This is a genomic window from Chroococcidiopsis cubana SAG 39.79 (genome assembly GCF_003991895.1).
In the GTDB taxonomy this organism is placed as follows: Bacteria; Cyanobacteriota; Cyanobacteriia; order Cyanobacteriales; family Chroococcidiopsidaceae; genus Chroococcidiopsis; species Chroococcidiopsis thermalis.
Window position 1 is genome coordinate 1 of sequence record NZ_RSCK01000005.1, and the last position, 57,671, is coordinate 57,671.

At 43.5% G+C, this 57,671-nt stretch carries 54 protein-coding genes and 3 pseudogenes (1 of these 57 running past the window's edge); 23 read left to right on the forward strand and 34 right to left on the reverse strand.

Annotated elements, in window-relative coordinates; translation table 11 throughout:
• The 3 genes and pseudogenes from DSM107010_RS40895 to DSM107010_RS42045 form a co-directional block, all read left to right on the forward strand.
• Window positions 1–194 (forward strand): annotated as a pseudogene (locus tag DSM107010_RS40895) (hypothetical protein); the annotation flags it as partial.
• Between the two features lie 12 nt (window positions 195–206).
• Window positions 207–974, forward strand: a complete 768-nt coding sequence (locus tag DSM107010_RS04695; RefSeq protein ID WP_015154732.1) for a proteasome-type protease — start codon at window positions 207–209, stop codon at window positions 972–974.
• 198 nt (window positions 975–1,172) lie between these two features.
• Complete coding sequence (locus DSM107010_RS42045; protein ID WP_015154731.1) at window positions 1,173–1,307, forward strand: hypothetical protein; 135 nt, start codon at window positions 1,173–1,175, stop codon at window positions 1,305–1,307.
• Between the two features lie 53 nt (window positions 1,308–1,360).
• Here the strand turns inward: DSM107010_RS42045 and DSM107010_RS04700 are convergent, their stop codons facing one another.
• Together DSM107010_RS04700 and DSM107010_RS04705 are read right to left on the reverse strand one after the other, a co-directional pair.
• Complete coding sequence (locus DSM107010_RS04700) at window positions 1,361–2,344, reverse strand: Rieske 2Fe-2S domain-containing protein (protein ID WP_106167690.1); 984 nt, start codon at window positions 2,342–2,344, stop codon at window positions 1,361–1,363.
• A gap of 80 nt (window positions 2,345–2,424) precedes the next feature.
• Window positions 2,425–2,694 carry a hypothetical protein gene (locus DSM107010_RS04705; protein ID WP_106167689.1) on the reverse strand — a complete coding sequence of 90 codons (270 nt, stop codon included), beginning with the start codon at window positions 2,692–2,694 and terminating at the stop codon, window positions 2,425–2,427.
• Between the two features lie 56 nt (window positions 2,695–2,750).
• On the opposite strand from DSM107010_RS04705, the gene DSM107010_RS04710 reads away from it, so the two are divergent.
• From DSM107010_RS04710 to DSM107010_RS04730, 5 genes are read left to right on the forward strand one after another with little or no spacing between them, the layout of a single operon-like run.
• The gene (locus tag DSM107010_RS04710) at window positions 2,751–3,017 is read left to right on the forward strand and encodes a ribbon-helix-helix domain-containing protein (protein WP_015154728.1); all 267 of its coding nucleotides are present in this window, start codon (window positions 2,751–2,753) and stop codon (window positions 3,015–3,017) included.
• Window positions 3,014–3,319, forward strand: coding sequence for a type II toxin-antitoxin system RelE/ParE family toxin (locus DSM107010_RS04715; protein WP_015154727.1), 306 nt, complete (start codon window positions 3,014–3,016; stop codon window positions 3,317–3,319). Before DSM107010_RS04710 ends, DSM107010_RS04715 begins: the two co-directional genes overlap by 4 nt.
• 5 nt (window positions 3,320–3,324) lie before the next feature.
• The gene (locus DSM107010_RS04720; protein WP_015154726.1) at window positions 3,325–3,954 is read left to right on the forward strand and encodes a TetR/AcrR family transcriptional regulator; all 630 of its coding nucleotides are present in this window, start codon (window positions 3,325–3,327) and stop codon (window positions 3,952–3,954) included.
• Window positions 3,955–4,011: 57 nt separating this feature from the next.
• Entirely contained in the window at window positions 4,012–4,263 is a 252-nt protein-coding gene (locus DSM107010_RS04725; RefSeq protein WP_199755403.1) for a type II toxin-antitoxin system HicA family toxin, read from the forward strand.
• Window positions 4,256–4,474 (forward strand): type II toxin-antitoxin system HicB family antitoxin, encoded by a 219-nt coding sequence (locus DSM107010_RS04730; RefSeq protein ID WP_015154725.1) that lies wholly within the window; start codon window positions 4,256–4,258, stop codon window positions 4,472–4,474. The genes DSM107010_RS04725 and DSM107010_RS04730 overlap by 8 nt, the downstream gene beginning before the upstream one ends.
• A gap of 1 nt (window position 4,475) precedes the next feature.
• Here DSM107010_RS04730 and DSM107010_RS04735 read toward each other — a convergent pair whose 3' ends face one another.
• Complete coding sequence (locus DSM107010_RS04735) at window positions 4,476–5,729, reverse strand: vWA domain-containing protein (RefSeq protein ID WP_015154724.1); 1,254 nt, start codon at window positions 5,727–5,729, stop codon at window positions 4,476–4,478.
• Between the two features lie 262 nt (window positions 5,730–5,991).
• On the opposite strand from DSM107010_RS04735, the gene DSM107010_RS04740 reads away from it, so the two are divergent.
• The 3 genes from DSM107010_RS04740 to DSM107010_RS04750 all read left to right on the forward strand — a co-directional run bounded on the left by DSM107010_RS04740 (window position 5,992) and on the right by DSM107010_RS04750 (window position 7,720).
• Window positions 5,992–6,651, forward strand: a complete 660-nt coding sequence (locus DSM107010_RS04740; RefSeq protein ID WP_015154723.1) for an ATP-dependent Clp protease proteolytic subunit — start codon at window positions 5,992–5,994, stop codon at window positions 6,649–6,651.
• Window positions 6,652–6,731: 80 nt separating this feature from the next.
• Window positions 6,732–7,325, forward strand: a complete 594-nt coding sequence (locus DSM107010_RS04745) for an ATP-dependent Clp protease proteolytic subunit (RefSeq protein ID WP_015154722.1) — start codon at window positions 6,732–6,734, stop codon at window positions 7,323–7,325.
• A gap of 137 nt (window positions 7,326–7,462) precedes the next feature.
• Complete coding sequence (locus DSM107010_RS04750; RefSeq protein ID WP_015154721.1) at window positions 7,463–7,720, forward strand: MoaD/ThiS family protein; 258 nt, start codon at window positions 7,463–7,465, stop codon at window positions 7,718–7,720.
• Between the two features lie 51 nt (window positions 7,721–7,771).
• Here the strand turns inward: DSM107010_RS04750 and DSM107010_RS04755 are convergent, their stop codons facing one another.
• The gene (locus DSM107010_RS04755) at window positions 7,772–8,467 is read right to left on the reverse strand and encodes a 2,3-bisphosphoglycerate-dependent phosphoglycerate mutase (RefSeq protein WP_015154720.1); all 696 of its coding nucleotides are present in this window, start codon (window positions 8,465–8,467) and stop codon (window positions 7,772–7,774) included.
• A gap of 84 nt (window positions 8,468–8,551) precedes the next feature.
• On the opposite strand from DSM107010_RS04755, the gene DSM107010_RS04760 reads away from it, so the two are divergent.
• Window positions 8,552–9,235 (forward strand): Uma2 family endonuclease, encoded by a 684-nt coding sequence (locus tag DSM107010_RS04760; protein ID WP_106167687.1) that lies wholly within the window; start codon window positions 8,552–8,554, stop codon window positions 9,233–9,235.
• A 111-nt stretch (window positions 9,236–9,346) separates the two neighbouring features.
• On the opposite strand, the gene carB is transcribed toward DSM107010_RS04760, so the two are convergent.
• The 6 genes from carB to DSM107010_RS04790 form a co-directional block, all read right to left on the reverse strand.
• Complete coding sequence (gene carB, locus DSM107010_RS04765) at window positions 9,347–12,718, reverse strand: carbamoyl-phosphate synthase large subunit (protein ID WP_015154718.1); 3,372 nt, start codon at window positions 12,716–12,718, stop codon at window positions 9,347–9,349.
• A 152-nt stretch (window positions 12,719–12,870) separates the two neighbouring features.
• Window positions 12,871–14,127 (reverse strand): argininosuccinate synthase, encoded by a 1,257-nt coding sequence (locus tag DSM107010_RS04770; protein WP_015154717.1) that lies wholly within the window; start codon window positions 14,125–14,127, stop codon window positions 12,871–12,873.
• Window positions 14,128–14,176: 49 nt separating this feature from the next.
• Window positions 14,177–14,419: a hypothetical protein gene (locus DSM107010_RS04775; RefSeq protein ID WP_015154716.1), complete on the reverse strand. Its 243-nt coding sequence runs from the start codon at window positions 14,417–14,419 to the stop codon at window positions 14,177–14,179.
• 138 nt (window positions 14,420–14,557) lie between these two features.
• A complete protein-coding gene (locus DSM107010_RS04780; RefSeq protein WP_199755404.1) occupies window positions 14,558–15,076 on the reverse strand; it encodes a GNAT family N-acetyltransferase in 519 nt (172 codons plus the stop codon).
• 104 nt (window positions 15,077–15,180) lie between these two features.
• Window positions 15,181–16,572 carry a malic enzyme-like NAD(P)-binding protein gene (locus tag DSM107010_RS04785; RefSeq protein ID WP_106171663.1) on the reverse strand — a complete coding sequence of 464 codons (1,392 nt, stop codon included), beginning with the start codon at window positions 16,570–16,572 and terminating at the stop codon, window positions 15,181–15,183.
• Window positions 16,573–16,832: 260 nt separating this feature from the next.
• On the reverse strand, window positions 16,833–17,102 hold the full coding sequence (locus DSM107010_RS04790; RefSeq protein ID WP_127022472.1) for a hypothetical protein: 270 nt from the start codon (window positions 17,100–17,102) through the stop codon (window positions 16,833–16,835).
• Between DSM107010_RS04790 and DSM107010_RS04795 the strand changes: the two genes are divergently transcribed.
• Window positions 17,061–19,208, forward strand: a complete 2,148-nt coding sequence (locus DSM107010_RS04795) for a response regulator (RefSeq protein ID WP_127022477.1) — start codon at window positions 17,061–17,063, stop codon at window positions 19,206–19,208. The genes DSM107010_RS04790 and DSM107010_RS04795 overlap by 42 nt on opposite strands.
• A gap of 54 nt (window positions 19,209–19,262) precedes the next feature.
• Window positions 19,263–21,491, forward strand: a complete 2,229-nt coding sequence (locus tag DSM107010_RS04800) for a PAS domain-containing sensor histidine kinase (protein WP_127022479.1) — start codon at window positions 19,263–19,265, stop codon at window positions 21,489–21,491.
• A gap of 220 nt (window positions 21,492–21,711) precedes the next feature.
• Here the strand turns inward: DSM107010_RS04800 and DSM107010_RS04805 are convergent, their stop codons facing one another.
• The 7 genes and pseudogenes from DSM107010_RS04805 to DSM107010_RS04835 all read right to left on the reverse strand — a co-directional run bounded on the left by DSM107010_RS04805 (window position 21,712) and on the right by DSM107010_RS04835 (window position 30,185).
• Window positions 21,712–22,182 carry a hypothetical protein gene (locus tag DSM107010_RS04805; protein ID WP_106169823.1) on the reverse strand — a complete coding sequence of 157 codons (471 nt, stop codon included), beginning with the start codon at window positions 22,180–22,182 and terminating at the stop codon, window positions 21,712–21,714.
• Window positions 22,183–22,293: 111 nt separating this feature from the next.
• Window positions 22,294–23,223: a hypothetical protein gene (locus tag DSM107010_RS04810; RefSeq protein WP_015154709.1), complete on the reverse strand. Its 930-nt coding sequence runs from the start codon at window positions 23,221–23,223 to the stop codon at window positions 22,294–22,296.
• A 609-nt stretch (window positions 23,224–23,832) separates the two neighbouring features.
• Window positions 23,833–24,084 carry a hypothetical protein gene (locus DSM107010_RS04815; protein ID WP_199755405.1) on the reverse strand — a complete coding sequence of 84 codons (252 nt, stop codon included), beginning with the start codon at window positions 24,082–24,084 and terminating at the stop codon, window positions 23,833–23,835.
• 59 nt (window positions 24,085–24,143) lie between these two features.
• On the reverse strand, window positions 24,144–26,747 hold the full coding sequence (locus tag DSM107010_RS04820; RefSeq protein WP_127022482.1) for a bifunctional diguanylate cyclase/phosphodiesterase: 2,604 nt from the start codon (window positions 26,745–26,747) through the stop codon (window positions 24,144–24,146).
• Window positions 26,748–27,030: 283 nt separating this feature from the next.
• Window positions 27,031–28,071: an N-acetyltransferase DgcN family protein gene (locus DSM107010_RS04825; RefSeq protein ID WP_106166471.1), complete on the reverse strand. Its 1,041-nt coding sequence runs from the start codon at window positions 28,069–28,071 to the stop codon at window positions 27,031–27,033.
• Window positions 28,055–29,100, reverse strand: a pseudogene (locus DSM107010_RS04830) (dipeptide epimerase). The gene DSM107010_RS04825 and the pseudogene DSM107010_RS04830 overlap by 17 nt, the downstream one beginning before the upstream one ends.
• Before the next feature lie 236 nt (window positions 29,101–29,336).
• Window positions 29,337–30,185 carry an acyl-CoA desaturase gene (locus DSM107010_RS04835; protein ID WP_127022484.1) on the reverse strand — a complete coding sequence of 283 codons (849 nt, stop codon included), beginning with the start codon at window positions 30,183–30,185 and terminating at the stop codon, window positions 29,337–29,339.
• 133 nt (window positions 30,186–30,318) lie between these two features.
• Between DSM107010_RS04835 and DSM107010_RS04840 the strand changes: the two genes are divergently transcribed.
• Window positions 30,319–31,509, forward strand: a complete 1,191-nt coding sequence (locus DSM107010_RS04840; protein ID WP_106166473.1) for a TetR family transcriptional regulator — start codon at window positions 30,319–30,321, stop codon at window positions 31,507–31,509.
• 157 nt (window positions 31,510–31,666) lie between these two features.
• On the opposite strand, the gene DSM107010_RS04845 is transcribed toward DSM107010_RS04840, so the two are convergent.
• The 4 genes and pseudogenes from DSM107010_RS04845 to dndC form a co-directional block, all read right to left on the reverse strand.
• A complete protein-coding gene (locus DSM107010_RS04845; protein WP_241994128.1) occupies window positions 31,667–33,055 on the reverse strand; it encodes a DNA phosphorothioation-associated putative methyltransferase in 1,389 nt (462 codons plus the stop codon).
• Between the two features lie 72 nt (window positions 33,056–33,127).
• Window positions 33,128–33,526: a DNA sulfur modification protein DndE gene (gene dndE / locus DSM107010_RS04850; protein ID WP_106166475.1), complete on the reverse strand. Its 399-nt coding sequence runs from the start codon at window positions 33,524–33,526 to the stop codon at window positions 33,128–33,130.
• An 86-nt stretch (window positions 33,527–33,612) separates the two neighbouring features.
• Window positions 33,613–35,607 carry a DNA sulfur modification protein DndD gene (gene dndD, locus DSM107010_RS04855; RefSeq protein ID WP_127022487.1) on the reverse strand — a complete coding sequence of 665 codons (1,995 nt, stop codon included), beginning with the start codon at window positions 35,605–35,607 and terminating at the stop codon, window positions 33,613–33,615.
• A pseudogene (gene dndC / locus DSM107010_RS04860) lies at window positions 35,604–37,190 on the reverse strand (DNA phosphorothioation system sulfurtransferase DndC). The gene dndD and the pseudogene dndC overlap by 4 nt, the downstream one beginning before the upstream one ends.
• Before the next feature lie 325 nt (window positions 37,191–37,515).
• On the opposite strand from dndC, the gene DSM107010_RS04865 reads away from it, so the two are divergent.
• Complete coding sequence (locus tag DSM107010_RS04865; RefSeq protein WP_106166477.1) at window positions 37,516–39,090, forward strand: DGQHR domain-containing protein; 1,575 nt, start codon at window positions 37,516–37,518, stop codon at window positions 39,088–39,090.
• Between the two features lie 111 nt (window positions 39,091–39,201).
• The gene (locus DSM107010_RS04870; RefSeq protein WP_106166478.1) at window positions 39,202–40,386 is read left to right on the forward strand and encodes a DNA sulfur modification protein DndB; all 1,185 of its coding nucleotides are present in this window, start codon (window positions 39,202–39,204) and stop codon (window positions 40,384–40,386) included.
• 34 nt (window positions 40,387–40,420) lie between these two features.
• On the opposite strand, the gene DSM107010_RS04875 is transcribed toward DSM107010_RS04870, so the two are convergent.
• The 6 genes from DSM107010_RS04875 to DSM107010_RS04895 all read right to left on the reverse strand — a co-directional run bounded on the left by DSM107010_RS04875 (window position 40,421) and on the right by DSM107010_RS04895 (window position 45,314).
• Window positions 40,421–40,900, reverse strand: a complete 480-nt coding sequence (locus tag DSM107010_RS04875; RefSeq protein ID WP_106166479.1) for a DNA phosphorothioation-associated protein 4 — start codon at window positions 40,898–40,900, stop codon at window positions 40,421–40,423.
• An 86-nt stretch (window positions 40,901–40,986) separates the two neighbouring features.
• Window positions 40,987–41,313, reverse strand: coding sequence for a Uma2 family endonuclease (locus DSM107010_RS04880; protein WP_106166485.1), 327 nt, complete (start codon window positions 41,311–41,313; stop codon window positions 40,987–40,989).
• A gap of 39 nt (window positions 41,314–41,352) precedes the next feature.
• Window positions 41,353–42,003 (reverse strand): Uma2 family endonuclease, encoded by a 651-nt coding sequence (locus DSM107010_RS04885; protein WP_106166480.1) that lies wholly within the window; start codon window positions 42,001–42,003, stop codon window positions 41,353–41,355.
• The gene (locus DSM107010_RS04890) at window positions 41,996–44,065 is read right to left on the reverse strand and encodes an AAA family ATPase (RefSeq protein ID WP_106166481.1); all 2,070 of its coding nucleotides are present in this window, start codon (window positions 44,063–44,065) and stop codon (window positions 41,996–41,998) included. Before DSM107010_RS04890 ends, DSM107010_RS04885 begins: the two co-directional genes overlap by 8 nt.
• Window positions 44,065–44,238, reverse strand: a complete 174-nt coding sequence (locus DSM107010_RS39390) for a hypothetical protein (protein WP_015154691.1) — start codon at window positions 44,236–44,238, stop codon at window positions 44,065–44,067. Before DSM107010_RS39390 ends, DSM107010_RS04890 begins: the two co-directional genes overlap by 1 nt.
• A gap of 458 nt (window positions 44,239–44,696) precedes the next feature.
• On the reverse strand, window positions 44,697–45,314 hold the full coding sequence (locus tag DSM107010_RS04895; protein WP_106166482.1) for a tetratricopeptide repeat protein: 618 nt from the start codon (window positions 45,312–45,314) through the stop codon (window positions 44,697–44,699).
• 332 nt (window positions 45,315–45,646) lie between these two features.
• Between DSM107010_RS04895 and DSM107010_RS04900 the strand changes: the two genes are divergently transcribed.
• The 4 genes from DSM107010_RS04900 (at window position 45,647) to DSM107010_RS04915 (ending at window position 49,950) form a co-directional block, all read left to right on the forward strand.
• Complete coding sequence (locus tag DSM107010_RS04900) at window positions 45,647–46,537, forward strand: hypothetical protein (RefSeq protein ID WP_106166483.1); 891 nt, start codon at window positions 45,647–45,649, stop codon at window positions 46,535–46,537.
• 176 nt (window positions 46,538–46,713) lie between these two features.
• The gene (locus DSM107010_RS04905) at window positions 46,714–47,205 is read left to right on the forward strand and encodes a 2TM domain-containing protein (RefSeq protein WP_106166484.1); all 492 of its coding nucleotides are present in this window, start codon (window positions 46,714–46,716) and stop codon (window positions 47,203–47,205) included.
• Window positions 47,206–47,749: 544 nt separating this feature from the next.
• Entirely contained in the window at window positions 47,750–48,550 is an 801-nt protein-coding gene (locus DSM107010_RS04910) for a hypothetical protein (RefSeq protein WP_015154687.1), read from the forward strand.
• A 314-nt stretch (window positions 48,551–48,864) separates the two neighbouring features.
• Window positions 48,865–49,950, forward strand: coding sequence for an A/G-specific adenine glycosylase (locus DSM107010_RS04915; protein ID WP_241994132.1), 1,086 nt, complete (start codon window positions 48,865–48,867; stop codon window positions 49,948–49,950).
• A gap of 46 nt (window positions 49,951–49,996) precedes the next feature.
• Here the strand turns inward: DSM107010_RS04915 and DSM107010_RS04920 are convergent, their stop codons facing one another.
• Entirely contained in the window at window positions 49,997–51,511 is a 1,515-nt protein-coding gene (locus DSM107010_RS04920) for a family 10 glycosylhydrolase (RefSeq protein ID WP_106168682.1), read from the reverse strand.
• Window positions 51,512–51,910: 399 nt separating this feature from the next.
• On the reverse strand, window positions 51,911–52,306 hold the full coding sequence (gene psb27, locus DSM107010_RS04925; RefSeq protein WP_041462465.1) for a photosystem II protein Psb27: 396 nt from the start codon (window positions 52,304–52,306) through the stop codon (window positions 51,911–51,913).
• A gap of 105 nt (window positions 52,307–52,411) precedes the next feature.
• Between psb27 and DSM107010_RS04930 the strand changes: the two genes are divergently transcribed.
• The gene (locus DSM107010_RS04930; RefSeq protein ID WP_015154683.1) at window positions 52,412–53,008 is read left to right on the forward strand and encodes a Maf family protein; all 597 of its coding nucleotides are present in this window, start codon (window positions 52,412–52,414) and stop codon (window positions 53,006–53,008) included.
• Between the two features lie 86 nt (window positions 53,009–53,094).
• Here DSM107010_RS04930 and DSM107010_RS04935 read toward each other — a convergent pair whose 3' ends face one another.
• A complete protein-coding gene (locus DSM107010_RS04935) occupies window positions 53,095–53,352 on the reverse strand; it encodes a hypothetical protein (protein ID WP_106168683.1) in 258 nt (85 codons plus the stop codon).
• 231 nt (window positions 53,353–53,583) lie between these two features.
• On the opposite strand from DSM107010_RS04935, the gene DSM107010_RS04940 reads away from it, so the two are divergent.
• Window positions 53,584–54,336: a phycocyanobilin:ferredoxin oxidoreductase gene (locus DSM107010_RS04940; protein WP_106168684.1), complete on the forward strand. Its 753-nt coding sequence runs from the start codon at window positions 53,584–53,586 to the stop codon at window positions 54,334–54,336.
• Window positions 54,337–54,392: 56 nt separating this feature from the next.
• Here the strand turns inward: DSM107010_RS04940 and DSM107010_RS04945 are convergent, their stop codons facing one another.
• The 4 genes in view from DSM107010_RS04945 to DSM107010_RS04960 are tightly spaced (at most 45 nt apart) and all read right to left on the reverse strand, a layout consistent with a single transcriptional unit that may run on beyond the window.
• Entirely contained in the window at window positions 54,393–54,737 is a 345-nt protein-coding gene (locus tag DSM107010_RS04945; protein ID WP_106168685.1) for a XisI protein, read from the reverse strand.
• Window positions 54,725–55,141 carry a XisH family protein gene (locus DSM107010_RS04950; protein ID WP_106168686.1) on the reverse strand — a complete coding sequence of 139 codons (417 nt, stop codon included), beginning with the start codon at window positions 55,139–55,141 and terminating at the stop codon, window positions 54,725–54,727. Before DSM107010_RS04950 ends, DSM107010_RS04945 begins: the two co-directional genes overlap by 13 nt.
• Before the next feature lie 23 nt (window positions 55,142–55,164).
• Window positions 55,165–56,238: a Druantia anti-phage system protein DruA gene (locus tag DSM107010_RS04955; protein WP_106168687.1), complete on the reverse strand. Its 1,074-nt coding sequence runs from the start codon at window positions 56,236–56,238 to the stop codon at window positions 55,165–55,167.
• A 45-nt stretch (window positions 56,239–56,283) separates the two neighbouring features.
• Window positions 56,284–57,671: the 3' portion of an ATP-binding protein gene (locus DSM107010_RS04960; protein WP_127022490.1), read on the reverse strand. Its footprint extends 277 nt past the window's final position; only the last 1,388 of its 1,665 coding nucleotides appear in the window; its start codon lies beyond the right edge, outside the window; it ends in the stop codon at window positions 56,284–56,286.

Consider the following 57,671-nt stretch of genomic DNA (forward strand, 5'->3'; position numbering starts at 1 on the left):
AGAGAGCAGGTGGGCTTTGTGTGCAGGTGGGCAGAGGAGATAAAATAACTAACTGGTCAGGAGTCAGGAGTCAGGAGTCACCCCACACCCTACACCCTACACCCCTTCTTCACGCACCACTCACCACGCACCACGCAATTACCCATTACCCATTACCACTTACAATTACTGTAAAATTTTATAGTCAAAAATGACCCAAAACTATTGTGACTTACTGCCTGGGCATCATTACCAAACACGGTTTAGTTATGGCGGCGGACTCGCGCACGAATGCCGGGGTAGACTACGTATCTACATATCAAAAGCTATTTGATTTTTCCCAGCCAGGAGAACGGGTCATTCTGCTCTGTACGGCAGGAAATCTTTCGGTGACGCAAGGCGCGATCGCGCAGATGCATAGAGATATTAGAATTCCAGAAGAGGCTAATTTACATACCCTGCCAACACTCTACGATGTCGCCCGCTACATTGGAGCTAAAATTCGGCAGATTCAAGAACAAGACCGGGTATGGCTGAAGCAAGATGGTATCGATGTCCAATGTACTCTGCTTTTGGGGGGACAAATTCAGGGACAACCGCCAGAGCTATACATGATTTACAGTCAAGGCAACTGCATTCATGCCACTTCAGAAACTCCATTTATGCAAGTCGGCGAGACTAAGTACGGGAAACCCATTCTAGACCGCATACTGGATTTTAACACGACATTGGAAGCAGCAGCTAAGTGTGCGTTGTTGTCGATTGACTCTACGATGAAGTCTAATATTTCTGTGGGACCGCCAATTAATTTAGTGGTGTATGAAAAGGACTCTTTCAAAGTCCAACACGATTTGCGGTTGCGGTTGGGTGCGCCATATCTCACTAAAATTCGCAAGCAGTGGGAGACTTCGTTGCGGGAAGCCTTTGAGCGAATGCCTGATATTGATTGGGAACGCGATACGGGTGGAAATGTGGAAGAGTTTCTCGATCCTTAAATTGATTATGCGTTTGCGGAATCAAGGTGTGTTGTCCTGTTGTAAAATTCAAGAGAATTTGGCGATCGCAATTTAATCCACGTCACCAATTCTTCACATTTTCACAAACTATTCACCAAAGATTTCTGCTTTCTTCACAAACTATTCACCATTTTGGTTTAACTTCAAAATTAATCAGTAACAGAGGAGATTCACACCATGACTTCCTACATTCCTTTTGAAAACGCACTTATATTCCTAGCTGCTGCTTATTTGGCTTCTGTTTTCGGAATTATGGCTGTTTCTCAATTCTGCTTAGCAGTTATTGAAACTTCTGAAGAATCAGTCAAATAATTTGACAAATAGTATGTCTTGATACAGTATTTTTTAAAGCAACGTGCATACTGTTATCGAGAAAAATTTGGCTCTACAATTGCTGGAAAGTTAGCATAGTTGCGCCGCACCCAATCCATACCCACCTCGTTATTGAGTTTAATGTGTTGAGGTGTGTTGGTATAAAGTTTACTTAAGATATCTGCATCTTGCTCGATGACGACTTCTACTAGTCGCAAGAGGTTTCGTTTAATTAAATGAGCAATCGGGTGATGTGCTTTCACGAACATCAGAACGTAGACGCGAGAGTGAGTTTCTGATTCGGGAAGGTAAAAATGGCATTCTTTTAAGCTTAAAAGTGGACTCTCGCCGTGTACCATGCCCATGAATGGAAAGAAGTTTTCTAAATGAGCTTCTAATACTTGAGGCATTGCCAAGAGTCCAGGGTTTTTGAGAATATCTTGTAGATTTGGTTTTTTTCGCAGTTGTGCAATGTAGGCATGGGAATGCAATCCATCGTCAATAAACTGCTTCAGTTGAACTTCCTCAATTTCAAATAGCGATCGATGAGTGCCGTTTTGGTGGTTGTAGTCGTGCATATTTAGCAGTAGACTGAGAAAGTTGGTCTTAATACTGCGATCGCCCGTGTAACCGACAAATTCATACTCTGCTGCAATTTCGTTTAAAATTGTCGGAATTGGGATTATAGGCTCAAATCCACCGTAAGACCAAATAAAATCGCCTTGTACGATTAATTCTAACGGTTGTAATAAAGATTTAGTCGGTTTGTTAGTACCTGGTAAAACCGTACAGCCAGTATTATCAAATTCTAAGGCATGAAACGGACATGCGATCGCGCTACTACCATCAGATTTTTTCACGCACCACCCTTCCGATAGCATTGCACCCATGTGCGGACATGCATTCGGCAAGCAACAAATGTTACCCGTACTATCCTGCCAAAGTACGTAGTCTTTACCGTAAAGCGACACCTTCATCGGCTGATTCGGCTTGAGCATAGAACGGTGCGCTAGCAGCCAGGGTGCGCCTTGTAGCATGATGCAAACTGCCTTGAAAATAACTTACTAATTAATTAGTAAGTTTAGAGAGATGAAGGGGCGATCGTCAAGCAATTTAGCTATTCTGATAACAGCTCGACAATTGGAAGATCTGCATAAGCAGCACGAATATCTTCTAAATTGCCAGGATTATAAGTATCCTGCCAAGAAAGCAAAAAGCGAGAGCCGATGTTTCTCAAGTTTGGTGGAATAGAAGATGTGGAGATCTCCCAATACCATTCTCCATCTAACATCCCTTTTCCAACTAGACGCTCAAGAATAACTCTTGTATAGCCACCATCTAAATGAAAATCAACCCTGACAGGTTCAAACCGCCAATACAGGCTCATAGAGTAAGTTAGGCTCGGCAGATACCTTATGATAAAGGTAAACAAAAATATTCAGTATGAATATCACCTTAAAACCAGAGCAAGAAAAGATAGTCCAGACTTTGCTGGCATCAGGTAAATTTAAGAATGTTGATGAAGTCATTCAAGCAGCACTGCACCTGCTAGAAGAAGATGATCGTGAATACCAGCAGTGGATGATTGAAACTCGCGCTAAGGTTGAGGAAGGAATCGCATCGCTCGAACGTGGGGAAGGAATCGATGGTGAAACATTTGTCAACCAGTTGTTAACAAAGTTCAAGCAGGCAAGAGAAGCTCAGCAATGAGTCAGTATATTATTTCTCAACCTGCCTCCCGCGATTTGCAAGACATTCTAAACTATTTTGCAGTAGAAAATGTAAATGCTAGTGAGCGCTTTCTACAGTCGTTCAATAAAAAATGTCAGCAGCTCGTTAGTTTTCCTAATATGGGACGACAGTATGATAATTTACGTCTCGGCTTACGAGGACTACCGTTAGATGGGTATATTATCCTCTATCAAGTTGGAAAAGATAGAATTGAAATCGTCAGAGTTGTGAGTGGTAAACGCAATTTAGAAACTCTGTTTGCAAATCCAGAAGAGGAATAGCAAACATGGCGCGATCGCACCCTATTAAAAAACAATTTCGAGATGCAGAAGCGACACAAAAACAGATTCTTGATGCCGCAGAATTAGAGTTTGCCAGACACGGAATTAAAGGTGCTAGAATGAGCGATATTGCCGATCGCGCTCAAATTACAACTGCGACAATTCACTACTATTTCGAGAACAAAGAAGGTTTATACAAAGCAGTTTTACAGCGTCCAGTTAACGAAGTTCAGGCGATGGTAAGTCAACTAAAACTAAACGATTTATCACCAGAAGAAGCACTCAAACAAATTATTCGAGTTGCGATCGCCTACGAAGCAAAAAACCCTCATCGTCAGATGCTTTGGTTTCAAGAAGCTAGTCAAAATCAAGGTTTTTATTTTAAACAAAGTAACGTAGAAAGTCTACATGAACATTTAATCCAAGTTCTGAATCGTGGTATGAAAGCAGGTTGTTTTCGTCCCCTCGATCCATTTTTAACATTAACTCATATTTTAAGCGTTTGTCTTTTTTACTTTACCGTACACGAAAATTGGAAACATTTAAATTCTGGGAGCGATCGCCTTAGTCAGGAAATGGTAGAAAAACATACTGAGGCAGCAATTGAATTTATTTTGGCAGCGGTAAAAAACTAATCTGAATCTGCCGAACAATATTTATCTATCTCAAACGTCATGTACATTTTATAATAATTGCTTCCTGAGAGTATACTTAAAATAACGCCAAGAAAAATTAGGGAGCTGAAACAAACGCTACGCCGAGCAGGTTTTACAGAACTTCCAGGCAAAGGAAGCCATACAAACTGGATACATCCTTTATATTCGGGAAAATTAACTATTTCTGGCAATGACGGAGCAGATGCTAAACCATACCAAGAAAAAGAAATTCAGCAAGCTATTCAAGAAATAGAGACTAGACAACAGGAATCGCACGAAGATGAGTGAAATGAAGTATAAGATGGTGATTCAATGGTCGAATGAAGATAACTGCTTTTTGGTAGGTTTTCCCGATTTTCCCGGGCAGACTTGGCGGACTCATGGAGCTACATATGAGTCAGCTGTAGCAAATGGTAGAGAAGCCTTAGAATCCCTGATAATGGCTTATGAAGCAACAGGCGAACCACTACCACAACCGACTATTCATCAAGCTGCATAGTTCATCCTTCTTGATCCTGCAACACTGTTTTTGACACGATGCGAGTTTTCTTGCGATCGCTTTCTGAAAGTTCTTCTCCCGACTGCAAGCGCGTGGCGTTATCTTGCAACACAGTAGCGGCACTGCGATCGCCCATTTGCAAGGCAGTTTTAGCCGCAGTTTGTAACATTGTCGCCGCGCCAGCGCGATCGCCTTGTTGTAATTTCAATTCGGCTAGCTGTGTTTGACGATATTTAGCCAATGCTAAAACATATTGCTGTACTTGCGGATTATTTACAGGTTTATAATCCCGTACTACGTTAATTTCTACCGGAATATTGTCAGAGAGTAAATTAGTTTGGTCAACCGCCGGATCGTCATAGCAGATTTGGACGCTAGCAATCGTGTGTTTGCCTTCCGGTAACTGACTGATATACATATTTGCTAACACCACCCGTTCGGAGTCCTTCATCAAGTCTCCCAAGCGCACGGTGTAACGTCCGTAGGTATCTTGTTGTATGGGTAATTCAATTGCATCTGGCGCAACTTGGGCAATCGGCTTGAGTTCGGCGAGTCGTACTTTAGGAATAAACGATAATAGCAGGTAAGCATTTGTCAATTCCACGGCTTGAATGCGATCGAATAGCCGTCCGAACTCCTCTAGAATTTGCTCTGGGTGTTGGATGTAAGATAAACCGCCACCGCCCGCATCGGCAATTTTTTCTAAAATATCTTGGTTCCAATAATCGCCAAAGCCTAAAGTGTTGAGGGTTAAGTTGTAGCTAGCTGCCAGTTGTGCCAATTTCAGACAGCGATCGTTGTCACCGTGTTCGTTTTCTCCATCCGTAAGTAAAAATGCCTGGGAAATGGCTTCTTTCTTGCCTTTCCCTAGTTCTTCAATTCCCAATTTCAGCCCTTCATCGATCGCCGTGCCACCTTCAGCATATAAACGGTCGATTTGCCGTTTAATATAGTCAGGATTGTTAACCGTTTGGTTGGGTACGATTACCTTGGCGCGGTGATCGAAAACGACAATTGAGAGGCGATCTTCTGGCTGGAGTCGATCGACTAGTGTTTGTGCCGCTTGTTTCACCGTTTCAATCGGTTGTCCCTTCATCGAACCACTTTGGTCGAGAATTAAGCAAAGATTAAGCGGAACTTGCCGCTGCGAATTATTTGCGATCGCAGAAATTGATACAGCCAATTGTCGCTGACTTGTAGCTTGATGTGCGTCTAAATTGACATCGTTCAGGGTAGGCTGCAAGCTAACCTTCATACCTTTCGTCCTATCTAACCAGATGTGATATCAACTGCTCCACAGCCCCATACTGTTGCTACGGAAAAGTTATGTTAAGTCCATCTCTATTGTCAATTACAGAATATCCTATGTGCTTCTATCTCGGATGCGATCGCAACCTCAAATCCATACCTGAGATTTCCGGGTGAGGAATCCGTACCCCTTTTCAACTCATCCTCAAGCTAGGATTACACTATCAGATAATGTCATTATTGCATTATTGTAACCGTCTGGATTTGCTATGGTTTCACCGATTAAAGCCGTTCAAGCCCCCTACTATGGCGATAACTTCTACCGCACGCCACCGCCAGACTTACCCTCTTTACTACTCAAAGAGCGGATTGTCTATCTTGGTATGCCCCTCGTACCCGCCGTCACCGAATTAATTATTGCCGAATTACTCTATTTGCAATCTGACGATCCAGACAAGCCGATCAAAATCTACATCAACTCTACAGGTACGTCTAGCTACAATGGCGAACCCATCGGCTTTGAAACTGAAGCCTTTGCCATTTACGACACGCTGAGATACATTAAACCCCCCGTTCACACCATTTGTATCGGCTCGGCGATGGGAATGGCAGCAATGCTGCTTTCAGCTGGAACTCCAGGTTGTCGTGCTAGTCTGCCCAATGCCAACATTATTTTGCACCAACCCAAAAGCTACGCCCAAGGACAAGCTACAGATATTCAAATTCGAGCGAAAGAAGTGTTGGCAAATAAGGCAACACTGTTAGATATTTTGGCAAAAACGACTGGACAGCCGATTGAAAAAATTGGCAAAGATATGGATCGGCTATTTTACTTAACTCCTCAGCAGGCGAAAGAATACGGTCTGATCGATCGCGTCTTGGAGAAACAAGACTTAGCCAATCCTCCCCTACCAGCTGGAGTCATCTAGCTTGTCATTTGTCATTGGTCATTGGTCATTTGCGAACAACCAATAACCAACAACCAACAATCAACAATGGAGTAGCTCATATGCCTATCGGTGTACCAAAGGTTCCCTATCGGATGCCAGGGGAACAATACACTCAGTGGATTGATATTTACAACCGCCTCTATAGAGAACGAATCATTTTCTTAGGACGCGATGTAGACGACGAAATTGCCAACCAAATTATTGCGGTTATGCTTTATTTGGATTCGGAAGATCCAGGCAAAGATATTTCCTTATACATCAATTCCCCGGGGGGAATGGTGACATCTGGGATGGCAATTTATGACACGATGCAACACATCAAATCTGATGTAATTACAATTTGTGTTGGCTTAGCTGCATCAATGGGGTCTTTCCTACTTGCTGCAGGTACAAAAGGCAAGCGTCTTGCCTTACCTCACTCGCGGATTATGATCCATCAACCATCAGGTGGGACTCGCGGACAAGCATCAGATATTGAAATTGAAGCGCGGGAAATCTTGCGAATTCGCGGTCAGTTAAACCAGATTTATGCTAACAATACAGGTCAACCTCTAGAAAAAATTGAAAAAGACATGGATCGTGACTTCTTCATGTCAGCAGAGGAAGCCAAAGCATACGGTCTAATCGATCACGTAGTCGAAGAACGTCCGTAGTAGTTAGTAATTAGCCATTAGCTGTTAGCAAATAACTAATGGCTACTCTCTTTTTTGCGCCTACTCTACTCTTCGAGAAGGGCTTCGCCCTACGAGAACGCTTTGCGCCTTTGCGTCTTTGCGTGACATAATCTAATATGACTAACACCCTCAAAGTCACAATTAAACTTTTCGCCGCCTATCAAGAAGCATACGGCAAATCGGAACTGGCACTAGAATTTCCTCAGAATACACCAGTTGCAGCAGTACGCGATCGCCTGATCTCCGAACATCCACAGTTATCTCAGTGGCGCGACGTGACTCGCTTTGGGATTAATTTACAATTCGTCGAACCCGATACTCTCCTTCAGGACGGAGATGAGGTGGTGTTGATTCCCCCCGTCAGCGGTGGTTAGTGAGAGAAGTCAAAAGTTAAAAGTTAAAAGTCAAAAATTTAATTTAAAGATTTAATTTAAAATAATTTTATTTGTTGCCTGTCCGGTGTTATCCACATCATAAATAATTGGTACACCTGTAGCGAGTTCTAGATTCGGAATTAGTTCGGGACTGAGGCGATCGAGTTGCATAATAATAGAGCGAAGAGAATTGCCGTGGGCTGCAACTAAAACATTATCTCCCTGTTTTAGCTGGGTAAGAATGCGGCTGTGGAAAAAAGGAAGAGTGCGCTGCATTGTATCTTCTAGACTCTCGCCGCCAGGAGGACGCATGGAAAAAGATCTTCGCCATGCTTGTACCACATCCGCACCATATTTTTCGGCTGTCTGCGCTTTATTTAATCCCTGCAAATCGCCATAAAAACGCTCGTCCAGTGCCATGCTGGGAATAATAGGAAGTTCGCAACTGGAATTACCTTCATACTTATCCCAACCGTGCCAGTGCGGATCGTCGGCTTCGTGTTTCAGTACGGGATTTTTCCCAGCACAAATTTCTTCAAATTCCGTCAGGCAAATAATCGCAGTTTCAATTGCCCGAATTAATAAGCTGGTAAAGCAAATATCAACTCGATAATCTCTCAGTTTATAAGCTGCCTTTGTTGCCTCCAATCGCCCTAATTTACTCAAAGGCACATCTACCCAACCTGTAAATTTGTTGGCAGCATTCCAGATACTTTGTCCGTGTCGGATGAGGATGAGTTTGGACATATTATTGTCTGTAAGTGGTAGAGTCAAAATGACTCTATATTCTCGCAGTAGAACCACAAAAGGAAACGCGATCGCTCTGCCGCTATGTTAACCAGTATTACTAACTATGAAATCACCTGGGAAAAGTTACCAGATGACTTTGTTTTAGACGACGAACCCGTGGATAACATCAACCAGCCGTCTCTAGCTGCGGCTTTGACTGAAAGCTTAGAAATAGCTGGGAAGGTTCCTCCCAATGCTTTAACTACCACTAATTATGGTATCTGTGCCGCAGTAAATCAAAAGTTTGTCGTCAAAGCTCCAGATTGGGCATATATACCCGCAATACGAGTTCCTAGAGAAGAAGTTAAGCGCAGTTACACTCCTCAACTCCAAGGGGAAGTTCCAGTCATTGTAATGGAATTCCTTTCGGATACCGAAGGCGGTGAATATTCAATTAAACCTACATATCCGCCCGGAAAATGGTTTTTTTACGAACAAGTGCTAAGAGTTACCCACTACATTATTTTTGAACCAGATACAGGAGAAATAGAAGCTTATCAGTTAGATGATGGGCGATATCAAATCCGCACTCCAGATGAAAATAACCGTTACTGGATTGCTCAAATTGGTTTATTTCTGGGAGTGTGGCAAGGAACGAGAGAGAATAGAACGGGTTATTGGTTGAGATGGTGGGATGAAAACGGGCGGTTGTTACTGTGGGGGCTTGAGAAAGCCGAAAGATTAGCCGCTCAACTTAGAGCAGCAGGGATTGAACCAGAAGTATGAGCGTAGGCGAGGAGTAAGGAGTGAGGGTAATACTAGTTTGCTTTTTGACTACGGCAAAAGAGATCCCCTAACCCCCCTTTTTAAGAGGGGCTAGGAAAGCTGCTTGTGCCTCTAGGCTGAAGTAGAAGAGACAAGAGAATCATTTTTCTGCTTGTTTTGAGCTGCTCCCTGGCTTGCTTCTGCCGTGTAATCCTGAATTGCCTTTACGGTGAGAGACTGAGATTTGAGCGCCCGAATAGCTGCTGCTGTAGCCCGCGCCCCTGCGATTGTCGTGATAATGGGAATCTTGTAGGTGAGCGCCGATCGCCGAATCAATTTAGCATCAGTTTGCGCCTCTTCACCAGAAGGCGTATTGATAATCAACTGAATGTTGTGATTCTTAATCGCGTCGAGGACGTGGGGTCTACCTTCATGCAACTTTAGAATTAACCCCACCTTTAGACCGTGTTCTTGCAACACTCGACGAGTGCCATCGGTGGCAATGACATCAAACCCTAATTCAATCAAATCCCTAACTACAGGCACGACTAGAGGCTTATCGCGCTCGTTACAAGTCACAAATACAGTTCCTTCTAGGGGTAGGACTTCTCCAGCTCCCAATTCAGCTTTAGCATAAGCTAAGCCAAAATCGCGATCGATTCCCATCACCTCGCCTGTCGATCGCATTTCGGGACCGAGTAACGTATCTGTCCCAGGAAACTTCTTAAATGGTAATACCGCTTCCTTAACCGCAATATGATTTAACTTCGGTTCCTCGCTCAAGCCCAATTGTGCTAAGTTTTGCCCTGCCATCACTAACGAAGCTAACTTAGCAAGTGGGACTCCGGTTGCTTTGGAGACAAACGGCACTGTCCGCGAAGCACGCGGATTTGCTTCTAAGATATAAACTTGCGGGTTATAGGTGTGCGCTCCCACTACAGCAAATTGAATATTCATCAAACCAACAACTTTGAGCGCTTTGGCTAGTTGTATGGTTTGAGTGCGAATTTTCTCTAATACCGGAGTTGGTAAGGAAATCGCAGGTAGAGTACAAGCCGAATCGCCAGAGTGAATTCCTGCTTGCTCGATATGTTCCATTACCCCACCAATGACAACTTTACCTGTAGTATCGGCGATCGCATCGACATCTACTTCGATCGCATTTTCTAAAAACTTGTCGATTAAAATCGGATGCTCCGGCTCTACCTGCACCGCAAAGGTCATGTAACGCTCTAATTCGGTGTCAGAATAGACAATTTCCATCGCTCGTCCGCCCAAAACGTAACTCGGACGCACCACCACTGGATAACCGATCTTCTGAGCCACTACCAGGGCATCCTCATAGCTGCGAGCAATTCCATTAGGTGGCTGAGCAATATTTAAAGAATGCAGAATCTTTTCAAACTTTTCCCTATCTTCTGCCGTATCTATATCTTCAGGAGAAGTTCCCCAAATTTTGGTAGTTGGTAGTTGGTAGTTGGTAGTTGCTCCCTCAGCTCCCTCAGCTCCCTCAGCTCTTTTCTTCCCTGCTCCCTGCAAATACTGCTGCAATGGTAATGCCAACTTCAGGGGCGTTTGTCCGCCAAATTGGACGATGATGCCGAGCGGTTTTTCGACTTCGATAATGTTGATGACATCTTCGAGTGTGAGGGGTTCAAAATAAAGGCGATCGCTGGTATCGTAGTCGGTGGAGACGGTTTCGGGATTGGAGTTCACCATAATCGTCTCGTAGCCAGCCCCTTTGAGGGCGTAGGCGGCGTGACAGCAGCAGTAATCGAATTCAATTCCCTGTCCGATCCGGTTGGGTCCGCCGCCCAAAATCATCACCTTGGGACGGTCTGAGGGACGAACTTCGGTTTCGCCGTCGTAGCTGGAGTAGTGGTAGGGAGTTAAGGCTTCAAACTCAGCAGCACAGGTATCGACAGTTTTGTATACGGGAACGATGCCGAGGCTTTGGCGATATTGCCGTACTCGATCTTCGCTAGTTTTGGTGGCAAAGGCAATTTGTTTGTCGCTAAATCCCTGTTGTTTAATCGCGTATAATTGTTTGCCGTCCAGCGATTCTAAGGGAGTGCGTTTGAGCAGTTTTTCTGTTTCGAGCAGTTGTTGGAAAGAATCTAAAAACCAGGGATCGATCCCCGTAAGCTCGTAAATTTCTTCATTGCCCATGCCCAAAAGCATCGCTTGGCGCACGGCAAAAATGCGTTCTGGGTTAGGAGTACGCAAGTTGGCGCGAATTTGTTCGAGAGAAGGCAGTTTTTCTTGCTTGTCACAACCCCAACCGCTTCTACCCGTTTCTAAAGAACGTAAGGCTTTTTGGAAAGATTCGTTGAAGGTGCGCCCGATTGCCATTGCTTCCCCGACAGATTTCATTTGCGTGGTGAGCGTCGAATCTGAACCGGGAAATTTTTCAAAGGCGAAGCGGGGAATTTTGGTAACTACATAGTCTATGGTTGGTTCAAACGAAGCAGGAGTCTTTTTCGTGATGTCGTTGGCAATCTCGTCGAGAGTGTAACCGATCGCGAGTTTAGCAGCAATTTTGGCGATCGCAAATCCGGTGGCTTTGGATGCTAAAGCCGAAGAACGCGACACGCGGGGATTCATTTCGATCGCCACGACATCGCCGTTAGTGGGATTAATTGCAAATTGGATGTTAGAGCCACCCGTCTCCACTCCGATTTCGCGGATGATCCGTACCGAGTAGTCGCGCAGCCGTTGGTATTCTTTGTCAGTCAGAGTTTGAGCCGGAGCGACGGTGATGCTGTCTCCGGTGTGGATGCCCATCGGATCGATATTTTCGATGCTGCAAATAATGACGACGTTATCGGCACAATCGCGCATCACTTCTAATTCGTATTCTTTCCATCCAATTAAGGACTTATCGATCAAAATTTGCGAGACAGGGGAAGCATCAAGTCCAGAAGTGGCGAGTTCGAGAAATTCTTCTTGGTTGTAGGCAATACCTCCACCCGTACCACCTAACGTGAAGGCAGGACGGACGATGAGAGGATACGAACCAATTTCTTGAGCAACATTTTTGGCTTCCTCTAAGTTGGAAGCAATACCACTGGGGCAAACAGCAACGCCTATTTTTGCCATCGCTTCGTTGAATTGCTGTCTGTCTTCAGCCTTTTCAATCGCGGCGAGGTTAGCGCCAATCAATTGTACGCCGTATTTTTCTAACGTGCCGTTTTTGGCAAGGCTAACGGCGAGGTTGAGGGCGGTTTGTCCGCCCATCGTAGGTAAGAGTGCGTCGGGACGCTCTGATTCAATAACTTGGGTGACCAGTTCGGGGGTCAGCGGTTCGATGTAGGTGCGCTGTGCGGTTTCGGGATCGGTCATGATCGTGGCAGGATTGGAGTTAACCAAAATCACTTCGTATCCTTCTTCTCGCAAGGCTTTACACGCTTGCGTGCCTGAGTAGTCGAATTCGCACGCTTGTCCGATGACAATCGGTCCTGCTCCCAATAGTAGGATTTTTTTGATGTCAGAGCGCCTTGGCATAGTCCTTTCCTTTGAAGTGAGTAGTGAGTAGTCGGGAGTCGGGAGTCGGGAGTCGTAAAGAGGGCGTGGGGTGTGGGGTGTAGGGTGTGGTGCGTGGTGAGTCAATTCTCTCCCTCAGCTCCCTCAGCTCCCTCAGCTCCCTCAGCTCTCTTCTAGCCTCTCGTTTGTTGCGACCAAATGCGCGTTGGTAGCCCCCAGACGTAGATGAAGCCTTCAGCGGCTTTGTGGTCGAATTGGTCTTCGGCTCCGTAGGTTGCTAGTTCGGTGTTGTAGAGGGAGTTGTCCGATTTACGTCCGACAATGGTGGCGTTGCCTTTGAAGAGTTGGACGCGCACAGTACCGGAAACTCGCACTTGAGTTTGCTGGATAAAAGCATCGAGTGCGGCTTTGAGGGGACTATACCACTGTCCGTTGTAGACGAGTTGGCTGTAGGTTTCTTCAATTCCCCGCTTGTAGCGAGTGACATCAGCAGTCAAGGTGAGGCTTTCGAGGTCGCGGTGGGCTTGAATTAAAACTGTCATGGCAGGAGATTCGTAGATTTCCCGCGACTTGATTCCCACTAGGCGGTTTTCTACCATGTCAATGCGTCCTACGCCGTGGCTACCAGCGAGTTGATTGAGTCGATCGATCAGCGTGACTGGCGCTAGGGTTTCGCCATTTAAAGCGACTGGGACACCACCTGCAAAGGTAATTTCTACATATTCTGGCTGATTGGGAGTGTCAGCGATCGCCTTTGTCATTTGATAAATTTCTTCTGGCGGTTCTGCCCAAGGATCTTCCAAGATTCCAGCTTCGATCGCCAATCCCAACAAATTTTTATCTAAGCTGTAGGGAGAAGATTTTTTAACTGGAAAGGGAATATCGAACTTTTCGCCATAGGCGATCGTTTCTTCCCGACTCATACCCCATTCTCTAGCAGGGGCAAGAATTTTTAAATTTGGATTGAGCGCGCCAATGGAGACATCAAACCGTACTTGGTCGTTACCCTTACCCGTACAACCGTGGGCGATCGCATCTGCACCGTACTTTTCAGCCACTTCTACTAAGACTTTCGCAATTAACGGACGTGCTAAAGCTGTAGCGAGGGGATAGCGATTTTCATACAAGGCATTTGCTTGAATCGCTGGGAAGGCATACTCTCTCACGAATACATCTTGTACGTTTGCCACTAACGATTCATCTGCGCCCGATTGCAGTGCTTTTTGGCGGATTGGTTCGAGTTCGTCGCCTTGTCCTAAATCGACTGCTAGGGTAATGACTTCTTGCACGCCCCATTCATGCTTCAAGTAAGGAATACATACCGAAGTATCAACGCCCCCAGAATATGCTAGTACGGCACGCTTAGCCCGACCTGTGGAGTTATTGAGTTGGGAGCTGGTATTTGCTTTGAGATTAACTGGGGTTGTCATTTGTCGCTATGAGTGAGTAGTGAGTGGTGAGTGGTAAGAGAATTAATAATTAGCGAAGTGAAAGTTCGTTGCTGAATTCTTGCAATCTAGACAAAATTTCCCAGCGTTGAACTTGTAAGCGATCGCGATCGGCTTTGACTGCTTGTTTGGCTCGGTCAATTTTTAATTGCTCGATTTGCAGATTTTTTGCTTCAATCTCTAAAGCATTTTCCCTATCCTGAATCGTATTGAGTTCATCTACAAGTAGAGCAGTCATTGTATTAACATTTACCTGATAGGTGAAGCGATTCATAATTCACATCCTTTAAAAAACGTCTTTTTAAAAGTCAAAAGGTAAAAGTTAAAAGTCAATCCTTGGGAGCTGCTATTGGTTTTTGTTTGATTAACAGTGAAGATAAGCTAAATGAGTGAAGATTTTGTGAACCGAGTTTCACGCCGAAAAATTTTGTTCCAAAGAACTCATGAAAAGCCGATCTTTCAATACCATTGTGGTACTGCTGTTGCATTCAAATCCAATTCGTTCGTAGAACCGTTGCTGATGCGTAGTCATTAAATAAACTCGTTCGACTCGACTCATGCGGGGATGACTCAAAACTGTTTGCACTAGTTTTCGCCCTAGTCCCCGTCCTTGATAATCGGGATGAATCGCCACATCCCAAATCGTAGCGCGATAAATTCCATCAGAAGTCGCTCTGGCAAAACCAATCAGCCGTTCTTCATCCCAAACACTCACGACTGGTTCGCTATTGGCAATTGCTATGCTCAGATCTTCTAAGCTGCGTCCTTGCGCCCAAAATGCTGCTTGCTCGAATAATGTTTGTAACTGGAGTAAATCGTCTTGCGATTGCTGCGGTTGGCGTAAAGCGGTGCCTGTAGCAATACAGAAACAAATTTGACTGCTATCTGTTTGTGATGATGCCTCTTTAGTTGGAGATACGGTGGATGTCATTCTCGAATGGTAATTGGTAATTGGTAGTTGGTGAGTGGCTGGTGGCTGGTGGCTGGTGGCTAGAATTTTTATCTAGTCACCAGTCACTAGTCACTAATATCTAGTTACTGTTTCGCAATCCCTTCTTCGCGGGCGGCTCTTTGGACGGCAGCTGCAACGGCTGTGGCTACGCGATCGTCAAACACGGACGGGATGATATACTCTGAGTGCAAATCGCTGGGTTTAATTAAAGAAGCGATCGCGCTGGCTGCTTCTAAACACATCGTGGTTGTAATTGTGCTGGCACGACTGTCTAAAGCACCGCGAAATACGCCAGGAAAAGCTAAGACATTATTAATTTGATTTGGATAGTCGCTGCGCCCTGTTGCCATAATTGCGACATCATTCATCACCAGTTCCGGTTGAATTTCAGGGATGGGATTTGCCATCGCCATCACGATTGGGTCTTTTGCCATCGATCGCACCATTTCAGGAGTGACTACACCAGGGGCGCTCACGCCAATGAAAACATCGCTGCTTATCATAGCATCGGTAAGAGTTCCAGCTTGACTAACGGCAAATTCTTGCTTTTCCTGATTCAAGTCTGTTCGATTGGTAGAGAGAATGCCTTTAGAGTCACACATGAGTATATTCGTTGCACCAGCTTTTTGCAGTAAGCGGGCGATCGCGACTCCAGCGGCTCCCGCACCGTTGATGACAATCCGAATTTGCTCGATGGGTTTGTTGACAATTTTGAGCGCGTTGAATAAAGCCGCCAGCGTGACAATTGCCGTACCGTTTTGATCGTCGTGAAATACGGGAATATCTAATTCTTGGCGCAGGCGCTTTTCAATCTCAAAGCAGCGTGGAGCCGCAATATCTTCTAAATTGACTCCCCCAAATACAGGGGCAATATTTTTGACTGTAGCAATAATCTCTTCTGTATCTTGAGTCGCTAAACAGATCGGAAAGGCATCAATTCCGGCAAATTCTTTAAATAGCATGGCTTTGCCTTCCATGACTGGTAATGCTCCGGCTGCTCCAAGATTACCTAACCCTAAAACCGCACTGCCATCCGTGACGATCGCTACAGTATTTTGTTTGATCGTGAGATTATAAACTTGTTCTGGATCTTGAGCGATCGCCGTACAGACTCGACCGACTCCAGGCGTATACGCCATTGCCAGATCGTCTTGACTTTTGAGCGGAATTCTGCTAGTTACAGTAATTTTGCCACCACGATGCAAATTAAAAGTGCGATCGTAAACGCTCATCAACTTGACATCTGCCAATTCTTTCACTGCCTGGACGATCGTTTCGGCATGTTCTGTACTAGAAGCATCAACAGTCACATCGCGAGTCGTGAGTTGGCGAGTTTGAGCGATTAAATCGATTTGACCCAAATTACCACCACTGTTGGCGATCGCTTGAGTCACAGCTGCCAGCATTCCGGCTCGATTGGGAATTTGCAAGCGTAAAGTCAGACTATAACTTGAGTTCGGCGTGAGAATTACCATAGATGGAAGTGAGGGATCGGGATAGAGAATCGAGGGAACCGGAGAGCATGGAAGCTGAAAGAGCCATTACCAATTACCCATTACCAATTACCCAGTAATAATAAACAAACTGTAACGATTTTGAAATATATAGTGTATAAGTGAAAATTTTGTGAATAGGTAAAAAATTATCCATCGCCGCAAACCCTCAGAACTGTCACCAAATCTACCAAGTGAGATCGAATCTTCCTTTATGCTGGCGGAAATACTGTTGTCAGTTGTCAGTTATCAGTGAAGAGTGGTAGTTGGTAGTTGCACCTGAAGTTCCCCTGCACCTGAAGCTCCCCTGCTTCCTTGTCCCCCTTGTCCCCCTTGTCTCCCTTGTCCCCCTTGTCTCCCTTGTCTCCCTTGTCCCCTAATCCCCACTCCCTTCGGTCGTGGGGAAGAGCGAGTTCCCCCTTGTCTCCCTTGTCCCCCTTCCCCGACTCCCGACTCCCGACTCCCGCATCATGAAAATTCTGCTTGTAGAAGATGATGAAACTATAGTTCAACTGCTCCAGCCAACGCTTGCCAGCCAACGTTATTTGGTGGAGCTAGCGACTGATGGTCAAGCAGGATGGGAACTGGTAGACAGTTTCGAGTACGATCTGATTTTATTGGATGTGATGCTGCCTAAGCTAGATGGAATTAATTTTTGTAAAAAGCTACGGGCAAAAGGCGATCGCACTCCGGTTTTGTTACTGACAGCTCAAGATTCCAGTACTGACAAAGTTAGGGGATTAGATGCTGGTGCGGATGACTACGCGCTCAAACCGTTTGACATAGAGGAACTATTAGCTCGCATTCGTGCTTTATTACGGCGTAGCAGTGCCACACCATCTCCGGTGCTAGAGTGGGGTTTCTTACGGCTCGATCCTAGTAGCTGCGAAGTCACCTATGACGGTAAACTCTTGCATCTGACGGCAAAAGAGTACGGCATTTTAGAATTACTACTACGTAACACCCATCGCATCTTTAGCCAAAGTGCGCTACTCGATCGCGTGTGGTCGTTTGACGAACCCCCTACGGAAAATACTGTTAGAGCGCATATCAAAAGTTTAAGACAGAAAATTAAAAAAGCCGGAGCGCCAGACCCGATTGAGACAGTTTATGGATTGGGATATCGGTTGAAGGCGGAAGAACGGGAGTCGGGAGTCGTAGGGGCGGGTTTATCAAAAGATTCACGGCTTACATCAATAGATCTTTGCTCAAAACCCACCTGTACAGGGGAGTCGGGGAGGGACAAGGGAGACAAGGGAGACAAGGGGGACAAGGGAGACAAGGGGGACAAGGGAGACAAGGGGGACAAGGGAGACAAGGGAGACAAGGGGGACAAGGGAGACAAGGGGGACAAGGGAGACAAGGGAGACAAGGGGGACAAGGAAGCAACTACCAACTACCAACTACCAACTACCAATTACCAATTACCAATTACCCAATCCCAAATTCCAACAGAATTAATCCCTTTATGGGAACGACATCGAGAAAAATATATCAATCGGATTGAAGTGATAGAACAGGCGATCGCATCTGTCAAGCAAGAGTGTCTCGATCCTCAACTACAATCCCAAGCAGCGAAAGAAGCTCATACTTTAATCGGCTCTCTTGGTAGTTTTGGTTTAATTGCCGCTTCTCAATTATGTCGCCAAATTGAACGAGAATTATCTGATGAAACCCAATTCACTCAAGAGCGTATAGAGCATCTTTCAACACTTGTCGCCGCATTACGGCAAAATTTGAACGCTGTAGAAGAAGTCAAAAGTCACAAGTCAGAAGTCAAAACTCAATTTTCCCCACCAACTACCAACTACCAACTACCAACTACCAAATTACTAGTTGTAGACAGCGATCCCGAGATCGCGCAAGCTGTAACAACAGAAGCTACAGCGGCGGGAATGGAGGTAGTTGTGGCAGGGGATTTGTCTCAGGCACGCTCGGCAATCGCCTATACTAAACCTGATGCAGTACTGCTCGACCTCTACTTTTGCCAAAATCGGGTGCATGGTTTGCAGTTTTTGTCAACTCTAGCAAACGCACAGCCACCGATACCTACGATTGTCCTGACTGCGCCACAGAGTTTTGCCGATCGCGTGGAAGCAGCTCGGTTAGGGGCGCGGAGTTTTTTGCAAAAGCCAGTACCACCAGCTCAAGCGATCGCGGCGATCGCGCAAGTTTTGCAAGCATCCACAACTCCAGAAGCAAAGTTAATGCTTGTGGATGACGATCCGCAGTTACTGGAAAGATTGCAGGTATTACTAGAACCTTGGGGATTCAGACTGACCTTGCTTACAGATCCTCAGCAATTTTGGCATTATTTGGCAAACTTTCGCCCCGATCTGCTAATTTTAGACATAGAGATGCCACAATTGAGCGGTATCGACCTCTGCCAAGTGGTACGCAACGATCCCCAGTGGAGCGAACTGCCAATTATATTTCTATCCGCTCGTACTGATGCTGAGACAATTCATCGAGTTTTTACGATTGGTGCTGACGATTACGTAAATAAGCCAGTTATCGGACCCGAACTCGTTGCCAGAGTACTAAATCGCTTAGAGCGTAGTAAAATTCGTCACCAAATGTTACAGCTCCAGAATGCACAATTAATGAAAAGCGAGTAGTGCGTGGTGCGCGATCTGAAGTACAAATGACAAATGATAACTGATAGCTAACAAATGACAAATGGAATTACCAGTCGATTGAGTTTAGCGCTGTTATATTTGCTAACTCTATTGTGTTTAGGCTGGGTTTCTTTCTACTCCTTAACAGAGTGGAGGGTAACAGTCGATCGCCAAGTCAATCTGCAAATGGAAGTAGCAGTATCGACTACACCAGCAACTGCACCAGAGATCGTTGCCCAACAACAATTGTTGCAGCAGACGGCGCGGGAAGCTAAAAAACGGGCTGACAATGCGATCGCCGTGTCTCTAGTTAGTTTCGGTTTCAGCGCGATCGGATTTTTATTAGTCTATTACCTCTTAAATTTACAACTACAGCGAGAACTTGCCGAACGCCAGCGTGCAGAAGAGGCTCTACGTCAAGCTGAAACTAAGTATCGTAGTATTTTTGAAAATGCGATCGAAGGAATTTTTCAAACAACACCAGATGGGCGATATTTGACGGCAAATCCCATGCTGGCAAAGATTTACGGTTATTCCTCTCCCGCCGAACTGATGGCGCATATCTCTGACTTGGGGCAACAGCTTTACGTCAATCCCAACCGCCGGACTGAGTTCATTCGCCTATTACAACAGCACGACACCGTAGCGGGGTTTGAGTCTCAAGTCTATCGTCGAGATGGTAAGGCGATTTGGATTGCAGAACAGGCAAGAATTGTCAGAGATGACGACGGTAAGCCGCTTTACTATGAAGGTATTGTCGAAGATATTACCGAGCGCAAACATGCAGAAGAAGAACGGGCAAAGTTGATTGCTATCCTCGAAGCAACTTTAGATTTTGTCGCTACTGCCGATCTAGACGAACGAGTAAATTATTTAAATAGCTCTGCTTGTAAAGTTTTTGGTTGCGATCGCGATCGCGATCTCACGAACTTGCATCTGAGCAATCTCCATCCTGCTTGGGCTTACGACCTCTTGCACCGCGAAGCAATTCCCACGGCAATTCAGGATGGCGTTTGGGTAGGTGAAACAGCAATTCTGAGTCACGATGGACGCGAAATTCCAGTTTCACAACTATTGATCGCCCACAAATCCTCGCAGGGAAAGGTGAAGCTACTATCTACCATCGCCCGCGATATTACTCAGCGCTTGCAAATTGAAGCCTCGTTGCGAGAAGCAGAAAGACGTTGGCGGAGTTTGTTAGAGAATGTCCGATTAGTCGTGGTAGGACTCGATCGCCAAGGAATTGTCGAGTATGTCAATCCATTCTTTCTTGAATTGGTAGAATATACCTCAGAGGAGGTTTTGGGCAAGAATTGGTATGAAGTGTTCTTACCACCTCATCAGCGTCAGCGCGTGCAGGAGCATTTTCTGCAATTACAGCAACAAGGCTTGCACAACTACTATCAAAATTCGATTTTGACTAAATCTGGGCAAGAACGGTTAATTGCTTGGAATAACACGATCTTGCGCGATTTACAAGGTGAGGCGATCGCGACTCTCAGTATTGGGGAAGATATTACGGAACGTTACGCGATCGAACGCATGAAAGATGAGTTTGTTTCTGTTGTCAGTCACGAACTCCGCACGCCTTTAACCTCAATTCACGGGGCGCTAAATTTATTATCTAGCGGTCTAATTGACGCTCATAGCGATCGCGGACGGCGCGTGATTGATATAGCTTCTGAGGGAGCCGATCGCTTGGTGCGACTGGTGAACGATATTCTGGAGTTGGAACGCTTGGAATCGGGAAAAATTAGTTTATTGCAGCGATCGTGCAACGCGGCTGATTTATTAGAAAAAGCAACGGATTTGATGCAGGTGATGGCAAATCGTGCCAAAGTTAATCTATCTGTTTATTCCCAAGATATTCAACTCAACGTCGATGGCGATCGCATTATTCAAGTCTTAACTAATCTCCTCGGGAATGCAATTAAATTTTCTCCAGAAGGCTCCACAGTTGAGTTAAGTGTTGAAGCGATCGAAGGTGGTGAGAATTCGGAGTTCGGAGTTTTGAATTCAGAGTTAAATTCTGCCTCAGCTTCCCTATCAACAAATATTCTCTTCACCGTTAAAGATCGGGGGCGTGGTATCCCAGAGGATAAGATTGAAAGTATCTTCGAGCGTTTTCATCAAGTTGATGCCTCCGATTCCCGAAAAAAAGGTGGCACGGGACTCGGGTTAGCAATCTGCCGTAGCATTATACAGCAGCATGGTGGACGAATTTGGGCAGAGAGCGTGTTAGGTGAAGGAAGTCGTTTTTATTTCACGCTACCAAGTATGTAAAGTGGGCGATGCCCACCTTGCTATTGTTCCTACCAAGTAAGTAAAGTGGGCGATGCCCACCTTGCTATTGTTCCTACCAAGTAAGTAAAGGGGGCGATGCCCACCTTGCTATTGTTCCCCCCTTTATAAGGGGGGTTAAGGGGGATCTCCAAGCGCTTTCTTGGCATCACCGACGAAAAGTATTAGGGTGGGTAATGCCCTACTAGACTAGGTCTTTTAACTAGATCGAAGCACTGGCAAAGGGATTTTCTCCACCAGCGAGACTAGCAAAAAAGTCTTGATAATTACCGGACAAGGAACTGCTATCACCAGTGACAGGTGCAGCTCCACCAATATCAAAGGTGAATAATGGCTCTGTTTCTCCGTTGACTATAAGACTGAGTTGACCACCAAATAAACCGTCAGTTGCGGGTTCAAAATTGAATTGAAAATTGCTATCGCTGTTACCTTCATTGACGTTAGTTAGGGAGTCATTGCTTAAATTAGCAAAAACATCCTGTACCCCAGTTCCAATCAGGTCTCCTTGTGCGTCAATGCTTGCTGCAACATCATCTGGAAGTTCGGGTGAATTTCCTTCTGTTGTATTCGCATTTGCAAGAATTTCGTTCAGTGCTTCTGCAAACCCCGTACTAGCAGACGAGCGAAATTCATTAATAGTATCCTGGGCAAATTGTGGGAGTTCAAACTCCATGATTTATCTCCTGATTTTTGGACAAATTGGCAACACAACCTAAGCGCGATCGCATTGCCAAGCCTGAAGTTGTTTGCCGAAGATGTTCTGAAAATGTTCTACGGCAAAGCTTTAGCCCAAGCCCTCGAACGTATAGTTTGGGTTGTTATAATCTGGAAGGTTCGTAGCAGTATCTATGGTTTCTTGAGTCGCGCCCCCAGAACCAAATAAACTGCTCACGCCCGTGCTAATATCAAAGCCGATCTCTTGGCTGGGTTGGCTGCTACCAAGTGAAATCGGTTCGCTGTCACTACTAAGAGGGAAAGCCCAGTCTTCATTACCGATCGCGCTGCCATCACTGCCGATCTCAAGACGATTTCCTAGAAGAGTGCTGTTACTAACATCGGCAGTGTTACCACTACCGAGAATGTTGTTATTGCTGCCTTCGGGCATATTGGCATTGCCAAGAACGGTATTGCTCTCACCTAATTGCCAGTTGCCGTTACCGTTGGTTTGGTTATCAGTACCAAAATTCCAGTTCCCGTTACCAGTACTTGTATTGCCATCGGCATAATTCCAGTTGCCATTACCATTGGTTTGACTGTCACTGCTGAAATTCCAGTTACCATTACCATCGGTTGTGTTGTTACTTCCAAGGTTCCAGTTCCCATTGCCGCTACCAGTGTTACCAGTAGAATCTGAATCGGACTCTAAATTATTGACATCTAAGATAAAGTTGTCACTGTCAAAGGGTACGGGTTGGTCGGTTTCAATTTCTGGTAAGGAGGGAAGAGTATCGCCAAACGGCAAATTATCGGGGAGATTGCTAGCTTGGGGGTTGTTTTCAGCATTGCCACCAGCAAAAGGATTATTATTATCTGATTCCGTATCTCCACCAGAAAAGGGATCGCTACTACCACCAGAGAGGTTACTACTTTCATCTAAGGTGTTGCCTTCACTGGATTGTAACTGACCGTCTTGAAATGCCCAGTTACTATTACCTGTAAAGTTGTTAGAGCTAGTTTCCGGTTGCGATGTGGTTTGATTATCTGAAGTTGCCATCAAAAAACCTCCGACTGTTTACACCAATTGCTCAATTCGCTCGAACATCAAGCAGACTAATTAAAGCCCTACTTAAAAAAATGTTCGTCTTCAATCAATTTGCGAATGGATATCATCAATTCATTCAAAACATTCGCTTCTTAAAGACCAAAAAAATACCGCATCAATCATTAGTTTTTACTGAGAATGAACTCGCGACAAAATTGATGCGATCGATACATCAAAGTGCAATATTCGCTATGTAAGTTAAATGATTTGCAAAACGATTCTCTTAGATTTTTCGCGCTGTCTTCTTGAAAAAGAGCAACCTTCAAAACTTGCTTCTACACTTAAACTTTTTGTTGCAAGAACTTAGCAAATAAATTTGGCAAAATATCGATCTCATAATACTTTAAAGCCGCACTCTATTAGTAGGCAGATGCCCATTATTCAGAGAGCAAATTCAACAAGACAACCTAGTGGCTATCAAGCATATGTCTGTTAGTTTATAAAATTAATAAACTGTGTGAAATGAGTAAAGTTTGGATTGAGTTGTTAATTTTTTCGATTTGAGAAGTTACTTCAGATTGGCTTAATTGATGAGATTGAGTAGTGCTTTGGGGTGATTTACTATTGGTTTAGCAATCCATCATTTGCTACTTTTGTCAACAAGCTTTTGGTGATTTCTTCCCACTCGCGATCGAGATCGATATGAGCGGGCGATCGCCCGCTGCGCTTATACCAATAACGAGCATTACTCAAGTCACCTTCTTGACGGTGTAAATGAGCGTGAACCCAAGCACTATCAGCGTCAGCTTCATTTTGGATCGGTACGTGCGCTCGTTCCCAATCTCCTTGCTTAGCGTACCAAAGTGCTTGCAAAGGTAAAGGGAGATCGCGAGCAGTAACCAGTGACCAGTGACCAATGACCAGTTAATTCTCTACTTACGACTTACAACTTCGACTAGCCTATCAAACTGCTGGGCGAGTAATTCTCCAGCTGCGGTACTATCTACAGGTTGAGAGAAATAATATCCTTGCCCAAATTTACATTTGAGTCCTCGCAGACGGGCAAGCTGTTCTAAAGTTTCTATTCCTTCAGCCACGACTTCCATGTCTAGGGCGCGGGCAAGCATGATTGTAGCGCGAACGATCTCCCAACTTTGATAGCATTTACCAATTCGGCAAACGAAGGAACGGTCTAGCTTGAGGATATTTATCGGAAACCTTTGTAAGTAACTTAAGGAAGAATAACCCGTGCCGAAGTCATCTAGGGCTAGGGAGACTCCCAAAGCGTTGAGTTCTTCCATCAAAGCCGCGATCGCTTCAGGGTGTTCCATCAGTACGCTTTCAGTCAGTTCTAGTTGCAAACTCTTAGCATCGAGTCCAGTGGCTTGTAATATTTGAATAATCTGTTTTCCTACTTGCGGTTGAGTAAACTGCGGTGCAGAAAAGTTGACACTCATTTTGAACGGCACGTTCAAGGCAAATTGTGCTTGCCAAAGTTGCATTTGCTGGCAAGCTTGCTGCAATACCCACCAGCCAATCGGCACAATTAACCCTGTCTCTTCGGCAATTGGAATAAATTCTGCTGGAGAGATTGCACCCCTTTGGGGATGCTGCCAACGTACGAGTGCTTCAAAACCAACAATTTTTTGGTTGACTAGCGAAACTATCGGTTGATAGTGTAAATGCAATTCCTGGTTGTCAATTGCCCGTCGCAAGTCAGTTTCTAATTGAAATAGTGCTACGACGCGATCGCGCATGGAGGTATCGAAAACTTCATACCGTGCTTTCCCGCCAGCTTTGGCGCGGTACATAGCAGTATCGGCATCGCGCAATAAATCTTCTGGTTGGCGATATTCTCTGGTATTGGCGATCGCGCCAATGCTTGTGGTGGCAAAAATCTCATTACCATCTAACCGAAAAGGTAACTTAAGTGCCAGTTGTATCCGTTTGATCATCTCAGTGGGATCGCTACAATTCTCTAGCACCATTGCAAACTCATCGCCGCCTAGACGAGCCAGAGTATCTCCCGTGCGGATCTGCGCTCTTAGTCTTTGAGCGATCCCAATCAACAACCGATCGCCAAGCATATGTCCTAAACTATCATTGATTGCCTTGAAGCGATCGAGGTCTAAAAACAAAACTGCAAAACTATAGTCTGCTTGCTGTTGTTGCAACCTCAGTGCTTGCTCCAACCGCATCATAAATAGGGCGCGATTTGCTAGACCCGTGAGGGAATCGTGAAAGGCTTCGTGTTGTAATTGTTGCTCTATTTGTTTGCGCTTAGTAATGTCGTGGACGATGATACAAAAAACATCTTTGCCGTTGCGAGTAATTAAGTTCGCGTTAATTTCAACATCGACTAGTATTCCATCCTGACGGCGATATTGTTGTTCGCCTGTAAAGTAACGCTCTACCTGCAATGCTAAGATAAAGCGCTCTACCACTGCTTGATTTTCAGCAACTAAATCGAATAGTGTCAACTGGAGTAGTTGACCGGAATGATAGCCGAGGAAATTTTCAAATGTAGCATTGGCTTCAATAATTTGTTTGGTACTGGCATTGACTAAAAAGATACTTTGAGAAGCCTTGGCAACTAAATGACGGTATTCTTCACTTTCTTGCCATTTACGCTCGGAGGCTACTAATTTTTCTATAAGTTGAAAAATAATTGTTGCAAAAATTATTGCAACGATCGCTAGTAAAATTGTTAAATAATACCAACTTGTCCGACCTTGATGATATATTTCCCTGGCAATAGCAACGCGCAAAATTGCCGCAGGTTTACCGTAAATATCTGGTAGCAAAGCGTAACCAGCAATTGTATTTTTGTCGATCGGACGTACGAGAATTTTGTTAGTTGGTGATAATAAATTTCGCATTGCCTGAAAATCAGTAGGCAGATCGGCGCGATCGATTGCACGTACGGAAAGCGGCAGGCGGGTAGACTTGGATAAAGTGGCGATCGTTCCAGCATTGAGATAACGCCCAAAAATGAGCGAACCGCGAATCGGTCCTTTATCTTCACTAGACAAAATTGGTTGCGCTCCGACTAAAATTAATCCTTCTGGTAGATTGACAATACCTACTGTGCCACTTTCTATAGTCTTGTGGCGCACCAGTGGAGATTGTGGCACTAGATGAGGTTTCAATGCTGGAGAAATTGACTTGTATTTCTGAGCGTTTAAGTCAAAACCAGTTCCGTAAACTATTTTGCCTGAAGGCTGAACGTAGAGAACTAAATTGAGTTTGAGTGCTAGCAATCCTGCTGGGTAGAGATTAGAGTCGATATAATCTTGGTTCCGATCTAGGACAAAATTATAAGTATCGTTCCAGCTTGCCCAATCATCAATATGAATGCTCAAATCTTTTTTGGATTGAGTAAAAGCACTTAAAACTCCTTCTACTGCTTGGCGAGTATGCCGTTCTTCTGCTTGGTGCAGATTCTTGAACAAAATAACTGATGCTGTCGCATACAATACTCCAATCAGACTGGTGAATGCTACACCGATGGGGAATAATGTCTTTTTGGATTTCATGCGATCGCTTTACTGAGTAAAAATATTTCGTTCGGGTTAAGTAAAAATTGTTTTAACTGCTACAAATACTACAATCATAAGCCTATCTAGATCTAGCTATCAAGCGTATAATTGCGAAGTTCATAGTTAATTTACTTGTCTTTTTACGTATGTTTACTGAAAGATATGTTGCGCAAAGATGCAAAAAATTGCTAGCGGCTTTGCACGAAAACTTTCCCACGGTGGGGGAACCCTCCCACGGAAGTGCTTAAATTTTGACGCGCTCTCAATTGGGCGAACCGCGTTATTTTACGATTGCATCTAGAATATTCTCTGTTCCAAAGCGTACCACATCAGTACAGAGTAAACCAGTCTCGGCTTGAGCTTGTTCGATTGCCTGTCGTGCCGTGGCAAGATCGAGATGAAATGTGTTGAGCGCGATCGCGGCAACTGGAACATCGGCAAATGCTCCTGCTGCTTTAGCTACCATTTCGTATAGTTGTACTACATCTGTTAAAGCTGGAATCGGTACGTGAGGATGGTTGCGAATGTGAGTTTGTCCGGCGCGATGGACTAACACTAAATGCGTCGGTTGCGTTCCCCGAATCAGGGGTAAGGTTGCGGTCGAACCTGGATGCAGTAACGATCCCTGCCCTTCTACAAAGACAATATCGCGATCGCTGCCGTGTTGCACGACCATTTGTTCTACTGCCCCTGCGGCAAAGTCAACTCGAATTGCATCTAGGGGAATACCATCGCCAGCAATCATCAGCCCTGCTTGTCCGGTCGCGATAAACTTAGAACGCAAGCCCCGTTGTTGACAGGCACGATCCAGTTCCAAACAAGCAGACATTTTACCTACACCCATATCCGTACCCACAGCCAGCACTCGCCGACAAGCTAGCGTTTGCGCTTGTCCGCTGGCGATGGATAAGTTAGGCGGTTCTTGTCTGACATCCCAAATCCACTGTCCTGGGCGTAAGTTTTGAAATTCTGGGATTGTGGCTAAGGGTGTGTGCAAACCATTCGCAATTGATAAACCTGCAAATACAGCTTGCTTGACTTCCTGCTGCCACTCGGGCGGTAAAATGCCTCCAGAAGGAGCAATACCAATGGCTAATATGTCTGGATTGTAAGCTAATGCTTCCTCAACGGAACCGACAATCGGGATGTCGCGGTTGATGCCAGAGACTACAGGTAGAGACTCTCCGGCACATTGGCGATCGATAACGGCGATAATTTGAGCCTGACTGTAGCGCAACAGAGCAAGTCCGGTTTTACCTTGACTGCCTTTAATACCGTCGTGCAAGAGAATGGCTACCCTACTTTCAGCCTGCAACCGCACTGCGTTCTACCCCCAATCCTGGTTTGCAATTTGGCAACAACCGCCCCGATCGGATTATTGCACCTACAAAGGGTTCTGCGGTTAAATTCAAATGACTATCTAAATCGAGATAGTCGGCTAGGGGTCAAGGTGGGCGGCGGCTGTATTTGAGAGGGAACTGTCAGAATAGCAACCAAACATGACCTGTAACCCTAATGCTTTTGCCACTTGTACCATCCGCATTGCTTCTGACAAACCACCAGCTTTCATCAGTTTGATATTGATTCCGCGCACGCAGTTGGATAACTGAGGAATATCGCGACTTGTCATACAGCTTTCATCGACAAAAATCGGTAGAGGCGATCGCTGTTTTAATTGGGGTAAGTGTTTCTCTTCTCCCCTTGCTAGCGGTTGTTCTACATATTTAACATCATAGTCGGCTAACCACCGACACATGGCGATCGCGTCATCTAAATTCCAGCCGCCGTTGGCATCGACAAATAGCTCTAAAGTCGGAACTTCATCGCGGATTGCTGCTAACATTTCCCGATCCGCCTCAATTCCGGCTGGATTGCCCAACTTGATTTTGAAAATCTTGACTTCGATAAATTGCAACCAGTCTCTTACCCTTGCTAGGGCTGCTTCTGGGGTATTAATCCCAATTGTGACTGAAGTTGGCACGATGCGATCGCAATCTAACCCCCACAACTGCCACAGGGGTAATCCCGCCTTTTTCCCAATCCAATCGTGCAGCGCCATATCGATTGCAGCTTGGGCAGAGGATGGCATTGTTTGAATGATGTCACCAATTCGCTGCCGTTCCCAAGGATTCATGCTTTGTAACTGCGGTGCAATTGTTTGTATTGCCTCCAACAGCGTTTCGGTAGATTGCGGACGATCTCCGAGAGAAAATGGCGATGCTTCCCCCCAGCCTTCAATTCCATCCTGTGCGACTTTCACCCACACATTTGTCGTTTGGGCTGTCGTTCCCCGACTAATTGTTAAGGGAAAGCGCTTGCGGACGGTGAAAAGTTCGGCGCTGACGTGCATATGGGCGATCGCGTATTGTAATTAAGTCGCACTCATGCAGTGTAGCGTTAAATCAGGGAGCAGTTAACAGTTATCAGTGACCAGTAAACACAATAATTTTTCATATCTTGAGTTAGAGGCGATAGAGGCGATCGCATAGTTCGTGGTAGGTAGCTAAAAAGTAAATTACAAAATTCGTAGGGGCGCACAGCTGTGCGCCCCTACATAGATTATGCGTTCTTACCAGATTGCGATCGCTAAGCCTTTGCCTTTTGTGTTGGTGGTAGCACGACTTTTTTAGCTAAACCTAAAGCTTGTAAAGCCTGAATTGCCCACCATGTCATATCAATTTCCCACCACCGCCGTCCGGCTGGTGCTACATTAGGCTGAGCGTGGTGGTTGTTGTGCCAACCTTCCCCATAAGTTAAAAGTGCTGCCCACCAAAGATTGCGAGAATTGTCCTCTACCTCAAAATGACGATAACCGTATAAATGAGTCGCCGAGTTGATCAGCCAAGTGCTGTGCCAGAGTGATACGGGGCGGAGAAAGACACCATAGATGACAAAAGACCAGCCGCCGAGAAGGTATAGCAACACCGCCAATGGAATTTGCAACAGTAAGAAGTAGCGATCCAACCAGCGATAATACGGGTCGCGATCGAGGTCGGGGGCAAACTTTCGGTAATTATCGTAGATATAGAACTCCGATCGCGGGTACAGAATCCACAGCATGTGACTCCACCAAAAACCCCGCTTAGAAGAGTAAGGATCTTTGTCCACGTCCTCTGTATGAGCGTGATGTTGTCGATGTCCCGCTACCCAAAAGACGGGTCCTCCCTGCATGGCAAGCGCCCCGATGAAGGCGATCGCATATTCCAGCCACTTCGGTGTTATTTGCAAACTGCGGTGACTTAAGAGCCTGTGATAGCCTAAACAAATCCCAATGCTGCCAAATAGCCAGTGAAGAAATATCGTCACTCCCAAAGCCGACCAAGAAAAACACCAGGGAGCGAGCATTGCTACAACATGAAACGTGCCGAAAAACACCACATTGATCCAGCTGAGAGCAAGCGGCTGTTTACCCTCTGCAACTGAGCCTATAGTCATAATCTCTACTTTCAGTACTCAGCACTTAACAAACCTTTTGTCAGGAAATGCAAGTGCTACTTACAACCCCAGCTTAACAACGCAAAAATATAATTGCAAGTACTGCTTGCACGATTTGATAAATTTCTATCTTATGGCTACTCAACTAACTTCCACTCGACAGCGATTGATTGATGCGGCTTTGCAGTTGTTCTCGATTCAGGGAATCACCGAGACGACAACGCGGCAGATTGCCGAACTAGCGCAGGTGAACGAAGTCACCCTGTTTCGGCATTTTGGCAACAAGCAAGGGTTGTTGCTAGCAGCAATCTCAGAATCAGCAGTATTTAAAGATTTTGGCGAATCTCTGCGCGAGAAAGCGAGTCAAACAAGCAGTTTGCATCAGGCACTCAAAGATTATGCTAGCGATCGCTTGCAGGCTTTAGAGCAAGTGCCAGAGTTGGTATTATCTGTGGTAGGTGAATCCAGGCGCTATTCCAGCGAACACCAGCAAGTGATTGGCGAATATTTAACTCAAGCCAATCAGTATGTAGCTGAGTATATCGTCACTGTCATCGAGCGGGAACAATTACAAACTAATTTACCAGTTTCCCAGCTAGCTAGCTTACTCAATAGTTTGCTATTAGGATATGCCGCGATTCAATTTACAACAGGATTCCAAGCACTTTGGCAGAGTAGAGACGAGTTTTTAGAAAGTTTGGTTGAGTTATTCTTAAACCAGGTTGAAGCTGAAAGTAGTGTAGAGAAAATTATAGATTTACCTGTAAATTTAGTGCATACAATCCTCCAAAAAGCTAAGAAAATTGAACTACGAGATTATGCATTAATGTATGTCTTATTTGCCACGGGTTTATCAGCGTTAGAAATTGCAAACTTAGAAAGAGTTCATCAAATAATCGATCGCGATCGCTATTTATTGCAAATTACTCAAGGTTCCGTGCGACAAGTCCCCGTGAATCAATGGATTTTGGGAAAGCGATACGGTTCCTATACTCGCAACCCCTTGACTCAGTGGCTCAAAAGCCGTAAAGACAATGAAGCAGCATTATTTTTAAATGATGCTGGTTTACCACTATCAGAAATAGAAATTCAGCAGCGCTGGCAGATAATTACTCAAGGATTACTCACGCCAGAAGGACAAGCACCAGTTATCGTCCAAACTCAACAAACATGGTGCGTGGAAATGTTGATGAAAGGCATGACTTTAGAAAATTTAAGTATGCTGACAGGACAGAGTTTAAAACAACTGAAACCTTACATTCAAAGAGTCAAAGAAAAAATAGCTATAGAACAAGCCATTCAACGCGATCGCGATTCTCAATAAACAAAACTTTACTCCCACGCACATTACATCTTTAGCGTTCCTCTTCGCGCCTTTGCGTCTAACGCTACGCTAACGGCTTCGCCTTCGCTATCGCTAACGCCTACGGCTGATGCGTGACATAAATTCAGCCTTAAATTTTAAATCAACCAAAACTCCCCTACGAATTCACAAAAACCACGCGATCGTTCTGAATCTCCACCCCATATTCCTCCAACCGCCTACACCATCCATCCCGCGTTCCAATCTCGCGAGAATTCTTCAACAAACCCAACTCTTCCTCTTGTCGGGTCAAATTAGCAAACTGTTCGGACAAAGGATAACGTTCGCTGACAAAAGTTTCCTTACGGTGCAGAATTGGTGGATTAGCAGCGCGATCGTAATCGCGATAAAATACCTTCAAATCCGGCAAATGAATTTGCATACTTGTATGTAAAGTTGGATGAGGATTTGTATCGAAATCTGGATAAAATAAATAAGAAATCTTTGGCTTATCCGTACAAAATTTGACCAGCGTTGCATCTTCCAAACGTCCGATAGTCCGACTCGCACAGCCTTCATAAATCCGCAGCAGCGGATCTAATTCTTCAATTGCCGAGACGTGAACGTATAAAGCTGTTGGTAAACGCTTTCCTATCTTGCTTTGCTGGCAGATTTTAGTAATAACTCCAGGCTTACCCAAACTGAAAAGCTTACGATCTGCTACCTCACAAGCTTCTTGATAACTGCCAAAAAAAGCTTTGATATCGTGGCGCAGTGCGGGTGATAACTTATTAAAACTGGGACGCTGACTGAATTGAGTTAACGCAAGATATACCAGAATATCTAAAGAACGACGATAGGCGATCGCATCCCATTCTGCTTCATCCGTGGCTTGTAAGATAACATTATAGGCGCGGCGGAAATTACCAAACTCAGTTATTAATTCTGCTTCCTCTGCTAACTCACCCTTGACAGGTAATCGTCCCCTTTCCGTGACAAAAGCCATCAAAGGCGCGAGTTGTTCTTGATAATCTTCAAATCGCTTGCTAGGAATGCGTATTCTTGGTGTGGTAGCGCGAGAACGAAAGCGTAAAGCCTTGAAACTCTCACGTTCTTGTTCGTCACGAAAGACATAATAGATTCCTAATGCGACTGGAACTGCATCGACGTTCAGGACTTCATCAATATATTTTTTCAGTTCCTCTTGGTCGTAATATTTTTGAAATGTATTGCGACTCGTAACAATGCCATCACCATACGCCATTTGATTGCTGCTGCGATCGTTAATCAGGACTTGCGCTGAGACGAGTAAAACTTTGCGGGTGAGTTCCCAGGCGTAAATTAAGGCTTGGCGGCGTTCCTCCAAATCTTCAATCACGTTGAGAACGTAGCCTAAATTTACAATATCTACGGCAATACGGGGAGCATCGGGACGGTAGTAAGGATCCCAACCGCTGCTAGTGTATCCTAAATTGGCAACGCGATCGATATCTCCCCCATGACCGCAACCGTAATCGAAAAACGTGGTATCGTTATTTAGGATTGCCGATTCTATTGCCGATCGCACGGGACGAGATATTTCTACACGATAAATAGCCGCCCGATGGCGTTCGATCTCTGGTAATGTTGCGCGAGGTAGTTAGACTCGACCATGAGGTTGTAGGGCAATGGCAGTTAAGTCTTCTATCTTCTTTATATTAGGATCTCCTGCCAGATAACCGATACCCCGGTGTAGGTGCAAGCGGAATTGAGTTGCCAGGGTTTCTTTATCTATACCCAGATTATCGTTATAACAGCGTTGCTTAAGCGCGATCGCTAGGACATCTGACATTTCTCCCCCAAATACACGCCACGTCATCTCTACGTTGCTATCTGTAGGAATTGGTACGGGTGAGGGGGTAGTTGGTTCGGCGAGAGAACGACAAAAAGCCCAACGACACAATATATTCCATTGGTCGATCTTGGTATTGCGTTTGAGTTTGATCAGTTGTTCTTTTGCTGTTTGGGACAGGCGGATGCGATCGATTGATGACTCCATAGCAGTAGATGGTAATTGGTAATTGGTAATTGGTCGCCTGTAACCCTTAAGTTTTGACTTTTGACTTTTGACTTTTAACTTTTGACTTACCAGAAGTAGCCAGGTTCTATCGTTGTTTGTCGTTCTGTTGGATCGTATTTTAAAAGATATTCGCGGGCGATCGCTTCGTTTTGGCGTAGGGTGTGGACTTCTTTTTCCCCAATTTCAGTGTCGGTGGAAAGGAGGATGACTTGGTGACTGGCGGAGGGGAAGTAGCGTTCGACGAGATTTTGGCGGTGGGAGGAGTCTAAGCGTCCGAGGGGGGTATCGATGGCGATGGGTAAGCGTCGTCCAGAGACTCTGGCGAGTCCCCACAAAAATGCGATCGCTAGAAGTTGTTTTTCTCCGGCTGAGAGGCGATGTTTGGGGACTGGTTTCCCTTGTAAGTCGTAGAGGGAAAGGCTAAAGGTATTGGTAGCGATCGCAATTCGATGTACTAAATCTGATTTATGCAATAAATAGCGGAAGCATTCTGTTACTTCTACTTCTAATTTATTTAGTTTCCTTAAGGTTAAACGTTCGCGAAACAGTTTTAGGGTTTCTTGGACTTTTGATGCGGATGTAATAACGTGTTCGGTATTTTTGCGATCGATGGTTTGTTCGGTATATTCATCTAAGTCTTTTTTCGTTTGTGCGATCGCGGTTTCTAATTCTAGAATGCGGCGTTTGGCTGTTTCACAGTTTGCTTTTATATCTGTAACTCTATTTTGTGCTGTTTGTAGCGTTTCTACTAATTGCTGATAAGCTTCTGGCGAGGCTGCTGTTTGTAATTGTCTTTCGAGATCGACGATTTCTGCTGCTTGTTGTTCGAGTATCGTTTGCTGCTGTTGTGCGGAGTTTTTTGCAATTGGTAAAGCAGAGTTGAGTAAATTAGTGAGGTAATCTAGCGTTTCGCGATCGCTTTGCAACCAGGAAGATTCTTGTAGAGACGTTCCATGGAACGTCTCTACATCTTGTTCGAGCAATATTTTGATTTTATCTAATTGTTCCGCTGTAATATTTATGTTAGAAATTTGTGTTAATAAACGTTGGTTTCGTTCTAATAATATATCTTGTGCTACTTGCGATCGCGCTCGGTTTATTTCAGTTTCTGCTTGCGATCGCGCTTGTTCTAGGAGTGGTGTAATTAAAGCAAGAGGTAACACGTCAGATGCTAATTCTCTCATAGCTTGACGCGCTGTTTCTGCGGTTGCGTTTTTGGTTTGATGCTGTTGTTCTAATTGGCTGCGATCGGCTGCTATTTTACCACCTTCAGCGAGAAATTTGTTAAATGTTTCTTGCTGTTCTTTTTCTGCTAATGTTAAGTCGTCTTGCAAAGATATTAACTGTAAATTTTCTGCATTTTGTTTATCTTGCAATACCTTCAATTTTTCTTCTATTTCTTCTAAATTGACTACATCCTTTGCATCAGCTATTTCTTTGCGTTTGCGATTGACTAAAATTTCTAAATCTACCGCTAATCGTTCCGACAACTCCAATCCCAACAATCCGCGAATAGCCTCAACTACCACAAGTGGAGGTGTTTCTTGTTCTGCTAATTCTTTAATTTGTTCGCCATCGAATAGAAATAAATTAGAAATTCCTAGAGGTAGTAAGTTTTCAATATATTCGTCCCAGATGCTAACTAAACCACTATTTAGCCATTCGTCATCGTTCAAAATCCCCAAAACATCCTTGCCATCTTTAGGGTTTTTCTCCCAAGTTCTAACGATTCGATAAACTACAGGTTTGTCATTTTCAATATGTCCGAAAGCTAATTCAATCCGAGTTTTTTCAGTTGGTGACGTATGGCTATTAACGCACTGAGTTAGAAAGTCACTATAGCTTAAACTACCTCTGGTAGAACATTGAGCGCGATGTCCATAAAGTGCGAGGCGAATCGCATCCATTAAAGTTGTTTTTCCACCCCCATTCATTCCACCTAAGAGGAGAATTGGGCGTGAGATATTCTCAGTTTCAGCTTCACTAAATGGACTTAAGTTGATGACTTGCGTGCCTTGATATGGACCGAAGTTTTGTAATACGAGTTCGAGTAAAATCATTTCTTAAACTTAAAATTCCCCCAACTCATCGGCTTATCGTCCTCTACATCCACTGCATCCCCTAAAGTTAGCTGCTTTACCTTATCGACATCGCCTTTACCAACAGCATCCTTTAAATCTCGCTTGAAATGAGCATTTTTAATTGCTTCATCTTGAGAGCGAGAACTACTTTTAAAACATTTCTCTAGCGCGTCGTAAATACCTACACGCCTTGCCATTTTGCGAAATTGACGTTCTGTATCGAGAAGCTTTGCCATTAATTCTAAATGCATGGCATCCCCGTCACAAATTTCTTCTAGCACGTTCCATTCATCGCTACCCAAAAGGCTATAATCTGCACCAGGACGAATATCAATGAAACTTTCGCCCGTCACTTCTGCATAAATACGAGGTAAGCTATCATCAAATTCGTGTTTCTCTTCCAGCCAAATTCTTCTAATTTCGCTTAATTCTTCAGTAGTAATTAGGGTGATATCACGCATATTTTCTGGTGCAGTACAGCGAACTTGGGTTTGTGCTTCTAGAACTCGTCTCAGCCAATGTTCTCGCCAATATTTAGTGTAGGGACCAGGTATGGGTTCAACTGAGAGTTCGCCATTGTGATTGCGTTCAAATAGTTGCACTTCACCCCAAATTCGGCGAAAATCTCTTTTATCGCGACCGTCTTGTACATCCAAGTCATTGCGGATATCTAATAGAGGCTGCATCCATTCTTTTTCTTCATCGTTTTGGATCATTGCCTCCATTGATTTATCTTTACTCACCATCGTACAAACCCAGCAGCCAAAGCGGGAATCGCCACAACTGGGAGTGGAGGTATCGACAACTAGGGGACATTCGTTATCTGCTGTCGCGCCTCGGTACATGGTAAATAAGTCTTTGTTGCTATATCCCCAAGGGTTTTGCCACTGCATGAGGTATAGCCAAACTTCATCTGTACGCCAGTCTTCAATTGGCAAATAAATTAGTGAGTTAGGTCTATTGGGGTTGGTGTTGATGCGATCGCGTACCCGCCACTCTCTATGTCTTGCCATATTAGCCGCCCGCTTTACGCTTTCAGCTTTGCGCGTACCCAGGACAAGAATTACTTCACCACTAGACCGAATAACTGCACGAATGAAACTATCAGCGGGTTGAATCTTCAAGCGTTCCGTACACCATCTAAATCGGTTGCGCGGTGCTGGATAACCTTTGCCGATAAGGTTTACCCAAAAAGTATCTTTGGTAGCAGGGTGAAGCAGATGGGGTTCAACTGGCATTTGTTGGTCTTTAGCAGCAACCTTCATCTGTTCTAAAGAATTACCCACCCAACTAGAAACTAAAGGATTTTCTACTAAAGTATCATTTGTAATTACATGAATGGCTTTAGTACGCTTTTCAATTGGCAGAGAAGCGATCGCATTCCAGACTAATTGTAAAGTAGCAGTAGAATCTTTACCACCACTGTAGCCAACACACCAGGGTATCGCATCAGAACAATACAATTCTTGTATTTCAGCCGTCAGTAGCTCGATCTCTTGGACTAACTCTGCTACATTACGTGCTGGCTAATTTTTTTGGTCTGGCTGATTCGCTATTGTCATCCTCCCTACCTCTGGAAATACGGACGAGTATGGGTGCGATTATAAGTCACAGAACCACACAAACCAAATCTGCTACGCGAATTTCTAGTAGTTAACTATAGTATTGTAAGGTCTAGAGGTTTTTAAAAACTATCATTTAAAAGTTTTTAAAAACTTGACAATAGAGCCAAGTTCTTTTAAGAAATTAACCTATGCACTGATGCAAGGGTGAAAAAAACGGCAATGAAAGATAGTGTAGCAAAGATTACGGGCGAATAGAATTCGCGTCTACACAGGCAAAGTCCGCGAAGGCGGACTCTAGAATCACCGTCGTTAGGTGCAAAGTATGGGGAAACGAGAAACTCAGGAACAACAAACTCTGACAACCCTGCTGGATAAGTTTTTGCAGCAGCAGGATCGAATACTGGTGCAGAAGACAGAAATGGGCGGGACTGAGGCTTATGTAGGTTCTGTGACGCTGGAGTGGTTTGCCAGTCGGGTACATTTTGCCTCTGCTTTACCCCTACTGCGACAAAAATATAATCCTGAAACTGACAATATCGAGATTGACGCAGACACTATCGATGAAATTCAGCAGCGTCCTCTGGATTGGTCGCGACAACTCCCGTTAACACAGTATTTAGCCACGCGGAAGCATCATAAGTTCCCACCTGTATTGGTGGTGATTAGCCAACCTTGGGTAGATAATCCCAAAGCTGCTGAGTGGGATAGCCACGGTAAAGCGATCACATCGACTACAGATTTTATCACGCTAGATCGAGAAGGCAAGGTTGGTCTACTAAATGTTGCTGAGGCGGATGTCACCATATACGCCCTGGATGGACAACATCGGCTGATGGGGGCGCAGGGGCTAATGGAGTTGCTGAAAACTGGTCAACTCCCACGCTATCGCAAAGATAAATCTCCTGATGGCACTTCCATCAAGCTAGCCGATTTAGTAGAACAATCTCATAGTCAAGACGCGAATAATCTCGTCTCTAACAATTTGCAGGACATCCCTCAAGAAAAAATTGGTATCGAGTTCATCTGTGCTGTTGCAGCTGGGGAAACCCGCGAAGCAGCAAGGCGACGGGTAAGGTCTATTTTTGTCCATGTCAATTTGATGGCTGCACCCCTAACGAAAGGTCAGTTAGCCCAGTTGAATGAAGATGATGGCTTTTCGATTGTGGCAAGAAAGATTGCTGTAAGTCATCCATTATTGGAACAACGATTGAACCGAAAGCCGCGTATTAATTGGAATAGTGCGACAATCGCCAGTAAGTCAACGGTTCTGACGACGCTGCAAGCCCTCAAAGATATGTCAGAACGCTATTTAGGGCAGAAGTTTCCGCATTGGAAACCGTGGGAAAAAGGATTAATTCCCATGCGCCCAGAGAAGAAGGAACTTGAGGCAGGAATTTCTGATTTTTGGCAGTTATTCGATTGTTTGGCAACTCTTCCCAGTTACAAATTATTGGAGGATGAAGATACACCTAGCCTGCGGCGATTCAATTTTGAAAAGGATGGGGGTGAAGGAAATATGCTGTTCCGTCCTGTAGGTCAAGTAGCTTTGGCGCAAGCTTTGGGAGTTTTGGTTTTCAAGAAAGGGTTTAAGTTGAAAGAGATTTTTAAGAAGTTGCGAAAATTTGATTTGGAAGGCGGATTTAGCAACATGGAGTATCCGCAGTCTCTTTGGTATGGCGTTTTATATAACCCAAATAAGAAGCGAGTGCAAGTTGCTGGGAAAGATTTAGCGGCGAAATTACTAGTTTATATTTTGGGTGGAATTGAGGATCGGATGGAACGGGCAGAACTGCGAAAAACTTTGGCTGATGCAAGAAGCGTGGAGGATAAAACTGTAGGTTTTGATGGTCAGTTTGTCGAACCCAAAGAAGTAGGACTTCCCTCGGTTCTGAATTAACACAAACACTTATTTTTTTTCATTGTAGTTTTCACCGATGCCACATTCTCAAACAATTGCATATTATATTAGCTGACCTTTGCTAATTTATATAAATACTTTGTGGTAAATATGCAAGAGGATAATACTAATAACTCTCAATCCGAATCAAACCAGCCGCTTGACCCTCTGCTTGAATCGTACTACTCAAAGTACCGTCGCAAGTATCGGTGCTATCCAGGATTAATTTTTCATCAAGGGAAGCGGGAAATGCTACAAATTAATGTTCCTGCTGGAGACTTACCTGTTCTTCTTCAAGCGAAACCTGCTACTGATAACGATCCAAATTCAGGTAAAAATCGCCCGGTAATAAAAGGTCATGCAGATGAAATTAAAAAGTATGTTTTAGATCGTGCGCGGATTGGCAAACCTTGGGTTTTAGGTACATTGACAGCAAATGTAGCCAGGGAAAAAATTACAATTATTGAGTTAGGTGCAGGAGTGTGTCTAGTAGCTATTCCAAATGACGTTGCTTTAGATATTACAGATGGACAGCACCGAACTCGTGCTATGCAGGAGTTAATATTGAGTGCAGAACGACATTTAATTGGAAATGATGAATTTCCAATTACTTTAGTTTTAGAAGACAGCGATCGCCAATGTCAAACAGATTTTAGAGACATGGCTCAATCAGCACCTCTAGCTAAGTCTCTTTTAGTTTCTTACGGGGAGTTTTTAGGAAGAGATGGCATCACTCAAAACTTATTAGATAGAGTGATGATGTTTCAAGGAAAAACCGAAAAAATTAAAGCATCTGTTGGAGTAAAAAATAAATTAATTTACACAACTAATTACATAGCAAAATCTGTTAGTTGTGCATTTGTAGATCATCCTGACGATGAGATTCTAGAGTACGATGTCGAAACTTCTGCTGAAGCTTTGGCTGTAGCCTTCAATCTATTTTTTTCAAACTGTTCTGCTACCAAACTAATAGCTGAGAAAAAGTTCGAGCAACTGACAAGTGATGAAGTTATGAATTTTAAAGAAGATTACATTATAGGTTTAAGTTATGGTTTGGAGATAGTAGGACGTTTGCTGAACTTTACTTACGATCGGTCAAGCAATCACTTCAATGAAGCCATGATATTGAGGTTAGCTGAAATTGACTGGTCAAGAAGTAATAGCGTTTGGAGAGATAATATTGTTAGATTAGATCCAAAACCTAAAAATCCAGCTAAACCATACAAAATATCATTTGGTACAGGTGTCATATCAACAGCAGTCAAGATTGTAAAAATGGAACTGGGCTGGACATGAGCTATTAAAATTGAATATTAAAATTGAATAATACTTACATTTGCGGGAGGAATTTGCTTAAATCGAATTCCTCTTCTTCTTTTTTCTGCCTCACTACTTCAGAAATAAGAATTAGTAGAAGCCTTTCTGTATAATCAACTGCACCTCGTAGTTCTATCTGTAACATTTCCAGTCCACCGTTAACATACTCTTCAAAAATATCGTTACGGTTCTCATTAGTATGATTTTCCGTCAAGGACAAAATTTTTAATTCTTCGGTTTCATTAACCGCAATTAAATTTATTACTGCATCATACCCTCTGACTAAAAATTGTTCTTGAGGAATCGGTGCTGGTTCTTTTTTAGAAACCTCTCCCAAAGGAACGCGCTTTTTGTGCTTTGCACCTAAAGCAGCAGCAAATACAATGACATCAGCATAAGTTGGAAATGGACCCGTCGCACCGTCTGCTGCTGTTAAGGCTTTCACTAATTCGGCTTTATCTTTAGCAACTCTAATCCTACCAGTTTCTACCATTCTGCCAGTACCTAATTCCTAGTTATCTTAACTCAACAATTTATCTATATCTTTACAATTCCTCAAAAATGCGATCGCACCCCCAATTACAAAAACATTTGACTTACCTCCACCTCAATTTCAGGAAAAGCTAACGGTGACAATTTAGCATTTCCATCTAAAATTATCTCCTGTTGATAAGTTTCCTCTCCTGGTTCTCGCAGAACGTAAACCTGTCGCACATTTACATCTATAATCCAATATTCAGCAATCCTAGCTTGAGCGTAAATACGTGATTTTAAAGTGCGATCGCTATTTAATTGGATAATTTGACCTTCTACTAATTCAACTCGATCTTCTGTTGTCAAAATTTCTGCTTCGATCATGCGATGATATTCATCTACAGTCCACAAACGCAATTCTGTTGTTATCATAACTTTATCCTCAACCTTGAGAATGAGATGCGATCGCATTTAATTTTGACTAAAACTCTGCAAAAACCAACGGGTAATCTCGCCATCATCTTGAGTTAGACTGCGTTGTAATGCTTCTTTAACCAAAGCAATCTCTAATCCAGGTAATATCCTAGATTCTTGAATTTCTCCACTACTTCCTTGAAAAATTCTAAATGCAATAATATCTCCAGCATTCACGTCAACTACCCAATATTCTCTGACTCCTGCGGGTTTGTAAATTAATCGTTTGCGTCCTATATCATCATTGAAAGAAGTCGCACTTAATTCTATGACTAGAGTAGGTGGTGGAAATTCGTCTAAATTAATCGGTGAGTTGGAACGCGGTGGAAATCTAAATTCTGCACCAATGTAAAAAGCTAAATCCGGTTGAAATTCTCTAATACCTGCTCTCCAAAAACTACAATTAATTAGACTTTTGATTCTACTATTTTTAACAGTGGCATACAAACTCGCTACATTATGAGCAATGCTATTATCCTGGCTGTGGCTAGAACCAATTGGTGGTATTTCAATCCTCATGTAACCGCGATCGTAATAAAAATTAGCTTTCTCATACTCTGGGTTATCGGCTATTGCCATAAATTCTTCCCAGGTAGCTTTCACCCAAGTATCTGCCACAAAATTCTGTGTAGGAGACGAACTAGCCATTGTCCTCTACCTCTACTGCTACGGTATATTCAAACTCGTTCGGACTCTGCCTAACTAAAGGATAACGCCTGCTACCAATACTAATAGAATCCTCTTCACAGTCAGGTTTAGAAGAATAATAAGTCAGCACGTATTGCTTCCCAATTCTGCTTGATATTTCTGCTTCTACTTCCCCTCGCCATTGAGTTTTTGTCACCAAAACAATCAATTGATTTGCTAATTTAGGAATAGTTTTAGCAATTTGACGGCGATAAATTTCATCCAAACTACCAAAAGGTGAATCCATGACGATTGGAAAAGTGCTAGTATCGGGAACCATTAGCATTTTCTTCTCGCTCCATTCCCGCACTCTGTCAATAATACTGCCGATAAAAGAAAGGCTGAGAATTTGATTTTCTCCTGTAGAAGCAGCTACAGGCATTTCTATCCCAATTGTATTTTCTACTAATGTTAGTTCATAGCGATCGCTAATTTTAGGAATATAAGGAGTAAAAGAAATCTCTCGAAATATTTCTTGAACTCGTTTTTCTAACTGTAAGCGAAACTGTTGTTCTTGTCGCGATCGCACTTCAGCTAAACGCTCGATCGCATCCTGAGTAGCAGCAATTCGTCTTTGAGCTAATATTTGTCTTTCTTCATTGTATTTTTGTTTGATAATTTGCTTAGCTAAATTCTCAGCTTCGGCTTGAAAATTAACGATCTGCTGTTGATTTGCTCCCTGTTCTAGGATTATTTCTCTGATTTTTACTTCAATCGCATCTACACGTTTTTGCAAACTCCGAATTTCTTCACTTGGATCTTTACGCAATCGTTCCTGAATAGAATCTAATTCAGTTTTTATCTGTGAAATTGTCTGTCTTAATTGCTGAATTCTAGCTTGCTCTCTATCTACTTCTTCCCAGAAGATAGGTGCTTGTTTATCAATTTCATCTACTTGTACGCTCATGCGAATAGCTGTCTCTTCTACAGTAGAGGAACCTGCTCTTTCTAACCAGTTTTTCACACTTTCGCAAGCGAAATCTCCTGCATGTAAATCTGCACCGCAAATACAACGTTGGGAACTCAGTAAATCGCTAATAAATTCCCGCGAAATTCCTGCCTTCAATTCTCCTCGCTGTTTTAATTCCGTAACTATAGATCGAAATTGATTTGTGGCTTCTGATAAAAGTACTGTATATCCTTTCGTAGAAATAGCTCTTTTTAAAAGTTCTCGGCTTTGTTTAAGACTATCTTGATTCGTCTTTTTCAGTTGCTCTAACTCCTGCCGTCTTTCTTGTAATTCCTTTGCCGCACTAAGTTCCCGTAGATAATGGCTCGTTTCTTTCTTCAGCGTATCTTGATACTCTAATTCTTGCTCGATTTCTATTTGCCTACGCTTGATTCGCTCTATTTCTTTCTCGGCTTTACTCTGCTGCCTAAGTAGTTTTTGTGTCTCGCCGTCCCCAATTGCTTTTAACTCATTATCTAGAGTTTTCTTTGCTTCTCCTAAATGCCGAATTGCGCGATTTAAGACTTCAACTCCCAGAAGCATTTTAGTAGCTTCAGCAATTTCTGTTTTTTTATCAGAACGAACAATTTGCTCGATGCGTTCGCCATCAAAAAAGAAATACTGATGTAAACTACTGGGAAGAATTTGATGAATAATTTCCTCTGGATGTTCTGGTGGAATATACCAACGTCCATCATCTCCAGACACATACATAAATAATTCGCTTTTACCTGCATCTATATCTAATTCATTTTTATAAACTCGACAATTGCGCTTAGTGCGGTAACGTTTTCCTTCATGTTCCCAACTGACTTCTACCCAACATTCTACTGCTGCACCTAATTGTACTTCGGCGATCGCGCGTTTATTTACTAATTGCTCGACAGAAGCAAAAGCTGCACTAAATCTCTCGTACAATACCCACGTAAAGGCATTTAATAAACTCGTTTTTCCCGCACCATTGTTTCCATGAATAATTGTAGTGTTTTGTTCGCTTCCAGTCGCTAAGATTATTTCTGGTGTTTTCCCATAAAAAGAGCGAAAATTACATAATTGGATAGAAGTGAGCTTCATTACTGCACCTCTTCTTTGATAATCTTCACAATATCGTCATTAATATGACCTTGGCTTTTTCGGTCTAGTCTATTTTTCTCTAGTTGACAGACTCGCTCGATAATTTGCCTAATCTCTGGCGCAGCAGTTACTATCGGCTCCTGCACGTCACTCATATTTGATTCTGTTATCATGCTAGTACAAATGAATGCTATGCAATATTTTATACATGCGTACTACCGTTTGGCTACTGATAAGTAAGTCAAAAGTCAAAAGCTAAAAGTCAAATAAAGTAAGCCTCGTAGCTGCTCCAGCTTGGGCTGCTGCGCAAATACAATCTTGATGTAAAACAAGCGTTAAGAAACTTATAGAGCGTAACTGCACTACCCTTGTCTGCGTTTAACTAAATCTCTTTGCAAGGGTGTAATACTGCCAGAAAAATTTAAGCTGGAAAAATCTTGTATTTTTACTTTTTTGATGATACTATTGCTTTAACCAAAAGGGTTTTCTTAATAATCGAAGCGTAAGTGTTTCAAAAAAATAAATAATATTTCTATTCTAAATAATAGATATCACGATCGCAGATTGAAAGTCAATCCACCATAGCCAAATAAATTGATTTTTGCGATCGCAAGTAAAGAATAATTAAAATTTACTTTTGTTTTTGCTGGGGAACTGCGGGAGCAGGGGTGGGTTGAGGATTAGCCAAGTTGTTAATTTGCTCTTTTTCTGAGGGACTAGGTGCAAGGGCAGCAGCTTGCTCGAACAAGGGCTTAGCTTGCTCTGGCTTACCCTGTTCTTTAAGTAGCAGTGCCTTGCCTAAAACAGGACGATAATCTTTCTGGTCGATTTGCATCGCCCGGTCAAAAGCGGCATTGGCGCGATCGCTATTTTTCTGGGCAGCATAAACTTGACCCAATACCAAGTGATATAAACCTTCATTGGGGTTGAGAGCAATCAGTTTTTCTAAAGGGGCGATCGCACCCTGAAAGTCTCTCTGGCGGACGCGAACTTCTACTAATCCCTTCAGTGCTGCTTGGTTATCTGGCTCCTGTTTTAGAACGAGTTCGTACTCTTGTGCCTGATTCACCAGTGGAGATGAAGATTGCGATCGCGCTGTCTGGCTAGCAGTGGGCGTAGCTTCCTGCGCTGGCTGACTATCTTTGACTATGCCTTCTAACAGGGGTAACATCGAAGCCCCAATAAAGAAAACGGCTCCTAGCGCCAAGACGAGATTGATGAACCAACGACTGCGGGATGGCTGTGACACGATATCGCTTTGAACTCTACTTCCATATCTTAAAAGCTAACATTCAGAATGCTAATTGCTCGTTGCCGAGCGAAAGGGGGTTAATTTACCTAGTTGCCTGCACGAGTGCAGATTTTGTAAAATAGCGATTTTCCGATCTAGGGTAACATCACAACCAATTGGGGTTGTAGTGATATGTTATGCTGCGCTCACGCTTAGTTTACTTCTTGCCAATGAGCTACGCTTGCCGACAGCATACAAAACGTAACTTAAATTATCCGCCGCTCGAATTTGCGAGCAGCAGGATAAAAATAGTCCCAAATGGGATTTGTCTCCGCCGCTAAGGAGTTTTTATGAATTCCGACCTGATTCCGTCTTCCCAAGTTTCCGATTCCGATTCTCAACAGCCTCCAACCGAGACTGTAGCAGAGGAAAACCAAGCAAACCGCCAGCAGCCAATTCCACCCCCAAGCGAACCAATGCAGTATCGTGCCATTGGTCTAGTACGCGGTCGCTATCAAGCCAGCGCCGAACAATTCACGCAAGGAACATTACTGGCGCATGATGGTACTCAACTGCAAGCCGTACTGCTAGGGCGAATTATTAGCTTAGTGAGAAAGCACATAGATTTAGAGGCAGAACACCTGTGGGTGGTTTACCCGCGCACAGGACAAAAAGATAATCAATTGCACCTTCAAATTGTCGGAGTTTGGGAACCAGAAACCCTAGCAAAGCAACCAACCCCAGAAGAAGCTCCCACCAGCGAAGCAGCACCCTCAGAAGCGGATTCTGCACCAATCGACAACGCCGAAGATGGTTATTTTTCTGTACGCGGTGAAGTCGTTTTTCAGTCTGCGGGGGATAGTCGGCTGGTCGTGAAAATCAAGCAAGCGCCACGTAAAGAATCAGATCGACCCAAGTTTTTTAAAGTCAATCTTCAGGGCGTGCTGAAAACAAAAGCTGTAGGTCAGTTTTGGGAGTTTCACGTTCTCAGACAAGCTGACGATCTCGTCGTACAAGAAGGTACATCGATCGCTACTTTGCCTAAACCCTTCCGAAAACCGATGAAAAAACCCTTCGGCGCGCGATCGGGAGGAGGATATAACAAAGGTGGAGGTAGAAGTAAATTCGAGACCCCACGTCCCGTCCGTAAGACTGATGGCTCTACACCCATGCCTCAAAAACCCGTACCTAAAGCCCCGATTCCCAAACCGACCAAACGTCCAAAACCACCGCAAGAGTAAATAGTAGTTGGTGACTGGTGATTAGCAAAGAGGAAAAAACACCAGTCACCAGCCACCTTGCTAAAACGCCACTAACGACTCATCGACCAACGACAACTCACTGAATTCCGAATTATCATAGAAACAGTGAAGCTATCTGGATTGAGTCAAAATTTTCTGGGAAAGGCATAGGTGAGATGAAAACAGTGGTTGACAACAAGCTAGTGCAGACTTATCACCAAGAAGATATTCAACAAATTCTCCAAATAGCGATCGCTCGTCAAGCCTATGAAGGAGAATTTTCTCGCCAACAATTATTAGAAATTGCCGCTGAATTAGAAATTTCCCCAGAATGTCTGCAATTAGCAGAACAAGAGTGGTTGACTCAGCAATCTGATAGTCAAGAACGGCAGAAATTTAATCTGGATAGACGGAAAAAGTTGCAAAAAAGATTTGGTAACTATGGTTTAGTTAATATCTTTTTTATCCTTTTAGATCTGGTCAGTGGCGGTGGTCTGTCTTGGTCGCTCTATATCTTATTATCTTTAAGTTTTCTTTTGGGTCTTGATGTATGGAATAAGTCACAGATTCAAGGCGAGGAGTATGAAAAAGCCTTCCAGAATTGGAAACGCAGGCATCAAATCAAGCGTTCGATTAATTCTTTGCTAGATAGACTGCTTAAAGCTTAGTTCCTCAATTATATTTTCACTTGTAGTATTTATTAGCGATCGCCTGTGCCTATTCTCGCTTTCAGAGGCACGTTTAGAGTGCGAGTGCTGGTTTGTGGCTATATAATTAAAAAAATTTTATCTAACGTAAGATAGACAAATAATCAGAGTTACAAGATTAAATTTTCTAACTTAAGTAGAGTTGATTTTATTTTGAGTATCTCTTTAGAAATACTCTAATTTTTGCTTGTTACCACTATTGATATATAGTTGCTCTTAATCCAACAAAAATTAAAGTTTTTTGGTAAAAATAGACGTAACGACAAATTTTTATCATTTTTCTGAGCTAAAACTACAAAAGGCAGAAATCAAACATAACTTCTGAGAATTAATTTTTCTAACCTAAGTCTAACCTAAGGTAGATATGCGAGCTTTAGGACTAACTATACAAAGCGCAAGTTTACCAGTAAAAGACGATTAGAATTCTGCTGGGAGTGCCAAATCTGGTGCAGAAATTCGTGTAATAGACTCCAAAAAAAGCAAATCGTATGTGAGGATGACAAAAATGAATGTTAAATTTTTCCATTCGACTGCCATTGTGTTTAGTTTTGCAACTGTTGTAGCAGTTGCAAGCGAACTGCCAGCATCAGCGCAAACTGCAAACCCTAAAATTTCTACTTCTGCTGCTGCTTTGAAGGATAGATTGAGAGTTAACACGATCGCACAAGCCGATCCAACGTATCCCAGCACTCAACCATCTACTCCCACTACAGATCCAACGTATCCCAGCACTCAACCATCTACTCCCACTACAGATCCAACGTATCCCAGCACTCAACCATCTACTCCCACTACAGATCCAACGACTCCTACTACAGAACCAACTACCCCAACAGAACCACCAGCAACTAATCCAGATCCAATTGAACCAGGATCGTCTACCCGTGGTGGTTCTAGCTACGTAGGCGTGGGAGCGAATATTGGGATAGACGGTAGTACAGCTTTAGGTGACACTAACTTCACCGTCATCAGTAAAATCGGATTAACCAATGCTGTCTCTGCACGTCCGTCAGTCATCATTGGGGACAATACAACCATCTTGATTCCTGTGACCTACGACTTTAACTTGCAACCTACAGGAATCGATACAGGTTCGGAAGCTGGTTCGATTTTTGCACCCTATGTCGGCGGTGGTTTGGGTATTTCTACGGGAGATGATAGCGATGTAGGACCAATGTTAACTGCTGGTGTAGATGTACCAATAGGTGAGCAATTTACAGCTAACGTAGGTGCGAACGTAGGCTTTTTAGATGATACAGAAGTAGGTATTCAAATTGGTGTTGGCTATAACTTTGCTGGCTTTTAATCAGTGACCAGTGACCAGTAACCAGTGACCAGTAACCAGTGACCAGTAACCAGTTAATAATCGGCAGCAAGCAGTTATTAATAGAGTTATCGCTACCTGCCTAACTCACTGACAACCGACCACTGATAACTGATACAGGAAGCACCATCAAGCAAAATAGCTATAGCGCCTGGAGAATTGTCTTCTACAGGCGCTATGCTGGTTAAGTTATAGAGTTTCAACTAGTTATCTTCTGTATATAACCATAGAATAATCTTTAAATTTAGGTTTTAGGTAAAGCCAACGTAAATATCTACCTAACTTATGTGAAAAAAGTGTTAAAGGCTCGAGGTATAAGACAACTCCTGACTTGGTACGATCGCGATCGCAGACCGCTACCGTGGCGACAGCAGGTCAATATTTATCATACTTGGATCTGCGAGGTTATGAGCCAACAGACGACTCTAGCCGTTGTCTTACCTAAATTTGCTCAATTTGTTCAACAACTGCCTACGGTAGACGATTTAGCCAACTGCGATGAAGAGACACTACACCGACTCTGGGCTGGATTGGGATATTACGCACGAGCGAGAAACTTGAAAAAAGGTGCAGAGTTCATCGTCAACCGCCTCAACGGTCGTTTTCCCCAATCTTATCGCGAATGGTTGCAAATTCCAGGTTGTGGCGATTATACTGCTGCCGCGATCGCTAGTATTTGCTTGAACGAAAAAGTTCCTTGTATTGATGGTAACGTCATCCGGGTGGTGAGTCGCTTGCTAGCCTTACAAGATGTGTGGAATACAGCAGGGCGATCGCGCATTCAAGATTATCTCACGCAAGTCATTCCTAGCGATCGTCCTGGTGATTTTAATCAAGCGATGATGGAGTTGGGTGCAACAATCTGCCGAAAAACGAAACCCCGTTGCGATATTTGTCCTTTACAAATGCAATGTTTGGCTTACGCTAACAATTGTATTGAAATTTGTCCTCCTAAAAAACCCCGCCGCGTTTTAGTAGATACGGAATTATTCGTGCTAATTTTTTGGCATCGACAAACCGATACTTTGGCAATTGGAGAAAGAACAGATGGTTTTTTAGCCAAAACGATTGGCTTTCCTTTGACGATCGCTCATCAATTATCAAAGCTCGATCGTTGGCAACCGCTTCAACTACCAGGAAAATTTACCCATGCGATCGCTCATCATCGTATCACTGGAAGGATTTGCGTTATTCAATTAAATAGTAATGACATTGATATCTCCATGCGGCAGCATTTAGCTTTATCGAAAACACTACACTGGATGAATCGTCTAGACCTCAGTGCAAAACTCTTAACCGCACTCGATCGAAAAGCTTTTCAGTTATTTCAAAATTACACTTATTCTGATTCAATTTGCGAACAACTCGCACTAAATTTATAGCATGAAATTTAAGTGTAGGGTGGGCAATGCCCACCTGATGATATAACTATTTCCAGCGACAAGACTTCCGCAAATTTTCAATTTCCGGTTCTTGCCAAGAAAAAGCAAAATGGCTAATTCCTTTAACTTGAGGTGCAGCACGCTCGATCGCGCTCATTTGAGCTTCAAGAGAGGGGCGATTGCTGATAGACTGTCCCCATGTACCAGCGATCGCCGGAATAACTTTAGCTTCAGGTGGCGCGTATTTAAACACTCTTTGCACCAAAGCCGCAATACAATCGGCATTACCGCAAGCAGCATAGGACATGGGATGCCATTCTGCACTGGTAGGAAACCGATCCCAAGGCTGTAAGCGGGAATCATACCCCTCACCTACAACTTGGTTGCCATCAGGAAAAAACACTAACCCTGTCTGTATTCCCTGTTGTTGTACTGGTGAAGCTGCCAAGGCGACAAAATCGAGAATTCCTTGTAGGGCATGGGCTACACTCAACCGCCATAACTCTAACTGTAGCAGCGGACGACGCGCCGCAGCACTCGGTAACACTTTTTTCTCCTCTTGAGTGGGTAGAGTGCGTCCCTGCCAAAGTGGTTCTCCTTCATCGGGATAAAGCTTATCGACCTCATCAACATCTGAGGCTGACAATGCACCCTTAGCAACATAGCGTTTAATCAGTTCTCGCCCCTTTTTGTTCAACGCCCGTTGTTCTAAAGCTTGACGGGCTGCTTCGCTATAAATCCATAAATCTTGTACTTTAGAGACTACAGAAGCACCACCCAAACCGCGTGGATAACGCACGTAGTCAAATAAGACTCCGTCAGGGCGGCGGCGTACCACTTGTTGCACCAACTGATAGAAGTCGCGCTTTGCCTGGACGTTGTAAGGATCGATAAATACTTGACTGGCGTTATCTACAACATTTAAGCTCGTATCGCCTTTAAAGTTCCTGGCTAATACCGATTGGCGATCGCTACGTTGCCCGTAGGAATAGCCGAAGTTCATCATAAACATCCAAGCGTAGACTTTCAAGCCTCGTTCGTGGGCTTTTTGAATAGCTTCAGCGAGTAAATCTGTATTTTCCGTGCCAGGGGTACGCACCATCGCGGGCCATGCTGTCGGGTTAGCCGATGCGGGTAATAGGACTTGCCCATCCGCAAATGTCTCGATGTAAACGTAGTTATAGCCTCGGCTGACAATCCGATCCATAATCTTGTCTAATACCCCTGGCTGAGTATCGCAGGGATAAAGGCGCAACCAGATCGCTTGATGTTGAGGCGGAGTGCGATCGCGGCACTCTGCTAATTGCTGTGCTTGTTGGTTTATTAGCTGTTTATAGCGGTTTTGCGCCTCTGTGTCACCTTGTAATGCTTTCTGAAGTAAGCTTTCTTTCTCTTGCCTTACTGCTTCTGATTCCTGACAGTAGGCAGTTGTTTGGGCTATTACAGGATGGTTCCCCAAGCTCATTACCAGTAAGCTACTCGTAAAGGCGATCGCCGCTAGGTATCGTTGTAATAGGCGCAGTTGCAAGAATTTTAATTGACTTAATTTGCAATCGGACATTCCTAAAAACAAGAAATAGGACAAAGGAATTCAGAAGTCAGAAGTCGGAAGTTAAGAAAGTATTATGGATAGCCTTAAAGAGTTGACAAACGATTAAATTTGCTGACTTTATGTTCTAGAGTGCAGAAGATAACTCTTCCACTTACAACTTACGACTCATAACTTACGACTTAGTTTGACGTTAGTATTCGACCTTTGGTTGCTGCCATCACTCAGAATAATTCGGAATTTGTCCTGTGTAATTCGTAATTATTCGGAATTTCTGCCACTGATGTTTCCTTTATCCGTTTCCCGGTAGGCGATCGCCTACTTTATTTGTGTAAAAAAATACTGGCAAGCAGTAACCTGCTTGCCACCAGCAAAGATACATATTTCTTAAATATGCGACTGTAACTAAGCTTAATTTCCCCGAGCCACCGCCATCTCTACTTGTTTGAATTCTAATTCCAGGCGTTGCTTAAGTTTTGCCGGTAGAGGACGGTTAGGATAAGAACTGTAGTGACCAGCCAGGGAATTTAAAGCGGTGCGCATGGTGGTAAAAGAACTTAAACCTGTCAAACTACCATTACGCTGATAGCGAGCGGCGAAATCATTAATTTTTTTGCGGGCTTCTGCTTGGATTTCGCCTTTGTTCGGTGCATCTTGCGGTAGTTCGATTGCGTTGCGCAATACACCTATCACATCCAAGGTATCTTGACGATAATCTCCAGAAAGCCCACCGCCACTAGAGCAGCCCATTAAACCAATAACGACTACCAAAACCAGGGCAAGTAGACGTGACCAATAGTGCTTCATATACAATCCATTCACATTCATACTTAAATCACAGTCAATCCTACCGTGGAATGGGATCATCTAAGAAGCCGACTGATAACTGATAACTGATAACTGATAACTGACATGGGTTTACCACAATTTGTTTTGGCTTCCGCTTCTCCGGCGCGGCGGCGCTTGTTACAAATGGTTGGCATCGAACCAATTGTGCGCGTCAGCAATTTTGATGAGTCTCAAATTCAAACCGAGAATGCGACTGAATTGGTAGAAACTTTAGCGCGTTGTAAAGCGGAAGCGATCGCACCTCAATTTGATTCAGCTTTAATTGTGGGCTGTGATTCTGTCTTGCTGTTAAATGGAGAAATACATGGTAAACCAGAGAATGCAGAAGTCGCGATCGCCCGTTGGCAGCACATGAGCGGTCAAGTGGGGGAACTGTATACAGGTCATGCTATTATCGACCAGCCGCAACAACAAATACTTGTCCGCACTCAAGTCACGCGGGTTTATTTTGCTCAAATGAGCGATCGCGCTATTAGAGCCTACGTTGCTACCGGAGAACCCCTCAAGTGTGCTGGTGCTTTTGCTTTAGAAGGGCGCGGAGGTCTATTTGTCGATAAAATTGAAGGCTGTCACTCAAATGTAATTGGTCTCAGCTTGCCCCTACTGCGCCAAATGCTATCGCAACTTGGTTATGAGGTGACGGAGTTTTGGGATAGGTAAGTCAAAAGTCAAAAGTTAAAAGTTAAAAGTCAAAACTACATTTGCAAAAGATTAGTGACTGACAACTAATAACCGACAACCAACAACTACCAATTACCATCCACCTCAAATTGATCCGCGTGCAGTACAGCTTCTCCACGATCTGGAATCCAAGCTAACCACTCGTCTTTTCCCACTTGGCACAGGAGCAATGCTTCATCATGACTGTAAGTACTGGGAAGTTCTCGCAACTTGACCCAACCATTGCGTTGACATTGCTCTAATGAATTGTCATAAATTTTGTTCAGCCAGTCCGAATGGGTTCTATCGGCGGTTTTGTGTTGTTTGTGAGAATTTAGTTGCACTGCCTTTGCCCTCTTTACTCAGAAAAGTCGATCGGCAATCTGTAAAAATTGCATTTCTGTAGTTTATGCTACAGAAACTTCGAGAGAAGCTGCATCTATCGTTGGATAACTTTACGTTTGTTCCAGCCAGATATACGATCGCCTTTTAAGTTCCGAGCCACATAGAGTAATAGAATGAGGAGTTGTAAGTGATGAATTCAGCATTCACAGTCCGGTATTGAGTATTTTTCCATGACACCTGCTTCTACTCCTTCACTGCGATCGCAACAGCACTCTCTAATTCGGCAACTAGCCGACGCGATCGAATCTGTTTGGCAAAACCACTTAGAACTTTCACCCTACGTCATTCCCGCAGAGTTGGGCTATGTTGAAGGCAGATTGGAGGGAGAGAAACTGACAATTGAAAATCGTTGTTATCAAACACCCCAATTTCGCAAACTACACCTAGAATTGGCGAAAGTGGGAACGACGCTAGATATTTTGCACTGCGTCATGTTTCCCCGCATAGAATACGCTCTACCCATGTTTGGCTGTGACTTAGTCGGAGGAAGGGGACAAATTAGTGCTGCGATCGCAGATTTATCGCCTTTAAATCGAGACCGAACTTTACCATCTGCTTATACTGCTGCACTTTCTGCTTTACCAAATCCGAATTTCTCTCAACCCCGAGAACTTCCGGTTTGGGGAGATATCTTTTCACCGTTTTGCACGTTTATTCGTCCTGGTTCTCCAGAGGAAGAAGAGAAATTTTTGGCAATGGTACGAGGATTTTTAGAAATACATTGTACCCAGGCGATCGCATCTCAACCTGTTTCTAAAACGCAACAAGCCGAAATTTTCGCCGCGCAACAATATTACTGTACAAAACAGCAGCAAAATGACAAAACTCGCCGAGTGTTAGAAAAAGCCTTTGGTGTAGAGTGGGCAGAACACTACATGACGACTATATTATTTGACTTACCGGAAGCAAGTAGTTTGGAGTAGATTTTGCGCTTCCAGGTTTTCGCGCCAGGAGTGATGCGTTGTTAGCTTACACTGCTCTACGACGCTACAGCGAAATCTGTATACTGTCTCATCTTAGGCTCGTGAAATGCCAAAACGATGTCTTCTTTGGGAACACCTGCACGAACCAAGTCAGTTGCAATACCGTCTTCAGTCCAATCCTCTTCAACCCAGAATTTCCCATCACGAATCCGAACATAGACTGTCATTCCAGTAACACGATCCCCATTCTGCCAACCAAGATTCATCCAAATATAGTGCGCCTTTGACTCATCTACGAGCAAAAATGTCTCAATACCTCGATTGGAATGGCGATTACACAGTTCTACATACTCAGTCAAAATACGCTTAATTAGCTTGGGATACTCAATTAATTTATCCATTGCGTAATCTCCTCTGCTTCTATATTTACGATAATGAGTGGCAGTTGATGTCTCTTGAGAATGAGTTGAATTACATCCTGAGTGAAAAATGTATTATATGCAATTGTACTAATAGCAATGTAAAGCTTGCGGTCTGGTGCTGTTGCTTCCAGAAGATAGCGGTAGATATCGTACTGACCGAGAGCTTCCTTCAAATCTTGTATTTTTGATGCACCAACAAAGCTTTTCGCTTCAACAACAAGCTTTTGTCCATCTCGTTCAGCTGCAATAGGACGCTCAGCACCGAGATCGGCGTACAACGTCGTTCTTCGATACTGAATTACATAAGGGTCGTCTGTAATCGACCATCCATCCCTGAGCAGTGCATTTTTTACTGCATCGTGGATAAGATCTAACTTAGGCATAGCTTAAGTATGAGTCAGCCTCTCTATCTCTCAGGTTCTAACTCTAAATTAGTTTGTAAAATATCAAGTCTAGGAGTGACCCATCTTTCGTGCCAATAGCTCACCAAATCTCTTTGATTAAAGCTTTTCCAGCTCACCCGATTTGTATCTCCCAACAAATATTCCTGCCAATTTTCAGCTAAAGTACAACGATAATAGCCTCTTTGCCATCCAATACTAAGCATATCCTCAGATAATCCAAGTTCATGTAGCCCTCTTTTCAAAATACGCATTTTCCAGTTTGGTCCCTCGCCAAATCCGTAAGTATCAAAAACATCGTTTGGCACAACCTGCCTAATTAATTCCCAGCTACCGTTGGCAGTTATATGAAGATGACTCTGTCCTTTCGTATAATTTATAAATTCCCAATTTGTTAAACGATTATAAATTGCTGATTTACCAAATGCTCCTAACGTATCGATATAAATAAGATAAGCTTTTTTATTTTCTCCAGTAATAACAGAAGGGCTATTTTTGTATTTTTGATAAAAGTCCTTACGAACTTGTGGAAACATTAAAGTAAGAGCAACCAACTTAGAACCAAGTATCTTGTTATAGGGCGGGATTGCTCCAAGAATATATGCAGTCATACAGTTGTACAAACGCTGTATTTTTTGATCTTTTGTCCATCCGATAGACTCATCATCTCTGACACCCAAACCAATAACGGGATCGCAAAGACCAACTATGCCTATCAACTTATCATTATGACGATCGAAGACAAAGTAACGAATGCGCCTTCCATAACCGACTGTAACAGGTACAGACCAATAAGATGTAGCATATGCCCAAAGCCGTTGGTGTTCTTCTCTAGATTCAACTGTAACGAGATAAGGATTAATTTTAGATATATCAATATCTGATGGCTGTGCAAGATACTTTTGAACTTTATTTCTATATTCTTGCCCTTTTGAGTTTGTCCGTTGAGCTAATTTTCGTTGAACCTCTCTAAAGTCTTCTACAATAACTTGGTGCTTTTTTTCATTCCATATAACTCCATAATTTTTTAGATTTTTAAGAATTTTTCGCTTAAGAGCTAGTTTATGCTTTTCTTCCATCACGTTTCTATCTGAAAATTCGTAAGATTTCACTTCTGTCTCAAATTAATCTTTGAGTTTAGCCTCCCGATAAACTTTTACTTCTACCATTTTTTCAAACTCATTGACTCGAACGGGAAGGGCAAAGGCTTGATCCGAAGAAACCATGTATAGATTACCTGCGATCGTCTCACGTTGAATAAAATTTGAGATGACTCCATCATAGTTGATATTGGATTTCACCAGTGCTTTTATATCATCAGAATTACCCATGTGAAAAGCAAAAAAGTTTTCTGCCTGAGTTCGGATTTCGTCAGAAATAGCAGAGGGACGCTGCGTAACAGCAACTAAGCCGAGTCCAAATTTACGTCCTTCTTTTGCTACTCTGACAAATGGGTTAGCATTTGATTTTACAAATTCTTGAGACAAAACATTTTGAGCTTCCTCTACAAAGACGACAGCATTGACAACTTCTTCTGGTTCATCTGATGTAAATTTTTCCTTGTTACTGTTAAAAAGTTTACGTACCAGAATAGTTGAAATAATACTAGCATCCATATTATCTTTCAAAGATAGATCGATAATAACCGTCTTTCCTTGCTTCAAATACTTGAATGCATCTTCTATAAGATTCGACGAACTAGAATGTAAATTACCTTCATCAATTAAATGGCGGATTCTTTTCCGAATTGCCATGATTGTTTTTCGAGCAGAAACATCTTCTTTAACGTTTCCCTTGGGGTCTTTTTTTTGTTCGCCAAAGAAGTCGGAAAAATCCCTATAAAGATTACTTGGACTTTGAACATAATCATCAATATTTTCAATAAAGTTAGATATCCCGTCTTCATCAAGATATAGAAGAAAAGATTTCATCACTTCCGAGAAACCAGCTCCAAAACTTAATATGTCACCCACTGCCAAATGCTTGTGCATATTGAGAGCGACTTTTCCAGCAGAAATAAATCGATTCTGCTTCTGATAAACTTCTGGTAGTTTCTTATCGGTATATACAACAACATTATCTCGAATTGACACTTCATTTATATCTCCTAAACGATATGTAGCTGTGCCACGCAAAAAGTATTCACCGTTCAAGTCAAAAATCAGCTTTCCGTATGAAGTATCACGAGTCATGTGGTAGAGAAGCACTTTAACAAGATTGGTTTTTCCGAAACCTGATTGAGCAAATATCATCGTGCGTTTGTTACGCAACTTGTCAATTTTAAATAGGATAGGTCCCTTATCTTCAAAAATTGTTTCTCCTACACAGAGATAACCAATTTCAGCACCATTTTCATTTGTTTTATTAAGGATTGATTCTATTTCACGCTTATTTAAATGCCTTGCGATATAAGAAACAGTTGGGAGTTTTCTCACAGCCGTTGTGAAAGCGATCGTAGAGCCACTATCTGTAAATGTACCTAAAATTCGCACTTTATATGTGTAGCTGAACA

Bases quoted from the DNA above. Each gene is read 5' to 3' on its own strand.
- carB (WP_015154718.1), bottom strand. From the start codon at position 12,718: ATGCCAAGGCGCTCTGACATCAAAAAAATCCTACTATTGGGAGCAGGA.
- DSM107010_RS04905 (WP_106166484.1), top strand. From the start codon at position 46,714: ATGAAAACAGTGGTTGACAACAAGCTAGTGCAGACTTATCACCAAGAA.
- DSM107010_RS04940 (WP_106168684.1), top strand. From the start codon at position 53,584: ATGACACCTGCTTCTACTCCTTCACTGCGATCGCAACAGCACTCTCTA.
- DSM107010_RS04810 (WP_015154709.1), bottom strand. From the start codon at position 23,223: ATGGCAACTTCAGATAATCAAACCACATCGCAACCGGAAACTAGCTCT.
- DSM107010_RS04805 (WP_106169823.1), bottom strand. From the start codon at position 22,182: ATGGAGTTTGAACTCCCACAATTTGCCCAGGATACTATTAATGAATTT.
- DSM107010_RS04755 (WP_015154720.1), bottom strand. From the start codon at position 8,467: ATGTCCAAACTCATCCTCATCCGACACGGACAAAGTATCTGGAATGCT.
- DSM107010_RS04875 (WP_106166479.1), bottom strand. From the start codon at position 40,900: ATGGTAGAAACTGGTAGGATTAGAGTTGCTAAAGATAAAGCCGAATTA.
- DSM107010_RS04745 (WP_015154722.1), top strand. From the start codon at position 6,732: ATGCCTATCGGTGTACCAAAGGTTCCCTATCGGATGCCAGGGGAACAA.
- psb27 (WP_041462465.1), bottom strand. From the start codon at position 52,306: ATGAAGCACTATTGGTCACGTCTACTTGCCCTGGTTTTGGTAGTCGTT.
- DSM107010_RS04820 (WP_127022482.1), bottom strand. From the start codon at position 26,747: ATGAAATCCAAAAAGACATTATTCCCCATCGGTGTAGCATTCACCAGT.
- DSM107010_RS04865 (WP_106166477.1), top strand. From the start codon at position 37,516: ATGGGGAAACGAGAAACTCAGGAACAACAAACTCTGACAACCCTGCTG.
- DSM107010_RS04880 (WP_106166485.1), bottom strand. From the start codon at position 41,313: ATGATAACAACAGAATTGCGTTTGTGGACTGTAGATGAATATCATCGC.
- DSM107010_RS04740 (WP_015154723.1), top strand. From the start codon at position 5,992: ATGGTTTCACCGATTAAAGCCGTTCAAGCCCCCTACTATGGCGATAAC.
- DSM107010_RS04760 (WP_106167687.1), top strand. From the start codon at position 8,552: ATGTTAACCAGTATTACTAACTATGAAATCACCTGGGAAAAGTTACCA.
- DSM107010_RS04715 (WP_015154727.1), top strand. From the start codon at position 3,014: ATGAGTCAGTATATTATTTCTCAACCTGCCTCCCGCGATTTGCAAGAC.
- DSM107010_RS04870 (WP_106166478.1), top strand. From the start codon at position 39,202: ATGCAAGAGGATAATACTAATAACTCTCAATCCGAATCAAACCAGCCG.
- DSM107010_RS04885 (WP_106166480.1), bottom strand. From the start codon at position 42,003: ATGGCTAGTTCGTCTCCTACACAGAATTTTGTGGCAGATACTTGGGTG.
- DSM107010_RS04840 (WP_106166473.1), top strand. From the start codon at position 30,319: ATGGCTACTCAACTAACTTCCACTCGACAGCGATTGATTGATGCGGCT.
- DSM107010_RS04720 (WP_015154726.1), top strand. From the start codon at position 3,325: ATGGCGCGATCGCACCCTATTAAAAAACAATTTCGAGATGCAGAAGCG.
- DSM107010_RS04910 (WP_015154687.1), top strand. From the start codon at position 47,750: ATGAATGTTAAATTTTTCCATTCGACTGCCATTGTGTTTAGTTTTGCA.
- DSM107010_RS04800 (WP_127022479.1), top strand. From the start codon at position 19,263: ATGACAAATGGAATTACCAGTCGATTGAGTTTAGCGCTGTTATATTTG.
- DSM107010_RS04920 (WP_106168682.1), bottom strand. From the start codon at position 51,511: ATGTCCGATTGCAAATTAAGTCAATTAAAATTCTTGCAACTGCGCCTA.
- DSM107010_RS04780 (WP_199755404.1), bottom strand. From the start codon at position 15,076: ATGACATCCACCGTATCTCCAACTAAAGAGGCATCATCACAAACAGAT.
- DSM107010_RS04945 (WP_106168685.1), bottom strand. From the start codon at position 54,737: ATGGATAAATTAATTGAGTATCCCAAGCTAATTAAGCGTATTTTGACT.
- DSM107010_RS04785 (WP_106171663.1), bottom strand. From the start codon at position 16,572: ATGGTAATTCTCACGCCGAACTCAAGTTATAGTCTGACTTTACGCTTG.
- DSM107010_RS04770 (WP_015154717.1), bottom strand. From the start codon at position 14,127: ATGACAACCCCAGTTAATCTCAAAGCAAATACCAGCTCCCAACTCAAT.
- DSM107010_RS04900 (WP_106166483.1), top strand. From the start codon at position 45,647: ATGAATTCCGACCTGATTCCGTCTTCCCAAGTTTCCGATTCCGATTCT.
- DSM107010_RS04735 (WP_015154724.1), bottom strand. From the start codon at position 5,729: ATGAAGGTTAGCTTGCAGCCTACCCTGAACGATGTCAATTTAGACGCA.
- DSM107010_RS04930 (WP_015154683.1), top strand. From the start codon at position 52,412: ATGGGTTTACCACAATTTGTTTTGGCTTCCGCTTCTCCGGCGCGGCGG.
- DSM107010_RS04795 (WP_127022477.1), top strand. From the start codon at position 17,061: ATGAAAATTCTGCTTGTAGAAGATGATGAAACTATAGTTCAACTGCTC.
- DSM107010_RS04700 (WP_106167690.1), bottom strand. From the start codon at position 2,344: ATGCTACAAGGCGCACCCTGGCTGCTAGCGCACCGTTCTATGCTCAAG.
- DSM107010_RS04730 (WP_015154725.1), top strand. From the start codon at position 4,256: ATGAGTGAAATGAAGTATAAGATGGTGATTCAATGGTCGAATGAAGAT.
- DSM107010_RS04835 (WP_127022484.1), bottom strand. From the start codon at position 30,185: ATGACTATAGGCTCAGTTGCAGAGGGTAAACAGCCGCTTGCTCTCAGC.
- DSM107010_RS04950 (WP_106168686.1), bottom strand. From the start codon at position 55,141: ATGCCTAAGTTAGATCTTATCCACGATGCAGTAAAAAATGCACTGCTC.
- DSM107010_RS04775 (WP_015154716.1), bottom strand. From the start codon at position 14,419: ATGAATCGCTTCACCTATCAGGTAAATGTTAATACAATGACTGCTCTA.
- DSM107010_RS04890 (WP_106166481.1), bottom strand. From the start codon at position 44,065: ATGAAGCTCACTTCTATCCAATTATGTAATTTTCGCTCTTTTTATGGG.
- DSM107010_RS04705 (WP_106167689.1), bottom strand. From the start codon at position 2,694: ATGAGCCTGTATTGGCGGTTTGAACCTGTCAGGGTTGATTTTCATTTA.
- dndD (WP_127022487.1), bottom strand. From the start codon at position 35,607: ATGATTTTACTCGAACTCGTATTACAAAACTTCGGTCCATATCAAGGC.
- DSM107010_RS42045 (WP_015154731.1), top strand. From the start codon at position 1,173: ATGACTTCCTACATTCCTTTTGAAAACGCACTTATATTCCTAGCTGCT.
- DSM107010_RS04750 (WP_015154721.1), top strand. From the start codon at position 7,463: ATGACTAACACCCTCAAAGTCACAATTAAACTTTTCGCCGCCTATCAA.
- DSM107010_RS04710 (WP_015154728.1), top strand. From the start codon at position 2,751: ATGAATATCACCTTAAAACCAGAGCAAGAAAAGATAGTCCAGACTTTG.
- dndE (WP_106166475.1), bottom strand. From the start codon at position 33,526: ATGGAGTCATCAATCGATCGCATCCGCCTGTCCCAAACAGCAAAAGAA.
- DSM107010_RS04955 (WP_106168687.1), bottom strand. From the start codon at position 56,238: ATGGAAGAAAAGCATAAACTAGCTCTTAAGCGAAAAATTCTTAAAAAT.
- DSM107010_RS39390 (WP_015154691.1), bottom strand. From the start codon at position 44,238: ATGATAACAGAATCAAATATGAGTGACGTGCAGGAGCCGATAGTAACT.